Origin of the sequence: Alkalibacillus haloalkaliphilus (assembly GCF_007991275.1) — a bacterium.
GTDB classification, from domain to species: Bacteria; Bacillota; Bacilli; order Bacillales; family Alkalibacillaceae; genus Alkalibacillus; species Alkalibacillus haloalkaliphilus.
The window spans coordinates 1-57671 of the sequence record NZ_BJYA01000017.1 but is presented as its reverse complement, the minus strand read 5'-3'; the positions used below and the strand labels follow the sequence as shown (position 1 = coordinate 57671).

Here is a 57671-nt window from a genome sequence, read left to right as displayed (position 1 = left end):
GATTGTCATCGGTAAATGGTTAGGCATTAACCCTAAAATTTTAATTCTGGATGAACCAACGCGTGGTGTTGATGTTGGTGCGAAGAAGGAAATTTATCAAATTATGAACGAGTTAACCGCTCAAGGGGTGAGTATCATTATGATTTCATCCGAACTACCAGAAGTGCTCGGAATGAGTGATCGTATTTTAGTCATTCATGAAGGTCAAATTGGTGGCGAACTTAACCGTGATGAAGCGGATCAAGAGAAGATTATGTATGCTGCGACAGGAGGGGAGTAGCGTGAGAGGTCAATCTTTAGGACAAATTATGCAGAAGTTAGGGCCAGTATTAGGTTTACTTGCTATTGTTATTGTTTTAAGTATTATGAGCCCACAGTTTTTAAGTTTAGATAACTTGTTGACGATGTTGCGACAAGTGACGATTATTGCACTACTCGCGTTTGGTATGACGTTTGTTATTTTAACCGGTGGAATTGACTTGTCTGTTGGGTCGACGTTGGCCTTAGCGGGTGCTTTGACAGCCGGGATGATGGCTAGTGGTATAGACCCAATATTAGCTGTCTTGTTAGGGGTTTTAGCCGGAGCTGTAATGGGTGCATTTAACGGTGTAATTATCGCTAAAGGAAAAGTAGCGCCATTTATTGCAACTTTAGCAACGATGACAATTTTCAGAGGTTTAACACTCGTTTATACGGATGGTAGACCGGTAACCGGATTTACTGACAGTCAAACATTTGACTTAATTGGTCGTGGTTATTTATTTGGGATACCAATTCCGGTCATAATCATGTTTGTAATCTTTTTCATTCTATTATTAATTTTGAAGAAAACAGTATTTGGTCGCCACGTGTATGCAATTGGTGGTAACGAGGAAGCATCTATTTTATCAGGAATTAAAGTGAACCGTGTCAAAATTGGCGTTTATTCATTAACAGGTGCATTAGCAGCTTTAGCAGGAATTATTTTAACGTCTCGTTTAGGCTCTGCATCACCGAACGCTGGTTTCACTTATGAGCTTGATGCGATTGCGGCTGTTGTTTTAGGTGGTACAAGCCTAGCTGGTGGTCGCGGTTGGATTTTTGGAACATTGATTGGAGCCCTAATTATTGGGGTTTTAAATAACGGTTTGAATTTACTAGGGGTATCTTCAAACTACCAACAAATTGTAAAGGGGGCGGTCATCTTACTTGCAGTCATACTTGATCGTCAAAAGTCGTCGTAGGTTAATAGATGATGGGATAAAAATTAGATTTAAGGGGAGGATTTAAAATGTTTTCAAAGTTTAAATTAGGGTTAATTGCGTTTTTAACAATAGGTTTATTAGCAGCGTGTACAACTGAATCACCAACTTCAAATGGTGATGATGAGACAGATGCTAGCGGTGATGATGGTGAGGTACACATCGGGCTAGCTGTATCGACACAGAACAATCCATTCTTCGTGACGTTAAGAGAAGGTGCTGAAGAAAAGGCTGAAGAGTTAGGTGTAGACATTACAGTCGTTGACGCACAAGATGATGCTGCAACACAGTTAAGTAGTATGGAAGATTTAATTCAACAAGACGTTGATGTATTAGTCGTAAACCCAACAGATTCAGAAGCAGTTATTACAGCAGTAGAAGCTGCAAATGAAGCTGACATTCCAGTTGTAACAGTTGACCGTAGTGCAGATGGTGGCGAAGTCGTCGCACACATCGCATCTGACAACGTAGCAGGTGGTGAAATGGCAGGAGACTTCATCATTGAACAACTTGGTGGAGAAGGAAATGTAGTAGAATTAGAAGGTATTCCAGGATCTTCAGCAGCACGTGAGCGTGGAGAAGGTTTTCATAACTCTGTAGGCGCTGAAGATGGAATCGAAGTTGTTGCTGAACAGCCAGCAGATTTCGATCGTGCTGAAGGCTTAACAGTAATGGAGAACATTATCCAAAGTGGAGAAGAATTTGATGCAGTATTCGCACACAATGACGAAATGGCACTAGGTGCAGTCCGTGCATTAGAATCTGCAGGTATGGATGACGTGATTGTTGTAGGCTTTGATGCTACTGACGACGCAGTAGAAGCAGTAGAAGTGGGCGAAATGGACGCGACAATTGCTCAGCAGCCAACTGAAATTGGTGAACAAGGTGTTGAAACAGCTCTAGATATCGCTAATAGCGAGACAGTAGAAGACTTCATTCCTGTTGATTTAGAGTTAGTGACGCAGTAAGTTGATTTTGAATGGAACCCAACCGGTGCGCCGGTTGGGTTTTTAGTGCATGCGGTTAGGTGGTTCGAAAGACATCAAACAAAGAGAAAATTATTTCCCTTTCGAATTAATTCAGCGTCAATCAACCAGAAAATAAATAAGAACGAAAGCACTCACGTTACTTAAGTTGTGGCGTGGGTGTTTTTTGTGGAATAATAACACTTAAAGCTACTCCTATTCGATTATAGAATAGGAGGGTATTTTTTATGGTAGAGTCTTTGATTGATCGATTGCAAAAGGACGATTACAAGACAATGGCGGTCAGGCGTGTGCTACTGTTATTGTTCGAAAGGTTGCTGAGTGACGGCGATTACGACCATTTCCGCGAGACGATTTTGTGGATCGTACATAGTGGATTGTTTCGTGATGTCGTGAAGGATGAGGAGATGATCTCGTTGGCGAGTGAAGTCAGGTTGAGTCGAGAGATGTTTAATGAATCCTCCAACTAGGGTACACATATAACAAAACCTCAAAAAAAGGTGGTGCTATGATGGTCATACACACGAACAACAAAAATAAAGAGAGCATTGATCCAAAGAAAAAAGGTGTATTTGAAGAAGACCGCACGCCCTTGCATGAGCACAAAGACTCGCAACTAACAGACGAGCCACCATTAGAGGACGTGAAGATTGAAGAACGAAATCAAAAGCAGCATAACAAGAAAAAGAGTCAGAATACCTCGCAGAGTGAGAGGAAGTATAAGAAGGGGAAGTAGATGGTTTGGAGTTGGATGGGAAATCGCCTAATTATTGAGGAATTAGGCGATTTTTTTGATATTTAGGCGAAATTTTTAATAATTAAGCGAACTCCGCGATAATTGGGCGAACGCCTCGATAATTAAGCGAACGCCTAATTAATTGAGCGTTCGCTTAAATTGTCCCTTGATCCGCAGAGTGCCTGCGCGGTTCCATTATATGGATTATCAGCGAATTTTCTAATATTCCGGCGAAAATCTCAGTATTCCGGCGATTTTTTCAATAATCCGGCGAAAATTTAATTTTTCCGGCGAAACAGAGTGATAATCCGGCGAACGCCGAATTGAGTGTTTCAAGCTTTCGTCCGATTACTTTTTCTGATGTTCATAGCAATAGATTTTCCCGTTAAACTTCTTTTGTGATAAGCAATACGCTTTTACTTTTTCCGAAACAGCTTTGGAGCATACAATGCAGGTTGCTTTTTCATTTGTACTCGGTTTCTTTAATGCTTCTTTGTGTGCTTGCCAAATTTTTGGGTCCGTAATGTTGGCTAGTTGAAATGCTGCTTTAATATTTTCTTGCTCTTCTTTTGATAGAGTTAGTTGTGGTTCTCTTTTTAATGCTCGCACTTTACGATGTATATATTCAGACAGCTCAATATCATAAACAATTAATTGGTTTGATGAGATTTGACGCAATTCTGGCTCAACTTTAAAAGTGCATCGTTTCGTAAAAGATACGATTGATATGAAAGACTTTTGGTACTTAGTGTCAATTAAAGCTGCTAGTGCTTTCATATGGCCATAGTTTTGAGTAAATGGATTCATCATTTTGAACTTCCCATTCACTGACCAAGTTTTGCGGTTTTTCCCACCGTAAATCGTGCCTTGATAGTTTTTAGTTTCAATCACGAAGAGTCCGTGTGGTGTAATAATGACATGGTCAACTTGTGAATAGCCAGATTTAGCTTTAGGATTTTTGATTAATAAGTCGCTTAAATAATAGTAGTCTTCCGGTAATTGATCTAGCTGAATATCAATCTTATACTCTCCAAGTTCACCTTTTCTATTTGCAACTTGTTCCTGGTTTCGCTTAGGGCGTGAAGGTGTTTGTTCTTTTTTTGGATCTTTTTTCGATTTAAATAAATTCAAGATTAGAAACATGGGTGCTCTCCTTTTATAGTAGTATCAAGTATGTAATTCGATAGATTTCAACAAAATCCTTCAATGGAGGTTATTAGTCATATAGAAAAATCGCCTAATTATTGTGGAATTAGGCGATTTTTTTAATATTTAAGCGAAATTTTTATTAATTAAGCGAACGCCGCGATAATTAGGCGAACTCCTTCGATAATTAAGCGAACGCCTAATTAATTGAGCGTTCGCTTAAATTGTCCCTTGATCCGCAGAGTGCCTGCGCGGTTCCATTATATGGATTATCAGCGAATTTTCTAATATTCCGGCGAAAATCTCAGTATTCCGACGATTTTTTCAATAATCCAGCGAAACCGGATGAGAATCCGGCGAACGCCGGATTATTTAAGCGTTCGCCTAATTAGTGTTTTCTAAAATAATGAGTGTTAAACTAGTATAAATATCTCATAAGTTCGGAGTTGATCAAGTGCAAATTCAGTGTACGAAGAAGTTGTTAAATGAATTGAAGGTTGAAGCGGACGAAAGAATTGAGCGGGATTCAATTTTTGATTGGCATGCTAATGTTTTTAAGATCGGCAGGAGAAAGGCGATTGTTTTGTTGAATGACGTTTCACGTTACTCTATTTTACTTTATGGCGTGAAAGCGGATGACTTTCGTCGACTTTCTGAGGCCATCCCCGCAGCGATTAGTGAAGTGTTAGAGGCTGAGGGGATTGATTCAAGTGTCATTGATGAGTATATTAGGTCAGCTGGTGCGGTGACTTTTACTAATACGAAGTCACGGAAGTTGGTTTCTGCTATGACGCAACGTGTAAAGGAGCTCGAAATGATTGTTGACGACTTTTCTGGTGATGAAAAAGTAAAAGTCGACATTAGTAAGCATTGGAGTCGCTTCCTTACTGGTGACGGACAGGGGAGTTATATCTTCCCTAAAGAGGAAATGATAGAGGAACTTGAAAAATTCGCAAGTCGGCCGATCTTTTCGAGCGATGCATATGAAGTTAAAGTGAGTTTACCTTTGGGTGATCATACTGCGTGGAGAAGGCTAGTCGTTAAGAGTGACACGACTTTTTCGGAATTCCATGAAATTATTCAAAGTGCATTTAATTGGGAGAGCAGTCACCTTTATGAGTTTTTGATTGATGGTAAGGAAATTGAATATGGATCTGAATCAATGGCAGAACCTTTGAGCGGCTGGCTAGAAGGTGTTTCTGAATTTCAATATATCTATGATTTTGGTGACTTCTGGGAGCACCACGTAGAAGTAGCACGGAAAATTGAAGGCTATTCAAAGCAACATGCAACTTGTATAGATGGTGAACACCCTGCACCACCTGAAGATGTCGGGGGAATGCCTGGATATTCAGAGTTTTTACGAATTATTAATGATAAAAACGATCCAGACCACATGAACATGAAATCATGGGCAAGATGGTGGAAGCCTGAATTTGATATCGAGTGGGTTAATCGAAAGCTCGAGCGAATGACTTGAAGATAATAAGGAAGATCGCCTAATTATTGTGGAATTAGGCGATTTTTTTGATGATTAAGCGAAGTTCTTAATAATTAAGCGAACGCCTAATTAATTGAGCGTTCGCTTATTTTTTTCCTTGATCCGTAGAGTGCCTGCGCGGTTCCATTATATGGATTATCAGCGACTTTTATAAGAATCCGGCGAAAATCTCAGTATTCCGGCGATTCTTTCAATAATCCGGCGAAAATTTATTTTTTCCGGCGAAACCGAGTGATAATCCGGCGAACGCCGAAATAATGAAGCATTCGCTTAACTGAGCGTTCGCCGGCTCCTAGGTCGTCCGCTCTTACGAATCTACTGTTGTTTTCATAGATTATGTGAGAACTCGAGTAGAGGGTTGGTGTTATGACGAGTGAAATGGTGTTTGTAAGTGGACTTATATTTTTAATGATTATCGTTTTAGTTGTTGATCGATTTCGGGCGGAGTGGGTTATTTTTTCGGCGCTCGTTGTGTTATTGCTGTCAGGAGTGCTCGAGCCGCTTGAAGCAGCGAGGGGGTTTGTTAATGAAGGGGTCTGGACGATTGGGTTGTTGTTTGTCATCGCTGGTGTGATCGAAAGAAGCGGGGTGATGACGCGAATCGTAGAGAGGCTCTTACGGGGAGTGGGTGCGGGTTCGGTGAGAGATTTGGTCATTCGATTGCTTGCACCTGCAGCTGGGGCTTCAAGCTTTTTAAACAACACGCCGATTGTGATCACTTTAGTTCCGGTTGTCAGAAAGTGGTGTAAACGCAACGGCGTGTCAGAAACGAAACTGTTAATTCCGCTTTCTTACGTGACGATTTTAGGTGGAACTGTGACGTTGATCGGGACATCGACGAATCTTGTTGTTGATGGCTTGCTGCGAGAAGCGGAGATGCAAGGATTTGGCTTTTTTCAACTAGCGATTGTAGGTGTGCCGATTACCGTTGTAGGGCTTGTGTATGTTGCGGTGATAGGTTGGCGACTTTTGCCTGAAAAGCGAGCTGGGCGGAAACGTCGAAAGCGGGGAGGTCGCCGGGAGAAAGTAGGTACAAGCCGTGGAAAAGAGTTGGACGGTTGGATCGCGTTAGGTCTTTTGGGTGTGGCAGTTTTGTTAGTCGCACTCGGCTTGGTGCCGATGTTGGTCGCTGTTGCATCTGTTGTCGTGTTACTTTTAGTAGCGCGCGCCTTGAGTGTAGGGGAAGTCGTCAGAACGATTCCGTGGCAAATTTTAATTCTCGTTTCTAGCGCGATTGGAGTGGGGCTGGCGATGTCAAAATCCGGCTTGGCAAATTGGATCGCGGTGCACGTCTTGGCAGTCGCGGCTCCACTAGGCATGTTCGCCGTCATCGTCGCGCTGTACCTTTTAACAAACCTATTCACCGAGCTGATGACGAACGTTGCTGCAGCCGTGCTCATGCTTCCGATCGGCTTAGAGATGGCGCATGTGCTCGGAGTCGACCCCATTGGCTTCGCCGTCGTCATCGCCATCGCCGCCTCCGCAAGCTTCGTCACCCCAATCGGCTACCAAACAAATCTAGTCGTCTACCAAGCGTGCGGCTACCGATTTGTAGATTTTGTTAAGGTAGGACTGCCGTTGAGCGTGGTCGTGATGCTAGTGACGAGTGGGGTGGTTTATTGGTTGGTGGTTTAGAGAGGAGGGGTTGGTTTAATTAAGCGAAATTCTCGATAATTGGGCTAGCTACTGATTTAGCAGCATGGATCGTAGCGGTTCGGCTGCTTCCATTATCTGTATTATCAGCGAAATTTTCAGTATTCCGGCGAAAACCTCGATATTCCGGCGACTTTTTCAATAATCCGACGAAAATTTAATTTTTCCGGCGAAAACACCTTGGAATCCGGCGAACGTCGATTTACGACAAAATAAATAACCGCTCCTGATGTGGGGGCGGTTATTTTAGAAGGTATTCACTTCCTTTTGTATCACCTTTTCTTTCAAACTTTGAAAGTAACCTTTTTGTAGTAGATTCAGATTGAATTTTCAAGAATGATCTAGCTTCTTTATTAGTAATGTATTGCCGATCATACAAAACTGCAAACTCTCTTAATGCTTGGAGATGTGCAGTCTTATCTTTGTGATTACATTTTGAGCAGTGCCAATTTCCGTGGATACGCTTCATAATCGTTGATTTACATTGGGTGCACCAAACACCTTTTTTAATTAAGTGGTCGGTTATGCCATAATAGTTTATGAGGTTGTTGTTTTTAGGAGTGTGTCGGATTTTTAATGATTTCGCGATTGTGTTAGCTTTTTGAGTACTAACAAGAGGGGTTTGATTTTGAGATTGGATTTTATAGATGTAGTTCGGAAGGTTCTGACTTGGGAAAATTTCGGTGGTGTTTTTATTGATGTTTATGATTGATTTAGGGTGAGTGAAAGTGACGCACGTATAAATAGGTAATAGATCTAAGCTAAGTCGAGACAACAAGTGAGAGAGTTGGGATCTTTGGATGTTTGCTTGGATGAGTGGGTTTTGATATACCTCAATTTCATCTTCATTTTCTTGAATAAGTTGACCGGATTCATTAATTGAAAGTGTCCCTTTTAAATGTTTGGCTTCAATAATCAATATGAAGCTTTGCGTTATGAGCAATAAGTCAATTTGAAAGTAACTATCATTTCCTTTCGCTCGAAAACCAAATAGTAGAAAGTGATCTTTAAGATTAAGAAGCTTTATATAATATTGAAGTGATCTCTCACCTAAATAACCAGCTAACTCTTTGCCAAGGCGGTCTTGAATCGTCTGATAGGTTTGATCATTTCTTTTATAGCGGGGAACAAGAGCTTCGAGTTGTTCAAGCTCAGGTGGTTTGCTGTGAGGGAGTATTATCATCGATCAGTCTCCTTTTCTATTAGGGACACTCTTATTATATAACAGAATGTACGTTCGTGTCTAGATTTTAATTCGAGGTAGTTTGCTATTCCATTATCTGGATTATCAGCGAAACCCGGTGATAATCCGGCGAAAATCTCGATATTCCGGCGATTTTCCGAATAATCCGGCGAAAATTTAACTTTTCCGACGAAAACACCTTGGAATCCGGCGAACGCCGAATTCCTAGAAAACATAAGCAAAAAAGATTCCACCTAACCTCTAAGCTAAGTGGAATCTCCAAAAATAGGGGGGGTTATTCGTTATGGTTACCTGCTGTTACTTTAATTTTCTCTGATGAATCAAAGTGCAGGTACACGGTATCTAGTAACTTGCCATACTTGTTATATATGGTTAAATCAGAACTGAACTCTAGGTTTAAGTCATAGGCTCTAGGCTTTAAGTCTGGAAGTGTAGCTTCAAAAGTAAATGATGAGTTGTTACTTTCGACTAAATTAAATTTAATAGCGTGGCCGTCTATTTCTCCTTTGAGTGTCTGATCGCCCATTAGAACTACAAAGTCGTCAAATTCTAATTCGACTTTCACACTGTCTCCTTTGCGGTATACGTTCGGCTCTTGTTTTAAGTGAGTGTAATTTATAAGCTCTGGTGTTGGTTCTTCAATGTGACGTTCCCATTTTAGGAAATCAGTGTTAAATTTAATGAAGTCCATAACTGTATTTGGAGTTCCTTCATAAAATAGTCCAAGCTCACCATCAGGTAAATTAGTAAGGCTTGAATAACCATAATGGCCTTCTTTAACTAACTGTTCATACTTCCAATCAAAGGAGTAGTCTGTAAAACCGTTTTCTAAAGGACCGTTTTCTTCTATTAATCCGACGCGAACGGTACCATTAATTCTGCTCGTGTGGTCATTGGCACTTGAAAAAATAACAGCATCTTTTCCATCAATTTGACCATCGTATCGAATAGCAGACATTTGGCTATATGGTGCAACAAGGTCAGTTTCGGTTATAACTTCTGAATCCCATGTTTCCCCGCCATCATAACTTGTGGCAACTTGAGCATAGCCAGAGTAGTTGCGCATGAACATTTTTAGTTGACCGTCAGGCATTTCAACAACTTGTGCTTCTGTGATTTCATGGTTCGGACTATCAAAATAACGTTCATCTAAGACATTACCATCAACAACACGCCCCTGATTAGGCGACTCTCCACGTTGCCAAGTTTCTCCGCCGTCATCACTGTATACAACAGCGCTAGCCTGACGTAAATTCTCATTAATAAAATAAACTGGGAATATAATTCTTCCTTCATGTTCCCCTTCAGATAATTGAATACCATTCCCTGGGCCAACACCTAAGAATATCATCCACTCTTCCTTTGTTTCAGGGTTAAGGTCAATTGGTCCTGTCCAGTTATCCCCTTCATCATCACTATGGTATAACTCTAAATATGAAGTTTTGTAAGGTTTCAAAGGCGTTGTTTCACTAAAGATGTTATCAATTTTTTCTCCGTCCAAATATAGGTCCCGATTTTCATCAACCTTGTAACTAGTTGGGTTACCCTCACCGTCATAAACTATACCTTCTTCACGGATTGTGTATTCGTTTTCATCTTCATCTAATAAAAACATGTAATCCTCACCATTAACAGTAGTGTAACCAGTACCAGGGTAAGCGTTGTTACCAAATCCGCCCATTAGACCAGCACCGTGAGGGAATCCATCTACTAATGCAAAGATTCTTTCATTAGAGTTATCTTGGGTAAAGGCAAGATCAATATTAGAGGCATCATCAGGGTATGCGTTAATTATGATACCTTCATCTTCCCAAGTTTCACCTTGATCATAACTTCTGCGAATTGCGGAGTGTATGTCGTTTGGTGAATCTGCACCACTTTCAACTCGACGGTCAATTCCGGCGATTAATGTTCCTTTCTCAGTGTAGAATAAAGCTGGAATTCTGTAGTTATTAGAATCCATAAATCCTGGATAAAACACATTGTATGGGTCAGTAACCATAGCATCATCAGGTAAAGGGTTTTCTAATGACTCACGGGCTGTTTCTCCAGTTAATTCAACTAAGTAATCTTCTTGAAGCGGCTCACCATAAACTGTAGCGAAGTCTATATCTCCATGGAATGTGTATTGGTTACCTCCCGCAGCACGTTCTGTACGCCCGAGTTGTGCACTGTTAGGTTCATAGATGTTATTTAAAAACTGGACTGATGACGTAGTATCCTCAAGTACAAGTTCGCCGTTTAAATAATATTTATAGCCCTCTTCTTGATCGACAACCATTGCTAAAGTGTGAACGTAGTCATTTTCTAACGTTAGAGATTGTGAAATGTGAGTGTTAGTTTGAGGTTCTCCAGGTGCTTGATAGCGGTTTTCGCTACCAATAGCTGAAGGAGATACATACAAGTGGAAGTGTCCATTTGGAAAATTGTTGTTACTTAAAGAGAATAACGATTGAAAAGATGAGCCTTCATGACGGAAACGTACAATAATTGTCCCCTGATCAAGTTCTTTCAACTCATCAATCTTGTGATTGAGATCTGTGAAGTACCCACCACTAATTTCTTCATTTTCTACATGAAGAATAGGTTCTTTCTCTTCTTCTATCTCTTCTGCAAATGCACCTGGTGAAGTAAATAATAAAAACAAAGCTGTCAAAAACAAAGTTGGTAGTAATCCTTTTAACATCATTTTCATTTCCTCCTTTGAAATGACAAGATCCGCTACTACTCTCAGCACCCATTTAAAAGAATTTTCAAAAAAATAATAACATTATGACTTGAAACTGTCAATTTTATATTATAAAATGAAACTACATTATCAAAGTTGTGACTATTAGTTTTCAGTTATCAAGCACTTTTAGAACTTTGACTTTCTACTACCAAGTGGTGAGTTTATTTAAACTATCAATCGGGTTTAATCGGGCATAAGGGGTTTAAGGAGATGTTAGAAAAAATTAAAAATCAGTTAATTGTATCGTGTCAGGCACTGGAGGATGAACCACTTCATGACTCTTACATAATGGGAAAGATGGCTTTGGCTGCGCAAATGGGTGGCGCTGCTGGAATTCGTGCAAATACAGTAAGCGATATTCAGTCGATTAAGCGTGAGGTTGACTTACCGATCATTGGAATCATTAAGAGAAATTGCACGAATAGCTCAGTATTTATTACACCTACTCTTGATGAAGTTAAATCGTTATATGAAGAAGGAGTGGATGTTATTGCATTAGATGCAACTAAACATTCCCGTCCTAATGGTCAAAGTTTTAAAACTTTTTTTCATGATGTAAAGTGTCAGTTTCCAGATCAGTTGTTTATGGCCGATGTATCAACGTTTGAAGAAGGTGCGAACGCTGAGGAAGCTGGAGTGGATGTAATTGCGACCACACTTGTCGGCTATACTCCATATTCAAAAGGTGTAAAACCATTGCAATTAGTAGAAGAGTTAGTCGGTCGGTTAAGTACACCAATTATTGCTGAAGGCAATATTGATACACCTGAAAAAGCAAAAGACGCGCTACAATTAGGGGCACATGCAGTTGTAGTTGGCAGCGCAATTACTCGACCTCAAGTTATTACAGAAAAGTTTTCAGCTAGAATGAATCAATTACAAGATGAACAAATTGACTCGAAGAAAGGGGGAGCCTTATGAAAGGTGTATTTTCAGCTTTACTTTGTTCGTTTGATGACAAAGGAAACGTTAATGAAAAAGGTTTAAGGGAAATAGTGCGTTACAACTTAGATGAGTGTGGTGTTGATGGTCTATACGTCAATGGAAGCACTGGTGAAAATTTTTTAATTTCCACTGAACAAAAGAAAGAGATCTTTCAAGTTGTAAAAGATGAAGTGGGAGATGAGGCACAGTTAATTGGACAAATCGGCTCACTTAATATTGATGAGTCAGTAGAGTTGGGACATTATGTTAAAGAATTAGGTTATGATGCGATGTCAGCGGTGACACCGTATTACTACAAATTTAATTTTGATGAAGTTAAAAACTACTATTCTACTTTAGTTAATCAGGTTGAATTCCCTTTAGTGGTTTATTCTATTCCCGCTTTGACAGGTGTAAATATGAGCTTGGAACAATTCGGTGAATTATTTAAATTAGAGCATGTAATTGGTGTTAAATTCACTGCGCCTGACTTTTTCTTACTTGAAAGACTAAGACATGCATATCCGGATCAGTTAATTTACTCTGGTTTTGATGAAATGTTGTTATCAGCAAGTGTACTAGGGATTGATGGTGCTATTGGTAGTACTTTTAATGTAAATGGAAAAATGGCAAAAGAAATCTTAACGGATGCCCAAGCTGGTAATATTAATGAAGCAAGGAGCAAACAGAAACAGACCAATGATTTAATTGCTGAAGTGTTGGATAATGGTTTGTATCAAACGTTAAAACAAATATTGAAGGTAAAAGGAGTTCAAGCAGGAGAGTGTCGCAAACCAATGAATGCATTGTCGCCTGAAGGGAAAGAAAGAGCTGAACAAATTGTAAATAAGTATTTGGTATAATTCGTTAAGGGAATTTATAAAATGATAGTAGTTAATCATTTATTATTATAATTTGACAGTACATGTTCAAAAGTGTTATCTTTTACAAAATGAAACCGCTTTAATTAAGCACGAATCTATGAATCTATAATTTTGTTCACCAACAGATTGTCTTTAAATAAAGAATTCTTAATATTTCGATTATTGAAAGGGGATTAAATTATGCGAGGAAAGTTGTTGTTGTTAGGTAGCTTATTAGTACTAATGATAGTGCTAGCAGCTTGTGATGAAGCGAGTGATTCATATGAGCTACGTTACGGTATGGTTGCTGGTACAGCACAAAATGAGTATGAAGCAGCAGAGGCATTAAAAGAGTATTTAGAAGAGGAAAGTGACGGTCAAATTGAGTTAACAATTTATCCAGATTCTCAATTAGGTGACGATCGTCAAATGTTGGAGCAAGTAAGAGAGAATGAACTTGACCTTACGCTTGCTGAAGCTGGTCGTTTTGGTATTTGGCTGCCACGTGCATCTCTTTTAGGTTTGCCGTACATTGTTGATGACTTTGATCACTTGAGTCGAGTAATCCATGAAACTGATTATGGGCAAGGACTGCAAGCGGAACTGGAAGAGGAGCACAACTGGATGATTGGGGCAACTGCTTACAATGGAACTCGTCAAACAACTTCAAACCGTCCAATTGAGTCATTAAGTGACATGGAAGGATTGTCCTTACGTGTTCCAGAGGCTGATACATTATTAGATTATGCAAGTTATACGGGTGCTTCACCAACTCCTATGGCATTCACAGAAGTATACTTAGCATTAGAGACGAATTCTGTTGATGGCCAGGAAAATCCACTGTCAACTATTGACGCTCAAGCGTTCTATGAAGTTCAGGACTATCTTGCTTTAACAAACCACGTTGTAAATGATAATAACTATGTTGTAAGTAAAGAAAAGTTTGATGAGATGCCAGAAGACTTACAACAAATTTTACTAGATGGACTTGAGCATGCAGCAGAGGTTCATACACAGTTGTTCTATGATGAAGAAGCTGAGCTTGTCTCTAAATTTGAAGAAGAGGGTGTAACTGTTACAGAACCTGATTTAGATGAATTCAGAGAAGCTTTAGAAGAGGCTTACCCGAAGTATTTAGAGGATATTGAAGAAGGTGGAGAACAGTATTTAGATGAGATCGATTCAGCAAGATAATTTCATTAGAATTAGGTGAATCCAATGAAGAAGTTCTTTCGGAATTTTGAAGAAATAGTTGGAGGGACCTTGCTTATTATAACGTTCTTGGTTTTAGTTGCTCAGGTCTTTTCGAGAACTATTCTCGATAGTCCATTAACCTGGTCTGAGCAACTGGCCAGGTTCCTTTTTGTATATGTAGCTTATTTAGCTGTTTCTTCAGAAATAAAAGACGATGGTCATGTAAGAATTGATTACTTTTATAACAAGTTTCCAAGGAAGGTAAAGGTATGGTTGCATTATTTCTTCCAAACTTGTATTTCAATCGTATTATTATTAATCATTTATGTCGGTGTTATTATCTCAATCCGACGAATTCCAGTTGAGATTGTTTCGTTAAACATATCGTATGTTTATATGTTTATGGCACTACCATTACTCGGAACATTAATGCTTTATAGATTAATAGAAAGAGAAGTAAAACGTGTCAAAAATAATGAGGGGGTGGAATAAATGGATGTATTTCTAATTATTATCCTATGGCTAATATTGCTGTTTATTGGGATGCCTGTTGGTTTTACTCTTTTAGTTGTAACATTCATTTATTTCATCACCAATGAATTAGGTTTACTCACATTTTCATCAGCTAGATTAATTACTAGTATTGATGTGTTTTCACTACTAGCGGTTCCGTTTTTTATTTTAACTGGAACCTTAATGAATTCTTCAGGTATTACTCAAAGGATATTCGATTTTGCCAGAACGATTGTCGGTCACTTTAAAGGTGGTCTAGGTCATGTTAATATATCAGCTAGTTTACTCTTTTCAGGTATGAGTGGATCTGCTTTGGCAGACGCTGGAGGACTAGGTCAGTTAGAGATTAAGTCGATGCGTGATGCTAAGTATGATGATGACTATGCTGGTGGCTTAACGGCTGCTTCGGCTATCATTGGCCCAATCTTACCACCAAGTATTCCATTGATCATATATGGTGTAGTATCAGAGCAGTCGATTGCTAGATTGTTTTTAGCAGGGCTTGTTCCGGGAATACTGATGGCTGCAACTTTAATGGTTGTTGCTTACATATTTGCTAAAAAGCGTGATTTTCCAAAAGAAGAGAAGGCGACATTTAAACAGAGAGCGTACGCTTTTTACCGTGCAATTTGGGCGTTGCTAACTCCTATTCTTATAATTGGAGGGATCTTTTCAGGACAGTTTACTCCTACCGAGGCTGCAGTAATGGCAACGTTATATGCAATGTTTTTAGGGTTCTTCGTTTATCGAGAACTTACTTTTAAAAAGTTTTATGATAATGTTGTCTACTCATTAAAACTTACTGGTGTGGCAGTTTTAATGATTATGGCTGTTGAATTTTTTGGGCAGATGATTGCATATGAACGCATTGCTGTTTCAATTGCTGATTTCTTTTTAAATGTAACGGAAAACCCTATCTTATTGCTTTTAATGATTAATGTTCTATTAATCTTTTTAGGAATCTTTATAGAGTCATTAGCATTACTGATTTTGCTGATTCCTATATTGGTTCCTGTTGTTACGGCAGTAGGTGTAGATCCAGTACACTTTGGTATTATCGTGATACTGAACTTAATGATTGGTATTTTAACACCGCCGATGGGGATGGCAATATTCGTTGTATCGAAAGTTGGAGACATACCGGTACATGTTATCACAAGAGGTGTTCTACCATTCCTAATACCGCTGTTAATAACATTGGTTTTAATTACAATCTTCCCAGAGATCGTCTTATTCTTACCAGACTTGGTCGGACGATAGCTTTATAGAGAAAAGCCTTCGCATTTGTGCTTAGGTTTTTCTCTTTTTCAATCATAGTCGTGAGGTGATTGCGTGTTCATAGGAGTGTTTGATATTGGCGGTACTTCAATAAAATATGGAGTGGTCAATGAAAATGGTGAGGTGATCTCTAAATTTCAGGAACCTACTGAAGCTAAACAGGGTGGGGAATATATTATAGAGAAACTGATTGAATTAAGTCATAAGCTAATTGAACAATGGCCATTAGATGGTTTGGGAGTTAGTACGGCTGGACAAGTAAACTCGCAAACCGGTGAGATTGTTTATGCAACTGACAACATCCCGAATTATACTGGTATTAATGTGGCGGAGCGCTTACGTGAAGCAGTTGGCCTAAATGTTTCTGTTGAAAATGATGTGAACAGTATGGCTATTGCAGAGTCTTGGTATGGAGCTGCGCAAGATGTCGGTAATTTTATCTGTATAGCTTTAGGAACTGGAATTGGTGGTGCAGCTTATACAGATGGTCAACTGTATACGGGTTCTCGTTTTTCTGCAGGAGAGTTTGGACATATTTTATTGTATCCAAATGGTAGAACTTGTACGTGTGGACAATATGGCTGTTATGAACAGTATGCATCTACATTAGCTCTAAAGCGTGCGGTGTCGGATTATTATAATACTGATACAGACTTAGAAGATTTTTTCGATAGGTTAAAAGCAGGTAGTCAACAGGAGCAGCAAATATATGAGGATTGGCTTGAGAATGTAGCTTTAGGTTTAGCCAGTATTATTCATGTGATCAATCCTAATAGAGTTATAATTGGTGGAGCTATTTCCGCCCAAGGAGAGTTTTTATCTAGTCGTATTCAGGGTAAACTAGAGAAGAAGTTATTACATAATCATAAAACTAAACTAGATGTAGTGTGTAGTCGTTTCGGTAATGATTCGAACTTAATCGGTGCCGCGAAACACTATCTAAACCAATATTACTAGGGATCGGAGGTAATTTAATGGAGAACCAACAAAACGTCAAACCTTCTATTATTATGGAACAGTATAAGAAGAACTTTACAAAATCAGAGCACAAAATTCATAAGTATATTATAGAGAACAGTGAGTCTGTTTTGTATTATTCTTTAACAGAGTTATCAGAATCGAGCGGTGTGGCTGAGGCAACGGTGCTACGTTTTTTTCGAAAGTTAGGCTTTAAAGGGTTTCAAGATTTTAAGTTTTTGTACGCACAGGAGATTTCTTTGAAAAATTCAACGGTCACAGAGTCAGACACTTATGCTGCTAAGATTAAATCAAATATGGTTCAAGCAATTGAGGATTCTTACAATATGGTAGATGAAGATGAGTTAGAAATGGCGATTAAAGAGATTAATAACTCAGATGAAGTGGTACTATACGGGGTTGGGTCTTCTGGTATTGCAGTGTTAGACATGGAAAACCGACTTATGCGTATAGGTAAACATGTTAGCGCCATTACAGACCCCCATTTTCAAGTTATGCGAGCATCATCAATGACTGAGAACACAGTTGTAGTAGCAATTAGCTTAACAGGAAGTACCAAAGATATTATTGATTCTGTTGAAATCGCTAAAAATAGAGGTGCGAAAGTAATAGCCTTAACTAATTATATTAAGTCACCGCTAACTAAGTTTGCAGATATTGTATTATTGTCATCAGCGAAAGAGAGTCCTCTTGATAGTGGCTCGCTCGTCTCAAAAGTTACCCAACTTTATTTAATTGACTTAATTTGTACAGGTATTGCAATTGAGCGTTATGAGAATGCTGAAGAAATAAAAATGGAACTTACTAAAAACATTGCGAGTAAGCTGTACTAGTAGGTGAAGTACATGAATGTAAAATACTTCAATAGTTATGAATCAATGAGCTATTTTGCAGCGAGTAAGCTAATCAGGAGAATTCGAGAAATAAAGCAACCAGTTTTAGGGCTTGCTACAGGGTCTACACCTTTAGGGTTGTATCAAGAATTAGTTTCTCAGCACAACAAGGGTGTAGTTTCTTTTGAAAATGTAATCACATTTAATTTAGATGAGTATGTTGGGCTTGGCGATTCTCACGCTAAAAGCTATAAGACGTATATGAGGCAACACTTAATAGATAAAGTTGATTTTAACCCAAAATCTTTTCATATACCTAATGGACAAGCGATAGATCTAGAAAAGGAATGTAACCGCTATGAAAGTCTGCTTCTAGAAAAAGGTCCAATTGATGTGCAAGTTCTAGGCTTAGGGCATAACGGGCACATAGGTTTTAATGAACCAGGTACACCTTTTAAAACTAAGACACATGTAGTTGAGTTAGATATTACGACAAGGGAAGCGAATTCGCGTTATTTCTCTTCAGTTTCTGAAGTTCCTAAGCGTTCAATCACAATGGGAATTAAATCAATTTTACGAAGTGATGAGATTTTATTGCTAGTGTCAGGTGAAGGTAAGGCTTCTGCTTTAGACAAACTATTGAGTCATGAAATATCTAAGGAATTTCCAGCCTCTGCCTTGCATAGGCATGATGCAGTTACAGTATTGGTAGATCAAAGTAGTTTATAAATATTAAAAGTCGCCGGTTTGCTCTGGCGACTTTTTCATATATCGTGTGAGATGTGAGAGGAGTAGGGATTGAGTGTGTTGTAGTTACCATTATCTGGATTATCAGCGAAACCCTCAATAATCCGGCGAAAATCTCGATATTCCGGCGATTTTCCGAATAATCCGGCGAAAATTAAATTTTTCCGGCGAAAACACCTTGGAATCCGGCGAACGCCTAATTCCGCGTACGAACACCGACCCCCGGCGCACGAACACCTCACCCAGCAGCAACTAAGAGTGCACTCACACCCTCGATTTTGATATACTCTAATTAGAGGTGATAAAATGGCGGATAAAGTAGGTCGAAATGATCCTTGCCCTTGTGGTAGTGGCAAAAAGTATAAGAAATGTTGTGCTCAGTCTAATATTGTTGAGTTTTCTTCACAAGTAGTGGTTCAGGAGATGGATCAGCATTGGAAAAGTTTAATGGAGTATGTTTTTGAGTTTCATCCGGATCTTGTCTTTTATGAAAGTGCTACTGATGAAGTCGAACAGGTGAGACAGGTCATGAAGATGTTGTATTGGGCGTCTGTTATTGAGAAGTCTGGTCAAACGGCGATGGAAGGTTTTGTGGATCACATGTTGCCAAAAGTGAATCGCCCAATGACTAAATCAGCGTTGAAGGACTGGAAACACTCTAAGCCGAGCATTTTCAAAGTGGAACACGTGCAGTCTGAAGAAGTAGTAGAAATGCTAGATCTGTTTACACACGATCGTTTAGAAGTTCGGAGGGGTTGTATCCCGGTAGACAATATAAGTCAGGATCTTTATGTGATCGGCTTTGCCTTAAGTTGGGGGCCTCAGTATCAAATTATGCCAATTGCTTATCCAGCAACGAAGTCTCATTATCATCAAATTTTAAATGAAATAAGTGATCATAACGAATTTGTTGAACGCTTCCTTGATTTAATGGATCTTTGGTTTTCAGAGCTTGAGTTTGACGCATTAGAGCTTTTGCAAAATGATAAAGCTAAACGAGTCGTTGAAATTTTGCGTGGTCATATGAGCGAAAAAGAAAAACAGAAGACTACTTATGATAATTTAGAGGTGGCTTGGGTCGATTTTTATGAAAAAAATCTACCTAGGATCCAAAAGCCTGAAGTGCTAGCTGCAACACTTGAGTACTTGTATTGGACGAGCCCGATGTTCGGTTTGCAAGATGAAAGCGTCACGATGAAAGAGTTGGCTAAAAAGTATGGCGTTAATTCGAACAGTATTTCCAATCGAGTTTATGAAATTGAAGATTATTTATTTGAACGTTTTCATGACATAAATGCTAATGAAGATGTTGCAAGTGGTCCTACATTGAAGCATTTTTCAAAGCCTGGTTGGGATGTAGCTTCTGAACGTATGATGTATGAGATGAATAAAAAAGCGTCGTCTCAAACATTCAATGACGAAAATGAATTGAATGAATTCCTTAATAAAACGAAAGATGCTCCGTACACGCCTAAAAATGACGAAGAGCGTGCGCAGCTATTAGCATTCGAAGCTCATGAGGAAATGGAACCGTCAATAGTTGACCAAGTTCTGCAGTTAGACCCTGAAAATATCGATGGCCTTGTTTTGAAAGCGTTTTTTAGTGATGATTTAGATGAAAGTGAAGAGCTGTTAAAGAAAGGCATTGAAGTTGGAAAAGAGAAGTTGGATTTAGCCGAATTAGCTGAACTCGAACATCCTTGGGCTATGATAGAGGTACGGCCTTGGCTTCGCGCCTATCAAGCATTGGCTGAGCTCTACAATGATACTGACCGCCCTGTAAATGCGATTGAATGTTATGAGGCGATTATGGAGTGGAACTTTAATGACAATCAAGGTATTCGCTACCGATTGTTTCCATTATATATAGCAATGTACGAATTACCAGCTGCTAAAAGTTTGCTTGATATTTATCCGGCAGATGATGCTTTTCATTTCTTTAACGAAGCGCTCTATGAGTTAGTGCAAGAAAACGGAAAGTTAACGCAAACAGTCAAAGAGTTGTTACGAATAGCTGATAACCGCAACCCTTATATAATCCCTATGTTAACTGGTAAACTGCCTATATTGTCTATAATGCCGAAGATGTTCGAACAAGGTTCACCTGATGAAGCGGTTGTTTATTGTCATTTTAATGAAAGCGTTTGGATCGATTATTTGGACGCTTTGGAAGACGTAGAGACGGTATATTCATAGAGTTGAAATCGCCTAATTATTTGAGAATTAGGCGATTTTCTCTATAATTAGGCGAAATTTTTAATAATTGAGCGAAATCCCCGATAATTGGGCGAACTCGGCAATAATTAGGCGAACGCTCAATTAATTAAGCGTTCGCCTAATCCCGCGCACGGCCACGCGGCGGGTCCGTTCCTCCCATTATCTGGATTATCAGCGAAACCCTCAATAATCCGGCGAAAATCTCGATATTCCGGCGATTTTCCAAATAATCCGGCGAAAATTAAGTTTTTCCGGCGAAATCAATATGGAATCCGGCGAACGCCGGATTCCCACAATTTAGTAACCACTAGATTAATAGATCAAATACTCTTCACGCAGTTCTTTAAATTCATCTAAATCATCTTGCCATTGTTCAACAATCGAGTCGACTGATTCACCGTTTTCGATGGCTTCTTGTACCCAGCCGTTTCCGATTAGGTTGCCGAAGAATCCGTCAGTGCGGAATTGGAAGTCTTCTGGGTATAGGTCGTGAATGGCTTTGACGATGTGTAGTCCTGTTTCAATAGATTTGTATGATCTTTGGTTCGTGACGTGAATTTCGATGCCGTGTGATAGGTCACCGGCGTGTTTTGAAAATGTTGGTGTGAATGATGCTGCTCTAAAAGTCACGCCTGGTAAGTCTTGTTCGTTTAAGTGTGTTGCGAGTTCATCTGAGTCGATGAATGGTGCGCCGATTAGTTCGAATGGTTTAGTCGTGCCGCGTCCTTCTGAAACGTTCGTACCTTCGATCAACGCTGCACCTGGGTAAACGACTGCTGTATCAAGTGTCGGCATGTTTGGTGACGGTAAAACGAATTCTAAGTCTGTATCATCGTAATACATATAGCGTTTCCAGCTATCCATTTCAACGACGTTCAAGTCTGCACCAATATCAAATTCTTCATTAAATAAGTAAGCTAGCTCACCAACTGTCATGCCGTGGCGTAGCGGAATTTCATATTCGCCTACAAAAGATGAGTACTCATCTTCTAAAACTGGACCAGCCACGTCTAATCCGTTAATCGGGTTCGGGCGGTCTAATACGACGAACTCAACATCGTTTTCTTCAGCTGCTTCCATCGCGAATGCCATCGTGTAAATGTAAGTGTAGAAGCGTGTCCCAACATCTTGGATATCGAATAATAGAACATCAACATCTTCTAGCATTTCAGGTGTTGGCTTACGCGTTTCACCGTATAAGCTATATACAGGAAGGCCTGTCTTTTCATCGATATAATATTCGACATATTCACCAGCTTGTGCATCACCGCGCACGCCGTGTTCCGGGCCGTAAAGCGCTGTTAAATTAACGTCTGGATCGTTATGCAATGTATCTACTATACTATTTAACTCTGAATCTACGCCTGTCGGATTGGTAATTAAGCCGACATTTTGGCCATCAATTAAATCTTTTTCTTCATCTAAAAGCACATCAACACCAAGTTCAAGCTGTTTGGCATGACCTTTTTTATTACCTTCACCGTTGCCAGGCCCGCCTTGTTGGGCCATCGTTACAGAAAAGGTTGCTAGCACTAATACTAATGTGGCAACGCCAATTAGCCATTTTTTCATAAAAGAAATCCTCCTTGAAAATTTTTATTTAAACAGGAAGCTGAGAGGGAAGGGACTCAGCTTGACCTGTTTTTAATAATTCAAACCGTGACCGAACTCATATAAAACATCATCGTCAATCGTTGGAATCGTCACTGGCAATAATCCAGTTGGTTCGTTATCGCCAAAAATAGTTGCAGCTGTCGCTTCAAAGCTTGCTTCATTAAATCCGTATTGCGCTAAATATGCATCAACTGTCGGGTAAGCCATAATGTCGTACGGGTTACGAATGCCAACACCAACTACTGGAGCATCAGTCAGTTCACCAAGCGAATTAATTAACTCCATATTCGGGTTATCTGGTGCACGGCCAGCAACGTTAAACGTGTAAGAGCCGGCAATGACGACTTCAGCGTTTTCAATCGTTTCAAGCTCAGCTTCTGTTAAGTCACCAGATGATTGAATGACGGTAGTGTCAGCGTGGTGTTGAGACACTGCATCACCTAAGTCGTTTATAAACGTGTTCCCAATAACGACAACTTCACCATCTAAGTCATCTGTTAAAGGTAAAACGTCATCATTTTCCACAAGTGTAATCGAACGTTCAGCTGCTTCTTGTTCGATTTGTTGATGCTCGTCCGATCCAACAACGTCTAAAGCGTTAGACACTTTTTCTTCAATTGGCTCAGGGTTTTCCTCTTTCACAATTCCACGCTCAAGCTTAAGTGTTAAAATACGCTCAACTGAAGCTTCGATGCGCTCTTCAGTAATGTCGCCAGAATCGATTGCGTCAAGTAAGCCTTCAGCGACTTCTTCTAAGCCGACTGGCATTAAGACGATATCACTACCAGCTTCGACAGCACGGACCGCAGCATCAACTGGACCGAAGTGATCGGTGATCGCATTCATGTTCATCGCATCTGTTGTAATGACACCTTCATATCCCATGTCATCACGAATGAGTTCTGTTAAAACTTTATAAGATAACGTTGCCGGCAACATCACTTCTTCGCCAGTTGCCTCAGAAATGACAGTCGTATCATCGATTTGAGGGAACGTAACGTGTGCTGTCATAATCATGTCCATTCCTGATTCCATCGCTCTTTGGAATGGGTAAAGTTCAACTTCTTCAAGGCGCTCGCGATCATGTGGCACTTCTGGTAAACCTAAATGAGAATCCACATCAGTGTCACCATGGCCTGGGAAGTGCTTAGCTGTTGCTGCAACACCAGTTGATTGAAGGCCTTCTGTATAAGCGATTCCTAAGTCAGCAACTAAATCAGGGTCTTCACCGAAAGATCTTACGCCAATAACAGGATTGTCTGGGTTATTGTTCACATCCATTACAGGTGCGAAGTTCGTGTTAATGCCTAAAGAGCTAATTTCATGACCGATTGCTTGTCCAACGTCAAAAGCAATCTCTTCAGAACGTGTTGCACCTAATGCCATGTTTCCAGGAAAATCAGTACCAGACTGAAGGCGTGTTACAATTCCACCTTCTTGATCGATCGTCATCATTAAGCCGAACTTTTCAGCCGCATTTTGATAGTCGCGCACTAAGCGAGCCGTTTGTTCAGTGTCTTGGACGTTTTCAGCGAACAAAATAACTCCACCTAAGTGATACTCTTCAACAAGCTCTTCGATTTCCGGAAGCATTTCCGTTACTTCTTCACCATTCCAATGACGGAAATCCGGCATGAGCATTTGTCCAAGCTTTTCTTCGATTGTAAGCTCGTTTAATGCATGTTGTACTAAGTCATAACGTTCGCCATCTTCTTGAACGATTGTCACTTCAGACTCAGGTTTGCCAGGGCTGTTATCGCTGGAATCCACCTTGTAATCAACTGCAACTCGGTCTTCAAAATCACCATTTGTAACCGTAATAAATGTGCGTCCGTTTTGACCTGACATCGTCACTTGGCCGTCGCCATCAACTTCAGCCACATTTTTATTAGAAGAAGACCATTCAAGACCATTTGATTCCTCAGTAAAATATCCGTCAGCATAAACATTTAACGCTGTTAATTGAAACTCTTCTTGACCGTCAGCGTTCGGTTCAACTTCAGGCACATTTTCTAACAAAATGAGATCCTGATGCGTGTCAACTTCTTCAGCAGACACTTGTCCACTTGGCATCCCAAGCCAAAAGTGAGAAAAGACAAACACCACTGTAATTACTGACATCAACAATTTACGTGAATGTTTCACTAAAGCACCACCTTATATTTTTTAATATGACCTTTGAACCCAATCACTACTAGTCCAATTAAGGTCGATTATCTCACCGTTAAGTGTAGTGAGTTGAGTATTGTCTATATACCAGCCACGCCCATTAACGAGCGCGTCTGTTTCGTAAGTGAAGCGGATTTTTTGAGCAGTTTCAGGTATCTCAATTTCGATTTCATGCCAGTTTTCATCTCCGGTAAGTTCATATGCAGTCATCCAATCATTACTGTCCTCAGAAAACTCAACATAACCAAAGTCATACCCTTCTTCTATACGGTGCCAAGTATCAAAAGTTAGTATGGCATCTTCAGCTAAATTTAAATCAGCTGTTAACTCATACTCAGCTTGGTCACCATAACCAGAAAACCAGGCTTCATCACTTGGCATCGAAACAGGGATCGCATCTGCTACTTGTTCTGCTAGAGCACGTCTAGCTACGTGAGTTGAAGTGGTATCACGTGATGGGTGAACTCTGTTAGTTAATAGAATGGCAATCGTAGCATTATCTTGGTTAACAACTAGTGACGTACCAGTAAAACCAGTATGTCCAAAAGTCGATTCACTTGATAAAGCTCCCATAAAAGAACCCCGGTCAAATTCAAAGCCTAACCCTTGGTCCGCGAGTTCAGGAATTTGGCTTTCAAGCATTAAATCCACCGTTTCTTCTTGTAAAATTCGTTTTCCGCCATATTGACCATCATTTAAAAACATATGAGCGAACTTTCCTAAGTCTTCAGCAGTTGAAAAGACGCCTGCGTGGCCTGAGATACCGTCTAAAGACCATGCATTCTCATCGTGAACTTCTCCCCAAACAAGACCTCGGTTAACTAATGGTTGATATTCAGTTGCAGCGATTCTGTGTTTTAGTTCTTCTGGAGGGTTGTACATCGTGTCACTCATACCTAAAGGTTTTGTTATTGCTTCTTTTACATACTCATCTAGTCGTTGTCCAGATAAGCGTTCTACTAAACTACCAAGTGTAATCATGTTTAGGTCGCTATAAGTATAATCTGTACCAGGTTCAGTGGATAATTCTTGCTCGTAGACGATCTGTAATCGATCTTCTCTCGTGTCACCTTGTGAGTGTAGTGGGATCCATGCTGGAAATCCAGATGTGTGGGTCATTAGTTGGCGAATCGTTATGTCTTCTTTATCATTCGTTGCAAATTCCGGGATATATTTTGCAACTGGGTCATCAAGATCAAAATGACCGTCTTCATACAATGTCATAGCAGCAGTCGTTGTGAACAACTTGCTTAATGAAGCTATGTCAAAAATAGTGTCAGTTTCAGTTTGAATTGGCTGTTCTGTTTCATTAAATTGATCGTCTTCGTACAAATAGCTATGTCCATATGCTTCGTTGTGAACGATGTGTCCTTTTCTTGCTATAAAAGTCACCGCACCAGGCATCACACTTTGTTCAATCATATCTTCCATGAAGTCATTAATATTGTTTAGTGGTTCAGAAACCATACCAGCACCTGTTGAAGACCCTGGATGCAGTACTGGTGACGTTGGTCCTGGATCATCCCAACTGAAATTTTGAGGAATTGGTTCGTTTGAAGCTAAAGTGTTAGCTGGCATCATTAAAGGTACACACATTGCGGCTGCTAATACGATGGATAAAGACTTCTTTTTCCTTCTCTTATCTACCACTTAGTTTTTACCTCCTACAAAGATATAGGTTGTTTTAAGAACAAATCTAGAAGTATTAAAGAAGCTCTAGTTGATGAGGGTTATGAAGCGCTTTCATATATTTGCGTGTGAAATAAAGTTTCACCACCTTTGTTAAATAATGAATTTAAAATTCAGAATAAGGTTAACATTGTGAAAATTTTGTGTCAAAAGAGGTTTTTGATGTTGAAAAGAGGGAGGTAGTAGACGAAAGTTCTACAATAATAAGAGAAATTGACAAAATGTGTGGTAATAAATGGTTATTATTTTACGAGAATACGGACAAAATCGACAAGCCAAGTGTCGATTTTAGATAGAAAGTCTTATTTTTCCAACAAAAAAGCGAACGCCTTAATAGACGTTCGCGGTCATAGACTAAATTATATTCTACCAACCATCACCCACAGGTCAGCTAAGTAGATTCGAAACATGACGTATAGAGTTAAAATAGTAACACCGAAAGCTAAGAAACTTAAATAGAGTGTCGCGCGGTGGTTTTCTGTTTGTAAAATATGAAAGAAAGTCGTGAGCATTGGTACGAATGCCACAAAAAGAAGTAGTCCAATCGCTGCTAGTGATAGGGTGAATGTTACAGATGAACTTAACCCTGTAATCATTGATAACATCGTAAGTAAGGTGAAAGGAACAGCTAGAGTGCCATATTGAGTCATTGCTTCTTTGTAAGTTAAATTAATGCCACCTATTTTGAGACTAATGATTAATCCAACGAAACCAGCTACTAATATTAGTAATGAACCGAGTGTCAATCGACTAATGATCTGAAAAGCATTCGTATCGACTAGCACACCTTGCGCGTTCATTAATAAGTAAATACCTAATGCAAAGGTAATCGATAGAAGAAGTAATGTCGCAATGGCGTTACCGTAATGATGATCTGACTGTTTAAGTGCATGGGTTGGGTTTTTTAGTGTTTTTTTATAAAATTCAGCATAGTTTCTCATCATTGTACTTATGGCAGATGGCTCTGACGTTTGCTGTCTACTGCTTCGAGATAATGGAATTTGTTTTACTTGAATGACTTGTTGACCACCTTGCACTAAAGCATGACCACAGTTTTCGCAAAAATTCCCTCCTGCCTGATGGTTATAGCATTTGCTACATGTCAATGCGCCCACAGAAATCGCCTCCTTATTAATCTGCTAGGCTAATCCATTCTAATATTTTAACGGTTTGTCTTAAGTATTACTTGAGGATAAAAAAAGAACTAAACGGACTAGTCCGCTTAGTTCTTTCGATTTAGTATTGGCTGTGCTACTCTTCCTTCTATTAAAGGTCGCATCCAGCGAACCGTTCTGTTTGACCCGAGTGTTAACGTGATAATCACACCGTAGACGAGGATGAGCGTGTAATCCCAAACGCTTGAAAGTGCCTCGTATAAATAGAGCTCGTACATCGTCTCGACAACCACACCGTGTAAAATATAAATATATGCTGTTCGTTTACCGAGTTCGGTGAAAAATGTCTCGCGCGTAGGCACGAATGCTAAAAAGGCAAAGCCGACGATTAATGATAGCCCATAGATTGCTAGACGGAAGAACCCAGCATACCATTCTTCATAGCCAAGCCCAGCATACGGCGTGTAGCCGAATAGCCAGTTTAACGATTCGTTTAGTGATAACACTTGTTCAAACATAATATAAACGAACACGAAAGCCGCCACGGCAGCCACTTTCATAAAACGCTTTTTCACCCACTTTAAATGCTCTAACTTCATATAATAACCAAGCAAGAAAAACGGAAAAAACACAAACGTACGGTGCATGGACATGTAGTGCCCGATTTCCGAAATATAGCCAACCCCAACACCTAATATAACCGCAATGAGTAATGGATACTTAATTTTAGTAAACACAAACAACATTAAGTTCCAGAAAAATAAACTTAATAGAAACCACAACGTAAACTGCGGTGATAATAGATAAAACTCATACGTCGGGTCATTATATAGAAAATAGTAATACACTCCGAAGATTATTTGGAAAATAAAATACGGAACGAGCAACTTCATCGTAATATTTTTTATAAAACCTGGCTTCATAAACCCTTTACTTAGAAAGCCGGTGAGTAAGATCAGCGCGGGCATTCTAAATAGGCCAAGTAGATTGTTAATTTCGTTGATGACCGGATGATCGCCACGAATCGGCACGAAAAAATGCCCTAACACGACAAGGAAGACGAGTATAAATCGTGCATTGTCGATGAACGGGTCACGCGACTTCTTAACCTCTGCCATACTCTCCCAACTTTCTATTAGAGATTACTATTAATATTGCATTATAAAATAGAGTCTATGGGAAATCTGTATCAATTCTATTAAAAGTTTTTAAGAAATTGTTACAGAGGGGTGGCATTTATCGGCGCTCGAGCGCATTAATTAAGCGAAAATCTTTATAATTAAGCGAAAAACTCAATAATTAAGCGAAACTTTCAATAATTAAGCGAAGTGGCGCAATAATTGGGCGAACGCCGGATTCCATCGTGCTGACGCTTTTAGATCGCGGCACATTCTTCATTCCATTATATGGATTATCAGCGAAAATTTTATTTTTCCGGCGAAAATCATGATATTCCGGCGAAAATCTCATTTTTCCGGCGAAAATATTGATAATCCGGCGAAACGCCACCATAATCCGGCGAACGCCGAAATGTGAGGAATAGGAAGTCGTACTTATTGCTTCTAGTCACGAAATTTTGTAAGGTTGAAGAATCATAGATTAGAAACAGGTGAAAAGTTTGGTTAAGATTTATATTTTGTTATTCCTAGTCATGCTTATGTGGGGCATGAATTTACCGGCGCTTAAAGTGCTGGTCGATACGATTGATCCAGTGTTGCTGACTTCTTTCCGTGTGTTCACAGCAGGAGTTGCGGTGTTGGTCATTTGTTATTTTATGGGGATTTTCCGTCTGCCGCATAAGTCAGAGTGGCTCGTTATGTTATATATAGGAACCTTTAATGTTGTGTTGCACCATTCGTTTATTGCGGTTGGTTTAGAAGGGACAACGGGTGTTAACGGATCGCTTATTCTTGGTTTAATGCCGCTTATGACCGTGTTGATGGCGGTGATTTTCTTAAGGCAAAAAGTGAACCTATTAAGGACGGTTGGTTTTATCTTTGGTTTTGCTGGTGTGGCCACGACGACGCTTACAGGCAGTGGTGGTCTAGGTGCGATGTCGATGGGCGATGTATTTGTGTTCCTTGGTGTTGCGGTGCAAGGGTTTAGTTTTGTGTTAATTAGTAAATTGAGAGCGACGTTTGATCCGCGTTTAATTACAGGGTACATTATGGTGTTTGGTTCGGTTGTTATTTTCGGATTAAGCCAAGCGCTAGGTGCTGATGTGGGTGAGATGGCGCGTGTGTTTGATTGGCATATTGGTGCTGTCTTTTTATTTAGTGCAATTATGGCGACAGCTTTCGGTCATATGACGTACAATTATGTCATTAAAAAAGTTGGCCCGGCTGAATCGGCGATTTTTATTAATTTAAATACGTTGTTTGCGATTATCGGCTCGGCGGTCTTTTTAAATGAAGCGATTATGCTTGAGCATATTGTTGGGTTTGTTCTTATTATAGTAGGGATTTTCTTAGGAACGGGCGCGATTGAGTATTTATTAAAAAGGCGGCGCGGGAAAGTTGTTGAGCATTAGTTGTAAAATATTTTCCTAATAAGTAAAGCTGTGACATATGAATGAAAGTGGGGGAACCTTTGTGAAGCATATTATCATTGGTGCGGGAATTCTAGGAGCTGCAACGGCGTATAGTCTCGTTCAGCAAGGTGAGGATGTTGTGTTAGTTGATGCGGATTTTCGAGGAAAGGCAACAAAAGCTGGTGCTGGCATTGTTTGTCCTTGGGTCGGTGCGAGAAAGGATCCTGATTTGTATGAATTAGCGAAGGTTAGTGCGATTGATTATCCGGCATTAATTGATGATTTGCGTGCGGATGAAGCAGGTGTTACAGGGTATTATAAGTGTGGTGCGCTCGCTTTAGCGAATACGGAATCGGAGCTTGAGGCACTTTATGAAGAAGCGGTGCGAAAGCGTAAAGAGACCGATTTTGTTGGTGATGTGGAAAAGTTGACGAACAGTGAAGCGCGAAAAATGTTTCCGCCGTTACAAAATGATTGTTCGGCTGTTTATGTCTCTGGTGGTGCACGTGTTGATGGGGACTTGCTTACTCAAGCGTTAGTCCGTGCGTTTGTGAACCGTGGTGGACAGTTACTTGAAGAGGAAGTGGAGCTTGAGAGTCGTGGTGATGAAGTTTTCGTACGTACGCGAGATGGTGTGTTAGATGCTGATCAAGTCATTGTTTCAGCAGGTGCGTGGTCGAAAAAGTTGCTTGAGCAAGTCGACGTGTCGATTGTGTTAGAGCCGCAACGTGGTCAAATTGCGCATTTGCGGGCTGAAGGTGAAGATACGAAAGATTGGCCTGTCGTTTTACCGCAGTCGAGTCATTATATGTTAGCGTTTGATGACGGTCGTGTCGTGTTTGGAGCGACGCGTGAGGCGGATAGTGGTTTTGACTATAGGTTAACTGCTGGTGGTGTGCAAGAGGTGCTAGACGAAGGTCTTGCCGTTGCACCTGGGTTAGCGGATGCGACATTGGAAGAGGTACGCATTGGATTTCGACCGATGGGGCCAGATCAAAAGCCGTTACTCGGAAAAATTTCTAGTTACAGTAATTTAATTGTCGCAACAGGTTTAGGTCCGTCTGGATTGACCATTGGACCTTTTGTCGGTAAAATGACGGCTAAACTAGCTATAGACGAAGAAGTGGGGATGGATTTAACGCCGTTTGATCCACTTCGAACATAAGAAGAGGTGAGTGTGATGGAAAAGACACCAGTCATTATTGATTGTGATCCTGGTATTGATGATGTCATGATGCTTTTGTTAGCGCTAAGGCATGAGAAGACAGATGTGAAGTTAATTACGACGAGCGCAGGTAATCAAACGCAAGATAAAGTGATTGATAACGCGCTTCGGTTTGTCAGTTACATAGGAGAAGACGTGGAAATTGCGCGCGGCTCTGAGAAACCATTTTTACGCGACTTAGTCATTGCCGATCATATTCACGGTGAGTCTGGTATTGGTGGTGTCGAGCTACCTGAGCCGATGTTAGAGGAAAGTGATCGTCCAGCGATTGAGGCGATGGTTTCTGTTTTGAAAGAGGCGGATGAGCCGGTGACAATCGTTGCAACAGGCCCGCTTACGAATGTTGGGGCGTTGTTGTTGGCGCACCCGGAAGTGAAACCAAAAATTAAGCAAATCTCGATTATGGGTGGCGCTGTTCGTGGTGGCAACGTGACGCCAAAAGCTGAGTTTAATATTTACGTTGACCCAGAAGCGGCTGAAGTCGTTATGCAAAGTGGAATTCCTATTGTTAAGAGTGGTCTTGATGTGACGCACAAAGCTTACTTAACTCAAAAGGATTTAGATTTGTTAAAAGCAACAGGAAACGAACTGTCGAAAACACTTCATGAAATGTTGCAACATTATATGGATGCACAAGATTCCTCACCATTTTTAGAACCGCATCACGCTGATGTATTGCGTTTACACGATTTGTGCGCCATTGCATATGTGATCGACCCGACGTTGTTTGAAGGAGAAGACTTATACGTCACAGTTGAAACGGCAGGTTATGCAACAGCCGGTGCAACCGTCGTCGATCATTTACGGACGATGAACAAACCTGCGAATGTACACGTGCTGCATGATGTTGATCGAAAGCGGTTTGTTGAATTGTTTTTTAGTGTGTTGTCAAATAAGTGATTGAAGTTGATCGCCGAATAGAGATGTTCGGCGATTTTTTTGGCGTTCGGTCGTGTTAATTTGGCGCTCGCGGTGTTATTCTGGCGTTCGGTCGAGTTAATTTGGCGTTCGTGGAGATATTCTGGCGCTCGAGGTCATGAATTTGGCACTCACAAGAATAATTTGGCGCTCACGATGGTAATTTGGCGCTCAAGAGAATATCAGCGTTCACGAAAATTTATCAGCGCTCGCACCCAGTTTATCAGCGTTCACAAAATTTTATCAGCACTCACCCAATAAATCAGGCCCTCTCAACCTCCCCAAAATTTGTCTATAAAATCGCTTTCATTTTCTGTTGACTTTTTAATAGAATGCTCTTATACTTTGGTTTACGAGCACGAACAGGGTGCTTGAAAAATTTTTTGAAAGTTACTAAAACGTTTTCGTAAATTCTAGCAATCTATATTTTTTCGCTCATTAGGAAAGCGGTTACATGATTTGAAAAGGGAGTTTTATATGATCCGATATGATGTTGGTCAAGGGGAGTTTAAAGATTGGGTTGTAGCTGAAAGTGGCTTTTCGCCGAATCAATTGCGAAAGTTCGAAGCTGTTATGGCGTTAGGAAATGGTTATATGGGGCTTCGTTCGGCGATGGAAGAGTCGTATTTCGGTGAGAAACGAAACTTGTTCGTTAATGGGACGTTTAATCAAGCTGACCCGACTGAAGTAACAGAGCTTCCTAATTTAGCAGATGTTACGCAAATAGATTTTTATATCGATGGTGAGCGTTTCCATTTAGAGATTGGTGAAACGGATGAGTACGTTAGAAAGTTGAATTTGAAAACAGCTGAGCTAACGCGTTCGTTTAAGTGGACGTCGCCAAAAGGTAAAACATTTCAATTCCATTGTCGTCGTTTCGTATCACTTGCTGAGCGTCACTTAATTGGCATGAAAGTCGAAGTGGAAGCACTGAATGAAAGTGCATCCGTTCAATTAGTAAGTGCGATTAATGGTCAAACGACGAACACAGGTGCACAGCACTTTTTAAATGGTGTGCCGAGAATTTACGGAGATGATCTACTCGAATATGTGCAGACGACGCGCCAGTCTAATGTTGATATTGCGTTAGTCAGTCAGCATCGTTTATCGAAAGAAGCAACAGTTGATAAGCTTATGGACAGGCGTAAAGTTGGTGTTGGTTATCAGTTTAATTTGGTGCCAGGTGAGAAGGTGACACTTGAGAAGTTTACGACTGTTTATACGAGTCGTGACCGTGAATTTTTACCGAATGGTGCTGATCAAGAAACGGTTAAGCAACAAGCACATGATACATTAGAAAAAGTTACGCAAAAAAGTTATGACGAGCTAAGAGATGAGCATCGTCAAGCATGGTTCGATCAAATATGGAACCGCTACAATATTGAAATTGATAGTCAAGACAACTTTGACCAGCTAGCTGTTCGATTCTCAATCTATCATATGACGATTATGACACCTGATCATGATTCGCGAATGGGGATCGGTGCAAAAGGGTTATCTGGTGAAGGTTATAAAGGTCATTCGTTCTGGGATACAGAAATTTTCGTTCTACCATTTTTCACTTATTCAAATCCAGAGGTAGCGCGCTCTCTATTAACCTATCGTTATTACGGGTTGGAAAGTGCACGAGCGAAGGCTGAAGAGAATGGTTATGAAGGTGCGATGTATCCGTGGGAGATGGCGTTCCCAGATGATGGGGAAGTGACACCACTTTATGGTGATATTGATATCGTAACTGGTGAAAGAAGTAAAATTTGGACAGGCTTGATCGAGCAGCACATTACGGCTGATATTGCTTTTGCAGTTAATCAGTATTACAACGTGACGAATGATGAAGCATTTCTAAATGATTACGGTTACGAGATGGTGTTTGATAGTGCAAACTTCTGGGCGAGTCGTTATGAGTGGAATGAAGCTGAGGCGAGATATGAAATTCATAATGTGATTGGACCAGATGAATATAAAGAGCATGTGAATAACAATGCTTATACAAACTACATGAGTTATTTTAATTTGAAGCTAGCCATTAAGTATTATGAGTTTTTAAGTGCACAAAACGAAAACGTTTTCGCGACACTTAATGAAAAGCTAGACTTACAACAAAACTATGAAAACTGGAAAGAAAAAGCTGAGAAAGTTTTCTTACCAGCACCACGGGAAGAGGATCAAGTCATTCCGCAAGATGATACGTATTTATCGCTTCCTGAAATTGATTTGGATAAGTATAAAAAGCAAGAGCAGCCTAGAACGATTTATAAAGATTACAATCAGCCACAAATTAATGGACTTCAAGTGACGAAGCAAGCGGATGTGCTCGTATTACTCTATTTACTTGAGCAAACGTTCTTGAAAGATGAAGTAGAATTCGATGCGGCGTTAAAGCGTGCAAATTTTGATTATTATGAACCGCGCACGTTACACGATTCGTCTTTAAGTCTTTCAACGCATGCGATTGTGGCGAGTGATTTTGAAAAGATGGACATGGCTTATCGCATGTTCCGCCGTGCAGCAGAGATTGACCTCGGTCAAAATATGAAGTCATCTCAAGAAGGTATTCATGCGGCATCGATTGCAGGTATTTGGAGCATTTCGGTATTTGGTTTTGCGGGTGTAAGGTTGACGCCTGATGGTTTATCAGTTAATCCGACTCTACCAAATGAGTGGAATTCAATAACGTTTAATGTCGATTGGCGAGGTGAACAATTGCGCTTTGAGATTACTAGAGAGCAATGTACGATCTCGAAAGATTCACAAACGGAGTTACCAATCGTGATCCAAAATGAGGTTAGGAAGCTAAAAGACACTCTCACTGTTCCTTTAGCTTTGCAATATAATTAATAAGTTATTATAGGGGAGGAAAATTCTATGAAATTGAACAAGCTATTTTTTACGCTTTTTGTTGCAGCAATGCTAGTGTTAGCAGCATGTGGTGGTGACAATGGTGACGATGCTGAAAGTGGTGTAAATGAAGATGGTGAGGTTGAACAAATCTCTGTTTTCCAAAGTAAAGTAGAAATCTCTGAGCCATTAGAAGAGTTAGCAGAAATGTATGAAGAAGAAACAGGTATTGAGGTTGATGTTTGGGGAACAACGGGTGATGACTATTTATCACAATTACAAGTTCGTCTAAACAGTAACCAAGGTCCTTCTATTTTGACAGTACAAAACGTTCAAGTAGCAGATCAGCTAGATTCATATTTATATGATTTAAGCGACATGTCATTAGCTGATGACATCGCACCTGAAATGGGATTAGAATACGAAGACCGTTTAGTTGGTTTACCATATGGTATTGAAGGTTTCGGATTAGTGTACAACAAAGACTTAGTTGATCCTGAAGACATTACAGATTACGAGTCTTTCGTTCAAGCGTTACAAGACTTTGAAGATGAAGGTATTAACGGTTTAACACTTTCTCAAGAAGCTTACTTCTTAATTGGTCACATTAGTAACTATCCGTTCTCGTTACAAGACGATTACATGGGCTTCATTGATCAGTTAAATGACGGTGAAGTAGCAATGTCAGAAACAGAAGAATTCCAAGAGTTCGGTCAGTTTATGGAAGCTATTCGTGAGCATACGGTTAATCCACTTGATGTGAACTATGACCGTCAAGTTGGTGACTTCGTAAATGGTGAGACGGCAATGATTCACCAAGGTAACTGGGTTGTTTCAATGTTAAATGATTATGACTTAGATTTCGAAGTTGGTTTAATGCCATTCCCGTTAGACGGCAATGACAGACAAATCGTTGGCGTTGGTGGTAACTGGGGCGTTAACGGAAATAAGGATCAAGCTGAAATTGATGCCGCAATTGATTTCTTAGAGTGGTTACACAATAGTGATGTTGGACAAGAGTACATGGTTGATGAGTTCAATCACGTACCAGGGTTCACACACATTGATGCAGACGGTTTAGACCCACTAGCACAAGAAGTATTAGACGCTTCTAACAGTGGTGACACAATTCCTTGGGCGCACAACTACTACCCAGCTGATATCGTGCCAAACGATTTAGCACCAGCTACAGAAGAGTTTTTCTTAGATGATAGTATGTCTGGCGAAGAATTTATCGAGCGTTTAGATGAAGTTTGGGAAGGTGCAACTAGGTAATAAGATCTTTTGACAAAAAAATAACAGGGTCACCATTTGCGGTGTTCCCTGTTATTTTTTCCTTTCTTAACAACAGGTTGTGACATGGTTAAGGTTAGAAAAGAGGGATGAAATTTGAGTAAACATCGCAATAAGTTATGGTATTTGCTGTTTGTTTTACCGTTGTTTATCATTTTTGCAACGGTTGTGTTGATTCCGTTCTTTATTGGAATCTTTTACTCATTCTTTGAATGGGATGGTTTTTCAGCTAATCCAATGGTATATGTTGGGTTAGATAACTATATTGAGTTAATCGATGATGGACGATTTGTTAACTCGGCTTGGTTAACGCTAGAGTTTACGATTTTAAGCTTAGTGTTAGTTAACGTATTAGGTTTAGGCTTTGCTTTACTCGTAACGTCTGCGTTTAAGTCTGCGAACTTCGCGCGTACGATGTTCTTCATGCCGAACTTAATTGGTGGATTAATTTTAGGTTATATTTGGCAGTTTATTTTCTCTGATGGTTTTAGAATTATTGGAGATTTAACAGGTAATGAAGAAGTGTTTCGTAACTGGTTAACTGACCGTGATTTAGCGATGTATGCACTTGTCATCGTATTTTCGTGGCAAATGGCTGGTTATATGATGATTATTTACATCGCTGGTATTCAAAGCATTCCAGGTGAAGTAATGGAAGCCGCGGAAATTGACGGTGCGAACTACTGGCAACGTCTGAAAAATATCGTCATGCCATTATTGATGCCAGCATTAACGATCAGTTTATTCTTAACGTTATCGTTTAGTTTCAAGATCTATGACGTCAACCTGTCTTTAACAGCAGGAGGTCCAGCTAATTCAACGGAGTTATTAGCAATGCACATTTATAATGAGATCTTTGGATATAACAACTATGGTTACGGACAGGCGAAGGCGATTATCTTCTTTATCGTCATAGCAGCCATTACTTTAGTCCAAGTTTATATGACGAAGAAGAGAGAGGTTGAAATGTAATGCGTCTCTTTAAGAAGTATTTAAAAGAAATATTGTTAGTCGTAGGAGCTTTAGTGTTTTTGTCTCCGGTTTATATTATGCTCGTTAACTCATTTAAGAGCCGTTCTGAGCTTTACGAAAATGTCTTAGCATTACCGGAAACCTTAACTTTCGAACATTATATTCGTGCGATGGATCGGATGAATTTTGGCTTAGCGTTTTTTAACTCATTAGTCATTACGATTATCTCAGTTGTCATCATCGTTATTTTATCATCGATGACAGCATGGATGCTTGTGCGTAGAGATAATACGTTAAGCCGAATTCTTTTCATGACGTTTATTGCGACGATGTTAATTCCATTCCAGACGATTATGATGCCGTTAATTCAGTTTATGGATCAAATTATGTCAACGACTGGATTACCGATGTTAAACACACGTAGTGGATTAATTTTCATGCACGTTGGATTTAACGCGAGTTTAGCTGTATTCTTATATCATGGATTTATTAAGTCAATTCCAGTGTCATTAGAAGAATCAGCTGAAATTGATGGAGCGAATAAGTTTACCGTGTTTTGGAAAATTATCTTCCCAATTTTAAAACCGATTACGGTAACGGTTATTATTTTAAATGTTATTCAAATTTGGAACGACTATTTACTTCCTTCATTAGTGTTAACCGACCAAAGCTTGCGTACAATTCCGCTTGCGACGTTCTATTTCTTCGGTGAGTTTACGATACAGTGGAACCAAGCGATGGCTGGTCTTGTGTTAACGATTATTCCTGTTGTGATCTTCTATGCGTTTGCGCAAAAGCACATTATTAAAGGAATTGGTGAAGGAGCGGTGAAGTAATAATAAGTGAGGTGAGACTATGAACGGGTTTAGTTTATCAGGCTGGATTGTCATGTTATCACGTTGGGTTGCTAGGTTAACGTTAACGAATGTCAGTTGGTTTTTCCTTAACATTCCGACGTGGTTTGCGATTTATTCTTGGTATTTAAGTGATCAAAAATTAGCGATTATCCATTACGTCCTGTTCATAGTCGTTTTCACTTTTATATTTTTCCCGACGACAAGAGCGATGTTTATGTCACTTCGTCATTGGATGATGGAACAAGATGAGAAAAATAAACAATCGCACTATTTTAGAACGTTATTCAAACATTACAAGAGCTTTATAAAGACGAATGTACTGTTTACCGTTATATGGATAATTTGGTTTATAGACATATATATTTTAATCGACGTTTCGCAGTTAATAGTTGTTGTCATGATTGTCATAGGCGTTCTGTTGTTCGCTTTTCAAATGATTTTCTTCTGTATGGAAGCGCACATGGACATGACGATGAAAGATTTAATCAAGTATGCGGCTTTAACGACAGTTGGTAGCCCGGTGTTAACAATGTTCATTTTATTCGTGTCAGGTGCACTATCGTATATTGCGATATTTCAATTTACAGCATTGTTGCCGTTTTTCTCTGGTGTTGGGATCGCATATTTAGCGTTATTAATGTTTAATCATTGGACTGAGAGTGTCAAAAACAAAGCTGAAAAGAGGAAGTGAAGTTAATGGTATCGATTAAAGATGTAGCAAAAAAAGCCGGTGTATCAGTCGGAGTTGTTTCTAAAGCGCTTAACAATTACCCAGATGTCGGCGAGAAGACGAAACAGCGGGTGTTGGAGACGGCCAATGAGTTGGAGTATTCACCGAATCGCGTTGCTCGTATGCTTTCATCTAAGAAAAATTCAGCCATTAGCTTGATCTCCTCTGGATTTGAAGAAAATGACCAGAAAGATAACAATTCATTTGAGTTATTTAAAGGAATCTACTTTGGTAGTCAGCAGCTTAACTTAGATTTTTCGATTTATTTTACCGATTCGTTTAAACAAGAAGAGCAAAGTTATGTTCAGTTTTGTCGTGAGCGCAATATTGGTGGAGCGATTTTGCAAGGTATTCGGTTAGACGATCCATTTTTTAAAGAGATGGTCGATACGGAAGTGCCGTGTGTATTAATCGATGTTTTAATGGATGATCCTCAACCGTGTGTTGGCAGTGTAACGATTCAAAATCGAGAAGCGACTAAAGCGCTGACGAACTATTTAGTTGAAAAAGGTCATAAAGATATCGCAATCATGGCAGGGACGAAGGAAGCCTATGTCAATGAAGAGCGGTTAAGTGGAGTAGAAGAGGCGTTAGTTGAAAGTGGCTTAACGTTTGAAGATAGGCCAGTATTTTATGCGGATTTCGATGATGGTGAGGCGTATGAGAAAGCTAAAACGTTTTTAGAAACGCATCGGCCAACCGCGTTCGTTTGTTTTAGTGACCTTATGGCTTACGGTGTTATGCGTGCAGCGCAAGATCTAGGTTTGTCTATACCTGAGGACTTGTCGGTTGTTGGTTTTGACGATTCGATGATTGCGGGCATGACAACGCCAGGCATTACGACTGTAGCGCAAGACTTTTTTGAAATGGGACGACAAGCAGCCCAGTTGTTGAACCGAATTGTCGATGGTGAGGCTGATGAGACAGAGGTTTACTTAAATTATAAATTGTTAGAACGTGAGAGTGTTAAAGATTTAACGAAACAGCAGTAGAAAGGAACATGAACCATGATCATGCCTAAAGCATTTATTTTTGATTTAGATGGTGTTATTACTGATACAGCTGAATTACATTATCAAGCGTGGAAAAGGTTAGCGGATTCTTTAGGAATTACGATTGACCGCGAATTTAATGAAGAGTTAAAAGGTGTCGGGCGGATGGAGTCGCTAGAGAAAATTTTAGCGCTCGATCCGAAACAGAGTGACTTATCACTTGAGCGTAAAGAAGCATTAGCAACTGAAAAAAATGATCACTATGTCGACTTATTAGGCACAATTAGTGAAGATGATATTTTACCAGGCATTACAGATTTGCTGAAAACGATTCGTCAGCAAGGGATTAAAGTCGGGTTAGGTTCGGCGAGTAAAAATGCGACGCACGTATTAAAGGAACTTAAGCTGATTGATCAGTTCGACTATATTGTTGATGCAGCACAAGTGTCGAAAGGTAAACCTGATCCTGAGACGTTTACGAATGCAGCCGATCATTTTGGGGTCGATTATGTTGAGTGCATTGGAATCGAAGATGCACCATCTGGCGTAACAGCCGTTAACAGCGCGGACATGTTTTCTGTCGGTGTCGGAACAGCTGAGGCGTTACCTCATGCTGAATACCGCGTCGATAATACGACTGAACTTGATTTTGATTCGATTATTCAAGCTTATCAGAGCTTCGGAGTGAGTGCGAAAGCGGAGTAAATCGGCGTTCGCCGGATTATGAGGTGAGTTCGCCGGAATATCGAGATTTTCGCCGGATTATATATGGAGTTCGCCGGATTATTAAAAATTTCGCCGGAAAAAATAATTTTTCGCCGGAATATTTTAAAAATCGCCGATAAAACATAATTTTCCAATCCATTTACCAATCCGAATCAAGCGATGTCACGGAATTTTTTATAGAGTGGGAGTGTCGATTTTGACTTGGCAGTTATCAAATACAGCTTTAGATGAACAGCAGCTTTTAGTTAACGAAAGTCTTATGTTCCTCGGTAACGGTTACTTAGGGGTAAGAGGGAATTTTGAAGAAGGCTATCGTGATGATTATAAATCAATTCACGGAACGTACATTAATGCGTTCCATGAAGAAACAGACATTCAGTACGGGGAGAAGCTATTCGGTTTTCCTGATTTTCAACAAAAATTAGCGAATGTGATCGACGCACAACCAATTGATGTATTTGTCGATGGTGAACGTTTTAGTTTATTTGAAGGTGAAATCGTCAGCTTCGACCGTACACTTCATATGGATGAAGGTTATTCTGTTCGCCACATTCATTGGCGTTCGCCGAATGGAAAAGAAGTGAAGTTAACGTTTACGCGTGTCGTTTCTTTTGTGACGAAAGAATTATTCGCAATCAAAGTCGATGTCGAGCCGGTTACTGATATAAAAGAAATTCAGCTCGTTTCTAAAGTGAATGGCGATGTGACGAACTACGTTGAAAAAGGTGATCCGCGTCTCGCTTCTGGTCATGCGAAACTTTTATACGCTGATCAGGCAGTTAATGATTCAGGTTTAACCCAAATTAAAGCGCGTACTGAGCGTTCGAATTTAGAAGTAGCGTGTGTGACGCGTCATGAGCATGATGGTGTGCATGAAGTAAACTGTGGTGATCATGAAGTAACAGAGACGTTTACGTTCAGTGGTGAAGGGGCGTCTTTAGTTAAGTATAACGTTTATACAGATACGCTTCGTCACGGGGAAGATCTTTTACAAAAAGGGATCGATATTCAAAATAAGTTAGCGAGTTTTGATGCGATTTTAGCAGAGCAAAAAGGTTACCTAGACGAATTTTGGCGTGTGTCTGACGTTGCTGTTTCAGGTGATGACAGTTTACAAGAAGGCATTCGTTTTAACCTTTATCATCTTCTACAGTCTGTCGGAAAAGATTCTGTAAGCAATATTTCCGCAAAAGGGCTTTCAGGTGAAGGGTATGAAGGGCATTATTTCTGGGATACGGAAATTTATATTTTCCCTGTCTTTTTAATGACGAACCCTGAGATCGCAAAGGGCTTACTGTTACACCGTTATTCGACGTTGGATGCAGCAAGAGCGCGTGCGAAAGAGATGGGACATAAGCAAGGGGCATTGTTCCCATGGCGTACGATCACCGGTCCTGAAAGTTCAGCATTCTTCCCAGCCGGTACAGCGCAATATCACATTAGTGCTGACATTGCGTACAGCTTTATTCAGTACTATTTAGTGACGAAAGATGAGCAGTTCAAAGAAGATTATTTAGCAGAAGTGCTTATTGAAACAGCGAGACTATGGGCTGACACAGGCTTTATGAAAGATGGGAAGTTTTTAATTAATAATGTAACAGGTCCTGATGAGTATACGTGTATTGTGAACAATAACTATTACACGAACGCAATGGCGAAGTATAACATGGAATGGGCTTATAAAATTTATCAAGACGTTCAAGACCGTGAGTTAGTTGAAAAGCTCGGTGTAACGGCTGAAGAAGCAGCTTTTTGGAATGAAGCGGCTGAGAATATGTTCTTGCCTTACAATGAAGAGCTTGGTATTAATGAGCAAGATGACACATTTCTAAATAAAGAAGTGTGGGACTTAGACAATACGTCTGAAGAAGAGTATCCGCTATTGTTAAATTATCATCCATTAACGTTGTACCGTTATCAAGTGTGTAAGCAAGCAGATACTGTGCTCGCTCACTTTTTAGTAGAAGATTTTGCTGATGAAGAGGCGATCCGTAAGTCGTATGACTATTACGAGCGCGTGACGACGCACGATTCGTCTTTATCTTACTGTGTATTTAGTATTATGGCGTCAAAACTTGGCCATGACGAAAAGGCATATCATTATTTCAATGAGACAGCCCGCTTAGATATTGATAATTTACACAAAAACACAAAAGACGGCTTGCACATGGCGAATATGGGTGGCACATGGTTAGCGATGGTTTACGGTTTTGCCGGATTACGTGTAAAAGAAGAAGGGCTAAACTTCGCGCCAAGACAAGTAGCTGCTTGGGATGACTTTTCCTTTAGCTTACGCTTCCGTGGCCGTTTAATTAGTGTTGAGTTAAAAGGTGGACAAGTTGTTTACACGTTAGTTGAGGGTGATGACGTCACAATTGGCCATTACGATAAGAAATTGCAGTTAACAGTAGATTCACCTGTTGCAAAATCACTTTAAGAGAGGTGTAGCATCATGCAGCGACCGAATATCGTTTTTATAATATCTCATGACACGGGGCGTTATTTAGGCACATACGGCCGAAATGTTGAGACGCCAGAAATTGATGAGTTAGCAAGTGAAGGTATACAGTTTAACCAATATTTTTGCTCACAACCGCAATGTAGTCCGAGCCGTGGCAGTATTATGACAGGGCGTTACGGACACAATCACGGTATGATGGGGCTTGCACATATGGGGCATTCAATTTATGAACAGTTGGAGACGATTCCTTCTGAGTTAAATAAAATTGGCTACCGGACGTCGTTAATTGGACTTTACCACGAGTCTGTGAACGATGAGTTCGACCCGTACAAATTAGGATATCAAAATTATCAACAAGTGCCTGGCAATTGGGCAACTGATGTGACGGATCATTTCGTTGACTTTTTAAAAGAAGAAAATAAGCGCGATGACGACTCGCCATTCTATGTCTCACTTGGCTTTGAAGAAACACATCGCCCATTTGACGACTATGAGCCAGTTGATTTAGACGAAGTTGTTTTACCAGATTATTTACCAGATACAGAAGAAGTGCGAAAAGATTTTGCGCAATTTTACCGTTCGGGTATGGATATGGATGACGCGGTTGGACGTATTAAACGTGCCATTAAAGAACAAGGCTTTGACGATAATACGATTATTATTTTCACAACCGACCACGGCATTGCCTTCCCACGTGCAAAAGGAACGCTTTATGATTCAGGGCTTGAAACAGCCTTTTTAATGAAGTTCCCTGAAGGCATGTACGAACAAGGTTACCAGTCAGATGCCTTATTATGTAACGTTGACTTAATGCCGACGATTTTTGATCTAGTCGATTGTAAAGTTCCTGAAGGCGTTGACGGTGTGAGCTTCTTGCCATTAATTGAAGGGGAAGTCGAACAGACGCGTGATCACTTCTTCGCTGAAATGACGTGGCACGATAAGTATCACCCGATGCGCGGCGTTCGTACTCAAAAGTATAAATACATCCGTAATTTCGAAGACGGGCCAAAAGTTTATATGCCTTATGATCTGCATACGAGCTTAACTGGCGAAGTTGTACGAGATGAGTATTACGTGCCGAATGTTGATGAAGAGCTTTATGATCTAGAGGCTGATCCGGCTGAGTTAAATAATATAGCTAGTGATGAGGCTTATCGTGAAGTTGTGGCTGATTTGCGCGCGAAAGTCGATCAATGGATGGAAGCAAGTGATGATCCATTGTTAAAAGGGCGCGTACCAGGATATGAAGCAGAAGAATGGGAAACCGTTGATGACGATTACGAAAGTCGTAAAAAGTAGTGAGTAGAAGTGGGGACGTTGGCGTTCGTCCCTGCTTTTATTTATGATATAAATGAGTAAGTTGGGTGTCGATTAGTGTCGTTGTTCGGCGGTTGCTAACATTATTCCGGCGAAATTTCCAATAATCCGGCGAAAATTAAATTTTTCCGGTGAAATCGGTGTATATTCCGGCGAACGCCGAATTAGAAGTGAGGTATTAGTGTGAGTGGAGAAAAATCTTGCTGTAGCGCAAAGCGTGAACAAGTGAAGGTAGACTTTTCAACTGGGGAACACCATGATGCAGACATTTCTAGAAGCGTGCGTGAGCTTGAAAAAGAGATGGTCTATATTAATGGCGGTCCATTTTTAATGGGCTCTGACGATCACGACGTTAACCCTCATGATGGGGAAGGGCCAGTTCGTGAAGTGGTTGTTGATCCGTTTTATATTGACAAAACAGTGGTAACGAATCGCGAGTTTAAAGCATTTATCGATGAGACAGGGTATGTGACAGAGGCTGAGCAGTATGGTTGGTCGTTTGTTTTTCATAAGTTTATAAAAGGGGAAAATGTACCTTTTGCTAGACAGCGCGTGCCAAATACGCCTTGGTGGATCGTCGTGGAAAAAGCCTATTGGTACCAGCCTGAGGGGCCCTATTCGGATATCGAAAAACGAATGGAGCACCCAGTTGTTCACGTATCGTGGAATGATGCGAACGCTTATTGCAAGTGGGCTGGCAAAAGGTTGCCGACTGAAGCGGAATGGGAGTACGCGGCACGTGGCGGACTCGTTCAAAAGCGTTACCCTTGGGGCGATGAGCTCACACCAGGTGGTAAGCATATGTGTAACATTTGGCAAGGGGAATTTCCAACGCAAAACATTATGGAAGACGGTTATTTAGCGACAGCGCCAGTCAATGCATATAAAAGTAACCGATTTGGACTTGATCAAATGGCAGGCAACGTATGGGAATGGAGCGCGGATTCGTTTGCACAGGTAGATGAGGCAGATGCGAAAGCGATGAGAGGCGGATCATACTTATGCCACGACTCCTACTGCAATCGCTACCGAGTGGCAGCACGCACTTCCAACACGCCTGACAGCTCATCAGGAAATGTTGGCTTTCGATGTGTGAAAGATGTGTAAAATAGATATAGTGAAATCGCCTAATTATTTGAGAATTAGGCGATTTTTTAAATAATTAAGCGAAAATCTTGATAATTAAGCGAAATTCATAATAATTGGGCGAAATTAAAAATAATTAAGCGAACGCCTAATTAATTGAGCGTTCGCCTAATTCGGAATCCATCCCGTGACGCACGATCAAAACGAAAAAAACTGCCTGGACGGCAGTTTTTCACAATCTATTTAATTCGCTCTTCAGTTTCTGTATCGAAGAAGTGGACTTTGTTCATGTCGATTGCTAGGTTCACGCTGTCGCCTGCGTTTACTTGTGAACGTGCGTCTACGCGTGCAATGTATTCTTGCTCCCCTAGGCGAGAGTATAGGTAAGTTTCAGAGCCCATTAGTTCAGCTACTTCAACACTTGATTCGAATGCTGTGCCTGGTGAATTTTCAATAAAGACCGGCTCGTCATGGATATCTTCAGGACGAACGCCCATCGAAACATCTTTTCCAACATAGCCTTGATCGCGTAAAATTTTCATGCGACCTTCAGGGATTTCAATCGACACATCTCCAACTTTAAATGCACCATCTTCAACTGTACCGTCAAAGAAGTTCATTGCTGGTGACCCGATAAATCCACCTACGAATACGTTGTTCGGATAATCGAATACTTCTTTCGGTGAACCAACTTGTTGAACAACGCCATCTTTCATAACGACTAAACGTGTTGCCATCGTCATCGCTTCCGTTTGGTCGTGTGTTACGTAGACCGTTGTTGTTTGTAAACGTTGGTGAAGCTTCTGAATTTCTGTACGCATTTGAACACGTAGTTTAGCGTCTAAGTTTGATAACGGTTCGTCCATTAAGAACACTTTCGCATCACGTACGATTGCGCGTCCTAGTGCAACACGCTGACGCTGACCACCTGAAAGGGCTTTCGGTTTACGGTCTAAGTAGTCTTCTAGTCCAAGAATTTTTGCAGCATCTTCTACTTTTTCTTTAATAACATCTTTTTTAAATTTACGTAGTTTTAAGCCGAATGCGATGTTATCAAATACTGACATGTGCGGGTAAAGCGCGTAGTTTTGGAAAACCATCGCGATATCACGGTTTTTCGGTGGGACATCATTGACGCGTCGGTCGTCAATCATTAAGTCACCTGAAGTAATGTCTTCTAATCCAGCGATCATGCGTAGTGTCGTTGACTTACCGCAACCAGACGGGCCAACAAATACGACGAATTCTTTATCTCCAATATCTAAATCGAAATCTTTAACAGCGTGTACATCTTTTTCATAATACTTATTAATATTTTTTAACTTTAACTCTGCCATCTCAACCATCCTTTCTACTAATCTCATTTTATAAAAAAGCGCTTTCAAAAACTATGGCAAAAATGCACACGATTATTAGATTAACTGTGTGCATTCTGCTATTGCTTTTTTGAAAGCCTTTACACATAATGAAAAGTAAATTCGAATATATGGGGTTGAGAATATGGCAATCGTATTAGGAATCGACGGTGGTGGAACAGGTACGCAAGCGGTCGTTGCAGATGTGCATGGAACAGTTTATGCCGAAGTGACAGTAGGCCCGACTAATCCGAATGCGGTTAGTCGTGAGCAATTAAAAGCGACCGCATCACATATGTTTAATCAGTTAAAAGAGCAAAACGGCGAAGCTTTCGATCAAGTAGAGCTCGTTTTTGCGGGCATGTCAGGCTCAGGTGATTCAGAAAAAAGTAGATTAGTAGAATCTGTGTTTGCTGAGTGCTTGCCGAATAGACATGTCATAGTTGCCAATGACGCAATTAATGCGCTATATGCAGGGACTTATGGCGAACCAGGCATTGTGCAAATCGCTGGTACAGGCTCGATTACTTATGGCATTAACGAAGAAGGTAAGGCTTCGCGAATCGGTGGCTGGGGCTATCTTTTCGGTGATGAAGGAAGCGGCTATGCGATCGGTGAAGCGGCTTTGAGGAAAGTATTCCATACACATGACAGAAAAACGGATGCTTATAACTTAGTTGATCAAGTGTCGGCTTACTTTCAAGTTGATGTCGTGCCAGACTTAGTCCCAGCAGTTTATGAATCTAGTAGTCCACGGGAAAAAATCGCATCACTTAGCCGTGTCGTTTTTGAAGCTTATGATGAAAAGGATCCCCATGCGACCCAAATTGTTGAGCAAGCAGCCGATGACTTAGCACGTTCGATTAATACGATGTTAAATGAACATTTTCAACAACATCAAACGGTGATCTTAGCTGGTGGTTTGTTTAAACGAGAAGATGTTTTGCCTGAGTTGTTGAAAAGACGCATTCCTTCAAGCAGTCGGTTAAGTGTATTAAAACGCGAGCCAGTTATGGGTGCGATTGATGCAGCGTTAAAACAATTAGGCGGTTAAACAGTCTGCCTTGAAGTTTCGTTTCGTGTGGAGAAACATACGAAGTGTAATAATTAGCAAACCAAGTCGAGAGTGATTTGGTTTCTTTTTTGTTAACAAAAAATTATACATTGAGGATACCTATTACCAGTGCGTTAATTGAAATGTGGTTTGCTATTTAAAGTTAAAAAGTAAAAAGGCGAATTGTTATTTTATGTTAAAATTAATGTGAAACTAACGAATAAGAATAGTTGAAAAGATTAATAAGGAGGAAGTAATGGCTAAGAAAATTAAGTTATTTTATGGGGAAAATCAATCACAGTTTGGAGTTTTACGGTTACCTGAAAGCGAAAAACCGACAGCAATTATAGTTTTAATTCATGGAGGCTTTTGGCAAGCAAAATATAATTTAGAAGAAAATAACCCTATTGCAGAGGATTTAACTCGAAGGGGTTATGTTACATGGAATATTGAGTATCGTCGATTAGGTGAAAAAGGAGGAGGTTGGACAGGCACGTTTAATGATGTCATAGATGCTGTGAATCACCTAACAAACATAAAAGAAACTTATCATTTAGATCTATCTAACGTCACTATAATTGGACACTCTGCCGGGGGTCATTTAGCTCTTTGGTTAGCGGCAAGAACTGTACATAAAAGTTTAGACTACACGTTTAATGAACTAGCAGTACCAATTCAAAAAGCCATAAGTTTGGCTGGAGTAACTGATTTGAAAAAGATGTGGGAAAGTCATGAGGCAAAAGGGATAGAGAGTCCTGTATGTAAATTAATGGGTGGGACACCAAGTAAAGTCCCTGAGCGCTATAATATTGCATCCCCAATTGAATTATTACCCACAGATGTTGACCAGGTATTAGTTCATGGTGAAGTAGATCAACATGTACCTTCTGAATTAAGTGAAAATTATTACTCGAAAGCAATTGAGCACAATCAGAATGTGAACTTAATTATTCTGCCAGACATAGAACATTTCAAAATCATTGAACCTACCTCAAAAGCATGGGGAACCGTAATTGATACACTATAACAATGTTAGTGATTAACTAACGTGAGCAGATAGTGAAAGAAGAAACAGATCAGCATTGGAGATGAGGCTTATGAAAAAAGATTTGGATAAGGCAATTGATATGAGGAAAAGTGGAAAACACAAAGAATCAAACGAGATCCTAATGAGACTAGTAGAGGAGTCTCCTAAAGATGCTTCGATTAACTATCAATGTGCTTGGAGTTATGATTTATTAGGTGAAGAAGCTAAAGCAGTACCTTTTTACGAAAATGCTATTGAACTTGGATTACCTACCACAGATTTAGAAGGTGCCTTATTGGGATTAGGTAGTACATATAGAACTTTAGGAGAATATAAAAAATCAAAAAGTACATTTTTAAAAGGGATTGAACTATTTCCCGAAAACAGAGCAATGCAAACATTTTATTCGATGACCTTGTATAACTTGAATGAACATAGTAAAGCTATGGAGCTAATACTAAAATGCTTAATAGATACGACGAATGACCCTGAGATATCTAGTTATAAAAAAGCAATTGAATTCTATGCTGATCAATTAGATGAAATATGGAAGTAGTTTGTGTCGGGTAGATCAACTAAAAAAGCAAAATGCATTTTAGTTAGATATAGAATAACATTCACCGATATGTAAAAAATGCAAAGGGGAATATCATCCCATGAAAACAGTTAATCACATAAAGTTAGAACATTTCTCAGATGAGTATTTAGATGACTTAAAATCGTTTGAACTTCCTGAAGAGCAAGCACAATTCACTGCTTTACCGAGCAAATATTCTGAGGTCACAGAAGGTCAATTTAGAATTGTTATAGTAAACGAAAATGAGCCTGTAGGATTCTTTTTATTACATTCAACGGAACGTGTAAAGGAGTATACAGACAACCCAAATGCAATGTTGTTAACTTCATTATCTATTAATCAAACGAATCAAGGAAAAGGATATGCTAAACAGGCTATGTTGTTATTAAATGAATTTGTTAAGACTGAATTTCCCAACTGTAACGAGATTGTACTGGCTGTTAATCATAAGAACATTCCTGCTCAGAAACTGTACTCTAAAATAGGCTATAAAGATACAGGCAGGCGGAAAATGGGTCCTATTGGTGAGCAGTTTATAATGAGTTTATCGTTATACATAAATGGTAAGTAGTACTAATTTTATCTAAAAGAGGTGAGAGATCATGGAGCAATTGCTAACAGAAATAAAATCACTTAGCGAAAGAGAACCAAAAACGTTAGAACAAATGGCATTAAAGTTAACCGAGGAAGTTGGTGAAACTTCTCAAGCTGTATTATCTTATCTAAAAGCAAGTGGGAGTGACTATAAGCAATTAGGAATCGATGATGTAAAAGAGGAATGTATCGATGTTGTTTTGGTCGCCTTAGCTATGTATTATAAGTTATCTGAAGATGAAGAAGAGTTCCGAAATTTAGTTAGTGAAAAGTTGAATAAGTGGGAAAGTAAAATAAGTTACAAAATATAATTTAATAATAACGTTGTAAAGTTTGTTCTGGAGAAGAAGTGAAAATTACAAATCTTCCTTTATCAATTACTCTAGTATTTTTAAATATAACTAAACCCTTCTTGAACAAACGGGGACTAGAACGAAAATTTTATTTTAAAGGGGAAATGTCGATGAGATACCTGATATTGTTAACTCCATCTATAAATTGGAGAGATGGTGTAGTATTGCATAATCAACCGTTTATGCCTGAACATGCTGTGTATGTTCAAACCGAATATAATAAAGGAAATATAGTCTTAGCTGGACCATTTGGAGGTTCAACTGGAGGAGCAATAGTTATTGATGCTGACAAGGAAGAGGATGTTGTTAAATTCATTGAAAATGATCCTACCGTTAAAAATGGTATTTTCAGTTTTGAAATAAAACAATGGGATTATAAAATGAGCAAAATTGAAAATGAAAACCCAGGTTTTGACCAAGGATATATTGATTACAAACATAAGATTCAAAAAGAATTAGGGATTATTTAGGGGTGTTTCCAATTCAAGTAACGGGACAAGAGTTAAACAAGGCGGTCATGAAAAGATGGTACCAAGTCGTGGAGGATTATTATAATTATGAAACAAGATTTACTTCATTACAAAAAACGCTTGGATCACTAAATCCAAGCGTTATAAACTTTATCAAGCTTTTCTAGCAACAAGCTTCTAATAATAAGTCAGCCAAATGAACAGCGCGGACTTGTTCAGATTGGTTTTGTCGTTCAATGCCAAGTTTCATTTGTAGAAGGCAACCGGGATTCGTCGTTACAATCGTCGTCGCCTGGGTCGTTTCAACTTTTTGCATTTTATGATCTAGTATTTGCATCGACATGTCGGGTTGGGTTAAGTTGTAAATTCCTGCTGACCCGCAGCATTGATCGGCTTGGGGCATTTCTTTGTACTCAACGTTTTCAATAGCTTGGATGAGCTTACGCGGTGCTTCACTTACGCCCATGACATTTCGCAAATGACACGAATCTTGATATGTGACGATTTGTCGGTCTACTTTAAGCTTCGCATTTTCCACGAAATTCAAATCGACTAGTATAGATGAAAAGTCTACAATTTTATTAGAAAATTGCTGAGCACGTTCTGACCATTCGCCATCATCTTTTAGTAGGTGACCGTAGTCATGTAAAAAGGCGCCACAACCGCCAGCGTTAGTTATAATGTAGTCTGCTTCAACTTGTTCAAAGGCTTGAATATTTTGTTTAGCGAGATTGACCGAGCCATTCTTTTCGCCACTATGACCGTGTAACGCGCCGCAGCAGCCCTGAGTATCTGGGACCACAACGTCGCAACCGGCTTTATTAAGTAGTTTAATCGTCGACTGATTCGTTTCGTAAAACATCGTGTCCATTAGACAACCGCGGAACATAGCGACCGTTGCTTTTGTTTCTGTTTCACTTGGGAAGTGAGCGGCGTCTTGTCGGTCTTTTCGTTTCGTGATTTTCGGTAAAACTTGCTCCATTTGTCGCATATGTTCAGGGAAGAAGTTCATCACTTTAAGTTTACGACTCGTTTTTTGTAAGCCTGATCGTTGATAAAAGCCTAGTAAACTCGTGGCTTTCTCCATTTTACTTTGATCTTGAAAGAGTGTATTCAACGTAGTTTGACGCAATGCTTTTTCTTTTAGTGGCACTTTTTTATGTTCATGAAAAATCGCCCGAGCTTCTTCTAACATATGGCCATAGTTAACGCCGGCTGGGCAAGCTGGTTCACAAGCGCGGCAGCCTAAACAGACGTTAAGCGAGTCTTCAACTTCTTCAACCTCCTCAATTTCACCGTTACGAACAGCCATCATAAGTGAAATTCGCCCGCGTGGAGAGTGGACTTCATCTTGTGTTTCGACGTAAGTTGGGCATGCAGGCAGGCAAAAGCCACACCGCATACAGTTCAGTAACTCACCTTCGCTAATGCGTTCTTGAAAAGCTTGTGTAATCGACTGTGATGTCACTTGACCACCACCCTTTTGCGTGTTGATTTCGCAAACATTTTGACCGGGTTCATAATGTTGTGTGGGTCAAAAGCTTGCTTCAGTTGTTTCATTACTTGTAGTCCTTGTTCGCCGACTTTCCATTCTAAATAAGGCGATTTCATTTCCCCAACGCCGTGTTCGCCTGTGATTGTTCCACCTAGTTCGATCGCTTTTTCAAAAATGTCTTCAAATGCTTGCTCGACTCGTTCCCATTCGTCTTCGTTGCGTAAGTCGGTGGTGCATGTTGGGTGAAGGTTACCATCACCTGCATGACCGAAAGTAGCAATCGTGACGTTATGCTTCTTCGCAATGTCGTTAATGGCATTAACCATTGTTGCGATTTCAGAACGTGGGACAGTCGCATCTTCTAAAATGGTTGTTGGGCTAAGTCTTGCTAGTGCTGATAGTGCGGTTCGGCGAGCTTCTCTTAAATTGTGCGCTTCTGTTTCGGTCTCGGCGATTGATGTGTTAATTGCGCCATGTGTCACGGCAAGTTGTTCGATCGTTTGAATGTCACGTTCAGCTAATTGTGCTGGCCCATCTTGTTCAATTAGTAAAACCGCTTGGGCATTCGTTGGAAGTCCTACTTGTGAGAAGTCTTCCACAGCTTTAATTGTCGGTTGATCGATAAATTCAAGCGTTGCGGGTGTCATCTTGTTTGCGATAATGCTAGAGACTGTTTCGGCTGCTTTTTCAATAGAATCATAGGTTGCTAGTAATGTTTGTTTTGATTCAGGTTCTGGAATTAATTTTAATGTTGCTTCAGTGATGATTCCTAAAGTGCCTTCCGATCCTACTAGTAGACAAGTTAAGTCATAACCTGCGACATCTTTAGCGAGTTTCCCACCTGTGCGAATGACTTCACCGTTTGCTAGTACGACCTCTAGACCGAGAACGTAGTCTTTTGTCACACCGTATTTCAACCCACGTAAACCTCCAGAGTTTTCGTTAATGTTGCCACCGATTGTTGATATTTTCATCGAGCTTGGATCAGGTGGGTAAAATAACCCTTTTTCCTCTACAGTGTGGCAAATCGTTTCAGTAATGACGCCGGGCTGAACGGTGATCGTTAAGTTTTCTTCATCTAGTTCTATAATTTTGTTCATTCTAGTAAATAAAATGACAACACCGCCTTGAGTAGGTGTAGTGCCAGCTGCTAGATTTGTTCCAGACCCTCGGGGTACAATAGGGATATGATGCTTGGCACAAATTTTGACGATTTGTTGTATTTCTAATGTGCTTTTCGGTGAGATGACAGCGTCTGGTAGCGCTTGAAAGTTAGGTGTTGCATCAAATGAATAAGCAATGAGTGACGATTTTTTCGTTTGAATATATTGTTCACCGACGACTTCAGTTAGTTCATCGAGCCATGCCTTAGACATGTGAAGCACTCCTTTAAGTAAAGTTTTCGTGTCTCTATTATAATATGAATTCGAATATGTTAAAATAATATTACGAATTTTATTAATATTACTTAAAATAAAAGTTTAACATATAAAGGAGAGCTCTGTATGTTCTCAATTAATCACGTCAATTTATATTTAGAAGATGAAGTCATTGTTGACGGGGCAATTACAGTAGAAGATGGGCGTATTGTCGCAATCCATCACAAGCCATTGAAAGGCGGAGAGATAGTCGACGGAAAAGGGCTAAACCTTGTTCCGGGTTTTATAGACACCCATATCCACGGTGCTTCTGGCTTTGATGTAATGGATGGTACTGAACAAGCTTTAGAGAAAATAGCGGAAGCTCTGCCAAAAGAAGGGACAACGGCTTTTTTGGCAACGACTTTAACGAGTCCGCTAGATGAATTAGACCAAGTCGTAAATACGATCGCTCAATATTCATCGAAACAAGGGCAAGCTGAAGTTCTCGGCGCTCATGTAGAAGGCCCTTTTATTGAAAAGTCAAAAGCAGGCGCACAACCGCCAGAGTGTATTATTGAGCCAGACCTAGACGTGGCGAAGCGCTGGGCTGATACTGGTACTGTAAAAGCGATGACGTTAGCGCCAGAGCTTGACGGTGCTAGTCAGTTAATTCGTTATTTAGATGAACGAGGCGTTATTGCATCCGCAGGGCATACAGATGCGAGTTTCCAAGACATTGAACAAGCTTGTCGTGAAGGTTTAAGGCAGTTAACACATTTGTGCAATGCGATGAATGGTGTTCATCACCGTGAAGTTGGTGCTGTTGGAGCGGCGATGTTAATGGATGAGTTGAAAAGTGAGTTGATCGTCGATGGCATTCACGTCTCAGATGATATGGTCAAAATTTTGTATAAGACGTTAGGTCCGGACAAAATATTGATGATTACAGATGCGATGCGTGCGAAAGGCTTAAGCGATGGCACATACACGCTAGGCAGTCATACTGTAACAGTTGAGGGACAGAGCGCTACTTTAACTGACGGAACACTTGCAGGTAGTGTTTTAACGATGGATGAAGCAGTTAGACGCATGCTTGAACTTTGTGAAGCTAGCTTTCACGATGTTATTAAAATGACAGCCGAAAATCCAGCTAAACAGTATGGAGTGTGGGACTTGAAAGGCAGCATTGCAGTCGGGAAAGATGCTGACTTTTTATTAGTTGATGATCAATTTAATATTCATTCAACGTATTGCAAAGGAGTCATCAGTTATGAGGCACATAAAAGTTAATCGTTATGAAAATTTTAGTCAAACAGCAGCAGAGTTAATGATGAATCAAGTCGAGAAAAAGCCTAATTCAACTTTAGGGTTAGCAACCGGCAGTACGCCAAAAGGGATGTATCAGGAGTTAGTTAAACGTTCAGCTGATTTATCGCAAGCGGTGACGTTTAACTTAGATGAATATGTCGGCATTAGTTCTGATCACCCGCAAAGTTATCGAAGTTTTATGGAGGAGAATTTGTTTCAACATATTCGTGTTGGCGAAACGTTGATTCCAGACGGTGAAGCAGCTGACTTAGCGGCCGAGTGTGAGCGATACGAACAACTCATTAACCAGCACGGCGGCATCGATTTGCAAGTACTCGGTTTAGGGCATAATGGTCATATCGGCTTTAATGAACCAGGCACCCCATTTTCATCGCGCACCCATGTTGTTGATTTGGCCGAAACGACTCGAAAAGCTAACGCACGATTTTTTAACAGTTTAAATGAAGTTCCGAAAAAAGCGATTACGATGGGAATTGAAACGATCATGGAGGCAGACCAAATTATTTTGCTCGTCTACGGCGAAGATAAACAACAAGCCGTTAACCGGTTGTTACAAGGTGATGTTAATGAACAATTCCCAGCGAGCATTTTACATGAACATCCGAACGTGACGTTGGTATCAGGCGGTGTGAAAGTGTTGAATTGAAAGCAGTACAGTGGTGAGCGCTGATAAATTTTGCTGGGCGCTGATAAAAGTGGGCGAATGCTGATAAATTGGTCTGAGCGCTGATAAAAGTGGGCGAATGCTGATAAAATTTAGCGCCAAATAAAATCTGCAAGCGCCAAAAAATCGGTGTAAGCGCCAAATTAATTTAGCGAGCGCCAAAAAAGTACCAGCAAGCGCCAAATTAAATTCACAAGCGCCAAAAAAGCACCAGTGAACGCCAAATAAATTTCACAAGCGCCAAAAAAACTGGCACGAACGCCAAAAATCACAGCTGAACGCCAAAATAATAAAAGGAGATGAGGTCTTTGTCTGATTTAAAAGGTGGATTAATTATATTAAAAGAAATGGTTGCGCACTTGCCTAATTCTGAACGCAAGATCGCAGAATATGTCATTGAAAATCCTGAGGAATCGATTCAGATGACGGCGATGGCGCTTGGTAAGGCAAGTCAAACGAGTAGTGCAGCGGTCATTCGCATGTGTAAGTCGTTAGGTTTCAAAAGTTTCCAGGAGTTTAAGTTGCGTGTTGCAGGCGACTTGCAAGTAGAGTCATCTACAGATTACCGCGATATAGAGCCGCATGAAAGTTTCGATAACATTATCGAAAAAGCAACATCTAATACGATGCAAACGTTAAAAGAAACAGTTGATATTTTGGACTCGAAACGTTTGAAGCAAGCGATCGAGTGTTTAATTGAAGCTGAATCAATCATTTTTGTAGGATTTGGTGCTTCATATATTGCAGCCAAAGATGCGGAGCAGAAGTTTGTAAGAATTAATAAGCATGTTCAAGCTTTTTCAGATCTACATATGGCCGCTACGACGGTTGCCAATAAAGGTGAAAAAGATGTTGTTGTAGGCATTTCTTTTTCCGGTGAGACGAATGAAGTGGCGAAAGTGTTAGGGTTGGCGAAGAAAAATGGAACGAAGACAATCAGCATTACGAAGTATGGGCGCTCAAAAGTTGCTGATCTATCAGACATTACGTTACATACTTCAGCAGCGCGTGAAGCAACGTTTAGAAGTGGTGCGACATCATCACGAATTGCGCAATTACATATTATTGATATGCTTTTCATGTGTTTAGCATCGGTTCAATACGAACAAGCCGTCGACTATATCGACCAGACGCGAGAAGCCATTTCATACATTCGAGATGAATAATTCCCTTGGGTACCCAAGGGAATTTTTACGTTAAATATTTAATACAGACGTAGGCTTTTAACGCGTCTTCAAACTGGCGCACATCAAGCCCCGTTAGCTCGTAAAATTTTTCAATCCGCTTTTGCACGGTGTTACGATGCATGTACAACTGCTTGGCTACAACCGATATATTCACTTGATGTTCAATTGTCGTTTGAATAGTCTTTAGCAAGTCCAAATCGTTAATCGCATCATTTAAGACCGATTTTATGAAAAAATCACGATCATCCTCATTTAAACTTTCAATCATGGTTGGCATGAGCGCTTCACTTTGGGTTAACACGCGCTGGTGAGCCGATTTTAATAACTTGTCCGCAACTTGAATGGTCCAGTTATATAGTTTAGGTAAAAGCTCAATCGCGTGATCAGTTTCTGTTTGGAAAATCGATAGCTTTACTTCTAAATCGTTCGACAAAATATCAATCACTTCATGAAATTGCAATGGAGCTTCATCTAATTCAAGTGGCTCCAAGACGATTGCTAAATTATTATTTTGCCAAACGAAGATGAGCTTTTTACCGAGTACATCCTTTAACGTATTTTCCAAAAGTGACGGTTCAAAAGTAGACTGAACATATAAAGCGACAACACGGAAAGCTTCCAATCGTTCTGGCGGCTCACTCGCTTGTCCTGTTAAAAAATGAATCCAATCTTGCTCTTTTTCCGAAGTCACTTGATTCGGCAGCAGTGTTTGAAGGAGCGTCAGCGATTCTTCAGGTAGGTCATCTTTTGGAATGCCATACAATGAATCGTCCACAATAAATGTAATATAGTTGTCAATCGGTTGATGTAATTGTGTCATGCTCGGATATAATGTTTTCAGCTGTTCGATCATTAAAAGTCACTCCAACCGTTATGTTAACCGTATTATAGCATGAATCGTAGAGGGGGTGGCGAGCAATTATTT

50 protein-coding genes (1 of these 50 running past the window's edge) are annotated in these 57671 nt (G+C 40.1%); 38 read left to right on the top strand and 12 right to left on the bottom strand.

Annotated elements, in window-relative coordinates; genetic code table 11:
• From AHA02nite_RS12045 to AHA02nite_RS12025, 5 genes are all read left to right on the top strand, one after another.
• Positions 1–280: the end of a sugar ABC transporter ATP-binding protein gene (locus tag AHA02nite_RS12045; RefSeq protein ID WP_146817631.1), read on the top strand. Its footprint begins 1214 nt before the window's first position; the window shows 280 of its 1494 coding nt (coding positions 1215–1494); its start codon lies off the left edge, out of view; it ends in the stop codon at positions 278–280.
• A gap of 28 nt (positions 281–308) precedes the next feature.
• Positions 309–1223 carry an ABC transporter permease subunit gene (locus tag AHA02nite_RS12040; protein ID WP_246118862.1) on the top strand — a complete coding sequence of 305 codons (915 nt, stop codon included), beginning with the start codon at positions 309–311 and terminating at the stop codon, positions 1221–1223.
• A gap of 47 nt (positions 1224–1270) precedes the next feature.
• Complete coding sequence (gene rbsB / locus AHA02nite_RS12035) at positions 1271–2209, top strand: ribose ABC transporter substrate-binding protein RbsB (protein ID WP_146817627.1); 939 nt, start codon at positions 1271–1273, stop codon at positions 2207–2209.
• Positions 2210–2454: 245 nt separating this feature from the next.
• Positions 2455–2697, top strand: coding sequence for a hypothetical protein (locus AHA02nite_RS12030; RefSeq protein ID WP_146817626.1), 243 nt, complete (start codon positions 2455–2457; stop codon positions 2695–2697).
• A gap of 41 nt (positions 2698–2738) precedes the next feature.
• Positions 2739–2963, top strand: coding sequence for a hypothetical protein (locus tag AHA02nite_RS12025; RefSeq protein WP_146817624.1), 225 nt, complete (start codon positions 2739–2741; stop codon positions 2961–2963).
• A gap of 348 nt (positions 2964–3311) precedes the next feature.
• Here AHA02nite_RS12025 and AHA02nite_RS12020 read toward each other — a convergent pair whose 3' ends face one another.
• Positions 3312–4106, bottom strand: coding sequence for a nuclease-related domain-containing protein (locus AHA02nite_RS12020; RefSeq protein ID WP_146817622.1), 795 nt, complete (start codon positions 4104–4106; stop codon positions 3312–3314).
• 457 nt (positions 4107–4563) lie between these two features.
• Here AHA02nite_RS12020 and AHA02nite_RS12015 point away from each other — a divergent pair, with 457 nt between their 5' ends.
• Both AHA02nite_RS12015 and AHA02nite_RS12010 read left to right on the top strand, forming a co-directional pair.
• The gene (locus tag AHA02nite_RS12015) at positions 4564–5589 is read left to right on the top strand and encodes a plasmid pRiA4b ORF-3 family protein (protein ID WP_146817620.1); all 1026 of its coding nucleotides are present in this window, start codon (positions 4564–4566) and stop codon (positions 5587–5589) included.
• Between the two features lie 387 nt (positions 5590–5976).
• A complete protein-coding gene (locus AHA02nite_RS12010; protein WP_146817618.1) occupies positions 5977–7245 on the top strand; it encodes an SLC13 family permease in 1269 nt (422 codons plus the stop codon).
• Positions 7246–7504: 259 nt separating this feature from the next.
• Here AHA02nite_RS12010 and AHA02nite_RS12005 read toward each other — a convergent pair whose 3' ends face one another.
• Together AHA02nite_RS12005 and AHA02nite_RS12000 are read right to left on the bottom strand one after the other, a co-directional pair.
• The gene (locus AHA02nite_RS12005; RefSeq protein ID WP_146817616.1) at positions 7505–8446 is read right to left on the bottom strand and encodes a nuclease-related domain-containing protein; all 942 of its coding nucleotides are present in this window, start codon (positions 8444–8446) and stop codon (positions 7505–7507) included.
• Positions 8447–8741: 295 nt separating this feature from the next.
• A complete protein-coding gene (locus AHA02nite_RS12000; protein ID WP_170236091.1) occupies positions 8742–11156 on the bottom strand; it encodes a sialidase family protein in 2415 nt (804 codons plus the stop codon).
• A gap of 252 nt (positions 11157–11408) precedes the next feature.
• On the opposite strand from AHA02nite_RS12000, the gene AHA02nite_RS11995 reads away from it, so the two are divergent.
• The 9 genes from AHA02nite_RS11995 to AHA02nite_RS11960 all read left to right on the top strand — a co-directional run bounded on the left by AHA02nite_RS11995 (position 11409) and on the right by AHA02nite_RS11960 (position 20724).
• Complete coding sequence (locus AHA02nite_RS11995; RefSeq protein WP_146817612.1) at positions 11409–12119, top strand: N-acetylmannosamine-6-phosphate 2-epimerase; 711 nt, start codon at positions 11409–11411, stop codon at positions 12117–12119.
• Positions 12116–12985 carry an N-acetylneuraminate lyase gene (locus AHA02nite_RS11990; protein ID WP_146817610.1) on the top strand — a complete coding sequence of 290 codons (870 nt, stop codon included), beginning with the start codon at positions 12116–12118 and terminating at the stop codon, positions 12983–12985. Before AHA02nite_RS11995 ends, AHA02nite_RS11990 begins: the two co-directional genes overlap by 4 nt.
• Before the next feature lie 201 nt (positions 12986–13186).
• On the top strand, positions 13187–14179 hold the full coding sequence (locus tag AHA02nite_RS11985) for a sialic acid TRAP transporter substrate-binding protein SiaP (protein WP_146817608.1): 993 nt from the start codon (positions 13187–13189) through the stop codon (positions 14177–14179).
• A 24-nt stretch (positions 14180–14203) separates the two neighbouring features.
• Entirely contained in the window at positions 14204–14671 is a 468-nt protein-coding gene (locus AHA02nite_RS15320) for a TRAP transporter small permease (protein ID WP_246118858.1), read from the top strand.
• Positions 14672–15952, top strand: a complete 1281-nt coding sequence (locus AHA02nite_RS11980) for a TRAP transporter large permease (protein ID WP_246118857.1) — start codon at positions 14672–14674, stop codon at positions 15950–15952.
• Positions 15953–16024: 72 nt separating this feature from the next.
• Entirely contained in the window at positions 16025–16927 is a 903-nt protein-coding gene (locus AHA02nite_RS11975; protein WP_146817606.1) for an ROK family protein, read from the top strand.
• Between the two features lie 17 nt (positions 16928–16944).
• A complete protein-coding gene (locus AHA02nite_RS11970; RefSeq protein WP_146817604.1) occupies positions 16945–17781 on the top strand; it encodes a MurR/RpiR family transcriptional regulator in 837 nt (278 codons plus the stop codon).
• 12 nt (positions 17782–17793) lie between these two features.
• Entirely contained in the window at positions 17794–18510 is a 717-nt protein-coding gene (gene nagB / locus AHA02nite_RS11965; RefSeq protein ID WP_146817602.1) for a glucosamine-6-phosphate deaminase, read from the top strand.
• Between the two features lie 324 nt (positions 18511–18834).
• Positions 18835–20724, top strand: coding sequence for an SEC-C metal-binding domain-containing protein (locus AHA02nite_RS11960; RefSeq protein WP_146817600.1), 1890 nt, complete (start codon positions 18835–18837; stop codon positions 20722–20724).
• A 333-nt stretch (positions 20725–21057) separates the two neighbouring features.
• Here the strand turns inward: AHA02nite_RS11960 and AHA02nite_RS11955 are convergent, their stop codons facing one another.
• The 5 genes from AHA02nite_RS11955 to AHA02nite_RS11935 all read right to left on the bottom strand — a co-directional run bounded on the left by AHA02nite_RS11955 (position 21058) and on the right by AHA02nite_RS11935 (position 28450).
• Positions 21058–22317: an exo-beta-N-acetylmuramidase NamZ family protein gene (locus AHA02nite_RS11955; protein ID WP_146817598.1), complete on the bottom strand. Its 1260-nt coding sequence runs from the start codon at positions 22315–22317 to the stop codon at positions 21058–21060.
• A 72-nt stretch (positions 22318–22389) separates the two neighbouring features.
• A complete protein-coding gene (locus tag AHA02nite_RS11950) occupies positions 22390–24480 on the bottom strand; it encodes a glycoside hydrolase family 3 N-terminal domain-containing protein (protein ID WP_146817694.1) in 2091 nt (696 codons plus the stop codon).
• Between the two features lie 45 nt (positions 24481–24525).
• A complete protein-coding gene (locus AHA02nite_RS11945; RefSeq protein WP_246118860.1) occupies positions 24526–26109 on the bottom strand; it encodes a serine hydrolase domain-containing protein in 1584 nt (527 codons plus the stop codon).
• Between the two features lie 467 nt (positions 26110–26576).
• On the bottom strand, positions 26577–27332 hold the full coding sequence (locus AHA02nite_RS11940; protein ID WP_146817596.1) for a hypothetical protein: 756 nt from the start codon (positions 27330–27332) through the stop codon (positions 26577–26579).
• A 107-nt stretch (positions 27333–27439) separates the two neighbouring features.
• On the bottom strand, positions 27440–28450 hold the full coding sequence (locus AHA02nite_RS11935) for an acyltransferase family protein (protein WP_146817594.1): 1011 nt from the start codon (positions 28448–28450) through the stop codon (positions 27440–27442).
• A gap of 500 nt (positions 28451–28950) precedes the next feature.
• On the opposite strand from AHA02nite_RS11935, the gene AHA02nite_RS11930 reads away from it, so the two are divergent.
• The 13 genes from AHA02nite_RS11930 to AHA02nite_RS11870 all read left to right on the top strand — a co-directional run bounded on the left by AHA02nite_RS11930 (position 28951) and on the right by AHA02nite_RS11870 (position 45301).
• On the top strand, positions 28951–29862 hold the full coding sequence (locus AHA02nite_RS11930; protein ID WP_146817592.1) for a DMT family transporter: 912 nt from the start codon (positions 28951–28953) through the stop codon (positions 29860–29862).
• Positions 29863–29923: 61 nt separating this feature from the next.
• The gene (locus AHA02nite_RS11925) at positions 29924–31027 is read left to right on the top strand and encodes an NAD(P)/FAD-dependent oxidoreductase (RefSeq protein ID WP_146817590.1); all 1104 of its coding nucleotides are present in this window, start codon (positions 29924–29926) and stop codon (positions 31025–31027) included.
• Between the two features lie 15 nt (positions 31028–31042).
• On the top strand, positions 31043–31987 hold the full coding sequence (locus AHA02nite_RS11920; RefSeq protein WP_146817588.1) for a nucleoside hydrolase: 945 nt from the start codon (positions 31043–31045) through the stop codon (positions 31985–31987).
• 495 nt (positions 31988–32482) lie between these two features.
• Positions 32483–34843, top strand: a complete 2361-nt coding sequence (locus tag AHA02nite_RS11915) for a glycoside hydrolase family 65 protein (RefSeq protein ID WP_146817586.1) — start codon at positions 32483–32485, stop codon at positions 34841–34843.
• A gap of 27 nt (positions 34844–34870) precedes the next feature.
• On the top strand, positions 34871–36118 hold the full coding sequence (locus tag AHA02nite_RS11910; RefSeq protein ID WP_146817584.1) for an ABC transporter substrate-binding protein: 1248 nt from the start codon (positions 34871–34873) through the stop codon (positions 36116–36118).
• Between the two features lie 114 nt (positions 36119–36232).
• Positions 36233–37108, top strand: a complete 876-nt coding sequence (locus tag AHA02nite_RS11905) for a carbohydrate ABC transporter permease (RefSeq protein WP_146817582.1) — start codon at positions 36233–36235, stop codon at positions 37106–37108.
• Positions 37108–37944, top strand: a complete 837-nt coding sequence (locus tag AHA02nite_RS11900; RefSeq protein ID WP_146817580.1) for a carbohydrate ABC transporter permease — start codon at positions 37108–37110, stop codon at positions 37942–37944. Before AHA02nite_RS11905 ends, AHA02nite_RS11900 begins: the two co-directional genes overlap by 1 nt.
• 19 nt (positions 37945–37963) lie before the next feature.
• A complete protein-coding gene (locus AHA02nite_RS11895; RefSeq protein ID WP_146817579.1) occupies positions 37964–38656 on the top strand; it encodes a DUF624 domain-containing protein in 693 nt (230 codons plus the stop codon).
• A 5-nt stretch (positions 38657–38661) separates the two neighbouring features.
• Positions 38662–39687, top strand: coding sequence for a LacI family DNA-binding transcriptional regulator (locus AHA02nite_RS11890; RefSeq protein WP_146817577.1), 1026 nt, complete (start codon positions 38662–38664; stop codon positions 39685–39687).
• Between the two features lie 15 nt (positions 39688–39702).
• The gene (pgmB, locus tag AHA02nite_RS11885) at positions 39703–40392 is read left to right on the top strand and encodes a beta-phosphoglucomutase (protein WP_146817575.1); all 690 of its coding nucleotides are present in this window, start codon (positions 39703–39705) and stop codon (positions 40390–40392) included.
• Positions 40393–40609: 217 nt separating this feature from the next.
• Positions 40610–42850 carry a glycoside hydrolase family 65 protein gene (locus AHA02nite_RS11880; RefSeq protein ID WP_146817573.1) on the top strand — a complete coding sequence of 747 codons (2241 nt, stop codon included), beginning with the start codon at positions 40610–40612 and terminating at the stop codon, positions 42848–42850.
• A 15-nt stretch (positions 42851–42865) separates the two neighbouring features.
• Complete coding sequence (locus tag AHA02nite_RS11875; protein ID WP_146817571.1) at positions 42866–44176, top strand: sulfatase family protein; 1311 nt, start codon at positions 42866–42868, stop codon at positions 44174–44176.
• 201 nt (positions 44177–44377) lie between these two features.
• Positions 44378–45301: a formylglycine-generating enzyme family protein gene (locus AHA02nite_RS11870; RefSeq protein ID WP_246118856.1), complete on the top strand. Its 924-nt coding sequence runs from the start codon at positions 44378–44380 to the stop codon at positions 45299–45301.
• 218 nt (positions 45302–45519) lie between these two features.
• Here the strand turns inward: AHA02nite_RS11870 and AHA02nite_RS11865 are convergent, their stop codons facing one another.
• Positions 45520–46617, bottom strand: coding sequence for an ABC transporter ATP-binding protein (locus tag AHA02nite_RS11865; RefSeq protein WP_146817569.1), 1098 nt, complete (start codon positions 46615–46617; stop codon positions 45520–45522).
• 163 nt (positions 46618–46780) lie between these two features.
• Between AHA02nite_RS11865 and AHA02nite_RS11860 the strand changes: the two genes are divergently transcribed.
• From AHA02nite_RS11860 to AHA02nite_RS11835, 6 genes are all read left to right on the top strand, one after another.
• Positions 46781–47689 (top strand): N-acetylglucosamine kinase, encoded by a 909-nt coding sequence (locus tag AHA02nite_RS11860; protein WP_146817567.1) that lies wholly within the window; start codon positions 46781–46783, stop codon positions 47687–47689.
• A gap of 256 nt (positions 47690–47945) precedes the next feature.
• Positions 47946–48716 carry an alpha/beta hydrolase family protein gene (locus AHA02nite_RS11855; RefSeq protein ID WP_146817565.1) on the top strand — a complete coding sequence of 257 codons (771 nt, stop codon included), beginning with the start codon at positions 47946–47948 and terminating at the stop codon, positions 48714–48716.
• A gap of 70 nt (positions 48717–48786) precedes the next feature.
• On the top strand, positions 48787–49272 hold the full coding sequence (locus AHA02nite_RS11850; RefSeq protein WP_146817563.1) for a tetratricopeptide repeat protein: 486 nt from the start codon (positions 48787–48789) through the stop codon (positions 49270–49272).
• Positions 49273–49372: 100 nt separating this feature from the next.
• Complete coding sequence (locus tag AHA02nite_RS11845) at positions 49373–49864, top strand: GNAT family N-acetyltransferase (RefSeq protein ID WP_146817561.1); 492 nt, start codon at positions 49373–49375, stop codon at positions 49862–49864.
• Between the two features lie 31 nt (positions 49865–49895).
• A complete protein-coding gene (locus AHA02nite_RS11840) occupies positions 49896–50198 on the top strand; it encodes a MazG-like family protein (RefSeq protein WP_146817559.1) in 303 nt (100 codons plus the stop codon).
• Between the two features lie 152 nt (positions 50199–50350).
• Positions 50351–50710, top strand: a complete 360-nt coding sequence (locus AHA02nite_RS11835; protein WP_146817688.1) for a YciI family protein — start codon at positions 50351–50353, stop codon at positions 50708–50710.
• Between the two features lie 163 nt (positions 50711–50873).
• Here the strand turns inward: AHA02nite_RS11835 and AHA02nite_RS11830 are convergent, their stop codons facing one another.
• Positions 50874–52178, bottom strand: a complete 1305-nt coding sequence (locus tag AHA02nite_RS11830; RefSeq protein WP_146817557.1) for a (Fe-S)-binding protein — start codon at positions 52176–52178, stop codon at positions 50874–50876.
• Positions 52175–53581 (bottom strand): glycolate oxidase subunit GlcD, encoded by a 1407-nt coding sequence (gene glcD, locus AHA02nite_RS11825; RefSeq protein WP_146817555.1) that lies wholly within the window; start codon positions 53579–53581, stop codon positions 52175–52177. Before glcD ends, AHA02nite_RS11830 begins: the two co-directional genes overlap by 4 nt.
• Before the next feature lie 129 nt (positions 53582–53710).
• Between glcD and nagA the strand changes: the two genes are divergently transcribed.
• The 3 genes from nagA (at position 53711) to AHA02nite_RS11810 (ending at position 56725) form a co-directional block, all read left to right on the top strand.
• Positions 53711–54856 carry an N-acetylglucosamine-6-phosphate deacetylase gene (gene nagA, locus AHA02nite_RS11820; RefSeq protein WP_146817553.1) on the top strand — a complete coding sequence of 382 codons (1146 nt, stop codon included), beginning with the start codon at positions 53711–53713 and terminating at the stop codon, positions 54854–54856.
• Complete coding sequence (nagB, locus tag AHA02nite_RS11815) at positions 54837–55541, top strand: glucosamine-6-phosphate deaminase (RefSeq protein WP_146817551.1); 705 nt, start codon at positions 54837–54839, stop codon at positions 55539–55541. The genes nagA and nagB (AHA02nite_RS11815) overlap by 20 nt, the downstream gene beginning before the upstream one ends.
• A 326-nt stretch (positions 55542–55867) precedes the next feature.
• Positions 55868–56725 carry a MurR/RpiR family transcriptional regulator gene (locus AHA02nite_RS11810; protein WP_407642743.1) on the top strand — a complete coding sequence of 286 codons (858 nt, stop codon included), beginning with the start codon at positions 55868–55870 and terminating at the stop codon, positions 56723–56725.
• Positions 56726–56750: 25 nt separating this feature from the next.
• Here AHA02nite_RS11810 and AHA02nite_RS11805 read toward each other — a convergent pair whose 3' ends face one another.
• Positions 56751–57599: a PucR family transcriptional regulator gene (locus tag AHA02nite_RS11805; protein WP_146817547.1), complete on the bottom strand. Its 849-nt coding sequence runs from the start codon at positions 57597–57599 to the stop codon at positions 56751–56753.
• Positions 57600–57671: the final 72 nt, after the last annotated feature.

What these genes read in the sequence shown, in the direction of transcription:
- AHA02nite_RS12040 (WP_246118862.1), top strand. Translation starts at nt 309, where the DNA reads ATGCAGAAGTTAGGGCCAGTATTAGGTTTACTTGCTATTGTTATTGTT.
- rbsB (WP_146817627.1), top strand. Translation starts at nt 1,271, where the DNA reads ATGTTTTCAAAGTTTAAATTAGGGTTAATTGCGTTTTTAACAATAGGT.
- AHA02nite_RS12030 (WP_146817626.1), top strand. Translation starts at nt 2,455, where the DNA reads ATGGTAGAGTCTTTGATTGATCGATTGCAAAAGGACGATTACAAGACA.
- AHA02nite_RS12025 (WP_146817624.1), top strand. Translation starts at nt 2,739, where the DNA reads ATGGTCATACACACGAACAACAAAAATAAAGAGAGCATTGATCCAAAG.
- AHA02nite_RS12020 (WP_146817622.1), bottom strand. Translation starts at nt 4,106, where the DNA reads ATGTTTCTAATCTTGAATTTATTTAAATCGAAAAAAGATCCAAAAAAA.
- AHA02nite_RS12010 (WP_146817618.1), top strand. Translation starts at nt 5,977, where the DNA reads ATGACGAGTGAAATGGTGTTTGTAAGTGGACTTATATTTTTAATGATT.
- AHA02nite_RS12005 (WP_146817616.1), bottom strand. Translation starts at nt 8,446, where the DNA reads ATGATAATACTCCCTCACAGCAAACCACCTGAGCTTGAACAACTCGAA.
- AHA02nite_RS12000 (WP_170236091.1), bottom strand. Translation starts at nt 11,156, where the DNA reads ATGATGTTAAAAGGATTACTACCAACTTTGTTTTTGACAGCTTTGTTT.
- AHA02nite_RS11995 (WP_146817612.1), top strand. Translation starts at nt 11,409, where the DNA reads ATGTTAGAAAAAATTAAAAATCAGTTAATTGTATCGTGTCAGGCACTG.
- AHA02nite_RS11990 (WP_146817610.1), top strand. Translation starts at nt 12,116, where the DNA reads ATGAAAGGTGTATTTTCAGCTTTACTTTGTTCGTTTGATGACAAAGGA.
- AHA02nite_RS11985 (WP_146817608.1), top strand. Translation starts at nt 13,187, where the DNA reads ATGCGAGGAAAGTTGTTGTTGTTAGGTAGCTTATTAGTACTAATGATA.
- AHA02nite_RS15320 (WP_246118858.1), top strand. Translation starts at nt 14,204, where the DNA reads ATGAAGAAGTTCTTTCGGAATTTTGAAGAAATAGTTGGAGGGACCTTG.
- AHA02nite_RS11980 (WP_246118857.1), top strand. Translation starts at nt 14,672, where the DNA reads ATGGATGTATTTCTAATTATTATCCTATGGCTAATATTGCTGTTTATT.
- AHA02nite_RS11970 (WP_146817604.1), top strand. Translation starts at nt 16,945, where the DNA reads ATGGAGAACCAACAAAACGTCAAACCTTCTATTATTATGGAACAGTAT.
- nagB (WP_146817602.1), top strand. Translation starts at nt 17,794, where the DNA reads ATGAATGTAAAATACTTCAATAGTTATGAATCAATGAGCTATTTTGCA.
- AHA02nite_RS11960 (WP_146817600.1), top strand. Translation starts at nt 18,835, where the DNA reads ATGGCGGATAAAGTAGGTCGAAATGATCCTTGCCCTTGTGGTAGTGGC.
- AHA02nite_RS11955 (WP_146817598.1), bottom strand. Translation starts at nt 22,317, where the DNA reads ATGAAAAAATGGCTAATTGGCGTTGCCACATTAGTATTAGTGCTAGCA.
- AHA02nite_RS11950 (WP_146817694.1), bottom strand. Translation starts at nt 24,480, where the DNA reads ATGTCAGTAATTACAGTGGTGTTTGTCTTTTCTCACTTTTGGCTTGGG.
- AHA02nite_RS11945 (WP_246118860.1), bottom strand. Translation starts at nt 26,109, where the DNA reads ATGATGCCAGCTAACACTTTAGCTTCAAACGAACCAATTCCTCAAAAT.
- AHA02nite_RS11935 (WP_146817594.1), bottom strand. Translation starts at nt 28,450, where the DNA reads ATGGCAGAGGTTAAGAAGTCGCGTGACCCGTTCATCGACAATGCACGA.
- AHA02nite_RS11920 (WP_146817588.1), top strand. Translation starts at nt 31,043, where the DNA reads ATGGAAAAGACACCAGTCATTATTGATTGTGATCCTGGTATTGATGAT.
- AHA02nite_RS11915 (WP_146817586.1), top strand. Translation starts at nt 32,483, where the DNA reads ATGATCCGATATGATGTTGGTCAAGGGGAGTTTAAAGATTGGGTTGTA.
- AHA02nite_RS11910 (WP_146817584.1), top strand. Translation starts at nt 34,871, where the DNA reads ATGAAATTGAACAAGCTATTTTTTACGCTTTTTGTTGCAGCAATGCTA.
- AHA02nite_RS11900 (WP_146817580.1), top strand. Translation starts at nt 37,108, where the DNA reads ATGCGTCTCTTTAAGAAGTATTTAAAAGAAATATTGTTAGTCGTAGGA.
- AHA02nite_RS11895 (WP_146817579.1), top strand. Translation starts at nt 37,964, where the DNA reads ATGAACGGGTTTAGTTTATCAGGCTGGATTGTCATGTTATCACGTTGG.
- AHA02nite_RS11890 (WP_146817577.1), top strand. Translation starts at nt 38,662, where the DNA reads ATGGTATCGATTAAAGATGTAGCAAAAAAAGCCGGTGTATCAGTCGGA.
- pgmB (WP_146817575.1), top strand. Translation starts at nt 39,703, where the DNA reads ATGATCATGCCTAAAGCATTTATTTTTGATTTAGATGGTGTTATTACT.
- AHA02nite_RS11875 (WP_146817571.1), top strand. Translation starts at nt 42,866, where the DNA reads ATGCAGCGACCGAATATCGTTTTTATAATATCTCATGACACGGGGCGT.
- AHA02nite_RS11865 (WP_146817569.1), bottom strand. Translation starts at nt 46,617, where the DNA reads ATGGCAGAGTTAAAGTTAAAAAATATTAATAAGTATTATGAAAAAGAT.
- AHA02nite_RS11860 (WP_146817567.1), top strand. Translation starts at nt 46,781, where the DNA reads ATGGCAATCGTATTAGGAATCGACGGTGGTGGAACAGGTACGCAAGCG.
- AHA02nite_RS11855 (WP_146817565.1), top strand. Translation starts at nt 47,946, where the DNA reads ATGGCTAAGAAAATTAAGTTATTTTATGGGGAAAATCAATCACAGTTT.
- AHA02nite_RS11850 (WP_146817563.1), top strand. Translation starts at nt 48,787, where the DNA reads ATGAAAAAAGATTTGGATAAGGCAATTGATATGAGGAAAAGTGGAAAA.
- AHA02nite_RS11845 (WP_146817561.1), top strand. Translation starts at nt 49,373, where the DNA reads ATGAAAACAGTTAATCACATAAAGTTAGAACATTTCTCAGATGAGTAT.
- AHA02nite_RS11840 (WP_146817559.1), top strand. Translation starts at nt 49,896, where the DNA reads ATGGAGCAATTGCTAACAGAAATAAAATCACTTAGCGAAAGAGAACCA.
- AHA02nite_RS11835 (WP_146817688.1), top strand. Translation starts at nt 50,351, where the DNA reads ATGAGATACCTGATATTGTTAACTCCATCTATAAATTGGAGAGATGGT.
- glcD (WP_146817555.1), bottom strand. Translation starts at nt 53,581, where the DNA reads ATGTCTAAGGCATGGCTCGATGAACTAACTGAAGTCGTCGGTGAACAA.
- nagA (WP_146817553.1), top strand. Translation starts at nt 53,711, where the DNA reads ATGTTCTCAATTAATCACGTCAATTTATATTTAGAAGATGAAGTCATT.
- nagB (WP_146817551.1), top strand. Translation starts at nt 54,837, where the DNA reads ATGAGGCACATAAAAGTTAATCGTTATGAAAATTTTAGTCAAACAGCA.
- AHA02nite_RS11805 (WP_146817547.1), bottom strand. Translation starts at nt 57,599, where the DNA reads ATGATCGAACAGCTGAAAACATTATATCCGAGCATGACACAATTACAT.